The organism is Rathayibacter sp. SD072 (assembly GCF_017355185.1).
GTDB lineage: Bacteria > Actinomycetota > Actinomycetes > Actinomycetales > Microbacteriaceae > Rathayibacter.
The window spans coordinates 1-57,218 of sequence record NZ_JADILJ010000021.1 but is presented as its reverse complement, the minus strand read 5'-3'; the positions used below and the strand labels follow the sequence as shown (position 1 = coordinate 57,218).

Below are 57,218 nucleotides of genomic sequence, written 5' to 3'. Positions count from 1 at the left end.
ATCCCCGTCTCCGAGAAGGCGCGCTCCCGGAAGATCGAGGTCGTCTCGGCATCGGGCCCCGAGCAGGTGCAGCTGAGCGAGGCGCACGCCGAGTAGATCGGTCTCCGGCGGGGCGGCTGCGCGAGCGGCCGCCCCGCCGTCCTGTCGGCGGCGCAGCCCTACGCTGAATGGATGCGCGCTTCATCGCCCGACGCCGCCGTCGGAATCCTGCTCCCCCGCGATCTCCCCGCCTCCGAGGTCCTCCCCTACGCCCGCCGCGCGGAGGCCGCGGGCTTCGACGAGCTCTGGGTCGTCGAGGACCTCGGCTTCCGGGGCGGCATCGCCCAGGCCGCGGCCGTCCTCGCTGCCACCGAGCGGATCGTCGTGGGCATCGGGATCCTGCCCGCCGCCGCCCGCACCGCCGCGTTCACCGCGATGGAGCTCGGCACGCTCGCCGAGCTGTTCCCCGGCCGCGTGCACGCCGGCATCGGGCACGGAATGCCGCACTGGATGCGCGGACTGCGCATCTGGCCGGCGAGCCCCCTGACCCTGTTGGAGGAGCACTTCGACGCCGTGCGCTCGCTGCTCTCGGGAGCCGAGACGGCGCGCGACGGACGCTACGTCGCCGTCGACTCGCTCCGCCTCGAGACGCCGCCCGCCGTCGTGCCGCCGCTGCTCGCCGGAGTCCGCGGTCCCCGCTCGCTCGAGCTGGCCGGCCGCATCGCCGACGGCGCCGTGCTGGCCGAGCCCGTCACTCCGGAGTACCTCGCCGCGGCCCGCGAGCACCTGGGCACGTCCGGCCGCGTCGTCGCGTACAACGTGGCGGCCGTCGACGACGACGCCTCGGCCGCTCGCGACCTCGTGCGCCCCGGACTCGAGTGGATCGGCGAACCGGACTGGGCGCCGCACATCGACCCCCTGCCGTTCGCTCCGGAGTTCCGCGCGCTGCGGGAGGGGAGCGTCGATCGGGCGGCCTTCGTCCGCGATCTGCCGGACGAGTGGGTGGACCAGCTGGCGGTCGTGGGGACCGCGTCGTCGGCCCGCGCGCGGATCGCCGAGCTGCACTCGGCCGGCGCCGCGAGCGTCGTGCTCATGCCGTCGGGCCCGGACGCGTCGGCGGCGCTGGACCAGCTGGCCCGCGTCCTCTGAGCGCCGCGGACGCGCCGGTCGACGCGCGTCCGGCCCGCGGGAGAACGTCCGGCCCGCGGGAACACGTCCCAGCTCGCGGAAACACGTCCGGCTCGCAGGATCCGAGGATCCTGCGGGCCGGAGCGTGTTCTGCGAGCCGGAGGTCGGCTAGGCCGACATGCGCGCCTTGAGGTTCTCGTCGAGCGTCGCGAGGAACTCCTCGGTCGTCTGCCAGCCCTGGTCGGGGCCGACGAGCAGCGCGAGGTCCTTGGTCATCTTGCCGGACTCGACCGTCTTGATGACGACGTCCTCGAGCGCGAGCGAGAAGTCGATGAGCTCCTGGTTGCCGTCGAGCTTGCCGCGGTGCGCGAGTCCGCGCGTCCAGGCGTAGATCGAGGCGATCGGGTTCGTCGAGGTGGGCTTGCCCGCCTGGTGCTGGCGGTAGTGGCGCGTCACCGTGCCGTGAGCCGCCTCGGCCTCGACGACGGAGCCGTCGGGAGTCGAGAGGACCGAGGTCATGAGGCCGAGCGAGCCGAAGCCCTGCGCCACGGTGTCGGACTGCACGTCGCCGTCGTAGTTCTTGCAGGCCCAGACGTAGCCGCCCTCCCACTTCATGGCCGAGGCGACCATGTCGTCGATGAGGCGGTGCTCGTAGGTGAGGCCCGCGGCGTCGAAGCGCTCCTTGAACTCGGTCTGGAAGATCTCCTCGAAGATGTCCTTGAAGCGGCCGTCGTAGGCCTTCAGGATCGTGTTCTTCGTCGAGAGGTAGACCGGGTAGTTGCGGGTCAGACCGTAGTTGAGCGACGAGCGCGCGAAGTCGCGGATCGAGGCGTCCTGGTTGTACTGGACCTGGGCGATGCCGTCGTCGGGCGCCTTGTAGACCTCGAACTTCATCGGCTCGGAGCCGTCCTCGGGGGTGAACTCGACGGTGAGCGTGCCCTTGCCCTTGAAGACGAAGTCGGTGGCGCGGTACTGGTCGCCGAACGCGTGGCGGCCGATGATGATCGGCTTGTTCCAGCCCGGCACCAGGCGCGGGATGTTCGAGATGATGATCGGCTCGCGGAAGATGACGCCGCCGAGGATGTTGCGGATGGTGCCGTTGGGCGACTTCCACATCTTCTTCAGGCCGAACTCCTCGACCCGCGCCTCGTCGGGCGTGATGGTCGCGCACTTGACGCCGACGCCGTGCTTCTGGATGGCGTGCGCCGCGTCGATCGTGACCTGGTCGTCGGTCGCGTCGCGGTGCTCCATGCCGAGGTCGTAGTACTCGAGGTTCACGTCGAGGTACGGGTGGATGAGGGTGTCCTTGATCTTCTGCCAGATGATCCGCGTCATCTCGTCGCCGTCGAGCTCGACGACGGTTCCCTCAACCTTGATCTTGGACATTGCTCTCCCATGGTCTCGTGAAGCGCCCCGCCTCTGCGCGGGACGGGCGGCTCTCGGCCGCGTCAGACGGCCTCCGCCAGCTTACCCGAGGGCCCAAGTGTCTCGACGTCGAGACAGTTGCCGGCACCGCTCCCTCTCGACCGTCGCCTCTCGTCCGCCCGGAGGATGCCGCCGGAGGACCGGCCCGCTAGATTGACCGCATGAGTGCACTGCGTCTGGAAGAGCTGTCGGCCTCGAACATCTCCGCCGTCAACGGACTGAGCCTCAAACCGGGCCAGGAGCAGTTCGTGGCGCCCGTGTCCTACTCCGCCGCCGCCGCGGTCATCGACCCCGGGGCCGCCTGGCAGCGGGCGATCCTCGACGGCGACGAGCTCGTGGGCTTCATCCACGCGCACTTCGACGCGGATGCCGCGGAGGAGTTCCGCAGCTGCATCTGGCGCATCAACATCGACGCCGCGAAGCAGGGCCGCGGAGTCGGCACGTTCGCCGTCCGTGCCGCCGCCGACGAGGCGCGGAGCCGCGGCTTCGACACGCTCACCGTCATCTGGGAGTCCGGCGAGGACGGCCCCGACCAGTTCTTCCGCTGGGTCGGCTTCGAGGTCGTCGGCGAGACCCCGTACGGCGAGAACATCGGGGCTTTGAAGCTCTGACCGCTCGGGATCCTCGCGACGGGTCGTCCGAGCAGGTCGACCCCGACGCCGGAGGCGCGCCCGACTTCGTCACGGCCGTGCTGTCCGTCGTCGACGCGATCCCGCCCGGACGCGTGATGGCCTACGGAGACATCGCCGCGGTCCTCGGAACCCGTGCCGCCCGAGCGGTCGGCACCGTGATGGCCCGCTACGGCTCCGACACCGCGTGGTGGCGCGTCGTCCGGGCGGGCGGCGCCCCTCCGATCGGCCACGAGGACCGCGCCCGGGTGGAGTACGAGCGGGAGGGCACTCCGCTGGTCGAGACGCCGGGCGGCTACCGCGTCGACGTGCGGACCGCCCGCTGGACCGGTACGCCCGCCGGCGCCCGGACCAGCGGGTCCGCCGGCACCTAGACCAGGGAGTCGCGCCAGGCCGCGTGCAGCACGGCGAACCGGCCCTCGCCCGCGATGAGCGCCTCCGGAGTCCCGTCCTCGACGATGCGGCCGTGCTCCATCACCAGCACCCGGTCGGCGATCGCGACCGTCGACAGCCGGTGCGCGATGATCACGGCCGTCCGGTCGGCGAGCAGGGTCTGCAGCCCCTGCTGCACGAGGCGCTCGCTCGGGATGTCGAGCGAGGAGGTCGCCTCGTCGAGGATCAGCACCGCCGGATCCGCGAGGAACGCCCGCGCGAACGAGATGAGCTGGCGCTGCCCCGCCGAGACGCGGCCCCCGCGCTTGTTCACGTCGGTGTCGTAGCCGTCGGGCAGCGACACGATGAACTCGTGCGCGCCGACCGCCTTCGCCGCGCCCACGATCTCCTCGTAGGCGGCCGAGGGCCGGCCGATCGCGATGTTGTCGGCGACGGACCCTGAGAACAGGTACGCCTCCTGCGTCACCATGACGATCGCGCGGCGGAGGTCCTTCGGATGCAGCGAGCGGAGATCGACACCGTCCAGGCTCACCACTCCGTCGGTCGGATCGTAGAAGCGCGAGAGGAGCTTCGCGAGCGTCGACTTGCCGGCACCCGTGGATCCGACCAGGGCGATGGTCTGCCCGGCGGGGATGTCGAGGTCGAAGCGCGGCAGGACCTCACGATCGGCCGTGTAGGCGAAGCGCACCCCCTCGAAGGCGATGCGTCCGCGGGCCTCGTAGAGATCGATCGGCCGCGCGGGATCGGGCACGCCGGGCTCCTCCGCGAGCACGCCCGAGATCTTCTCGAGCGCCGCTGCGGCCGACTGGTAGGAGTTGTAGAACATCGCCATCTCCTCCATCGGATCGAAGAAGCGCCGCGTGTAGAGCAGGACAGCGAGCAGGGCACCGATCTCGAGCCCGCCGTCGAGCACCCGGATGCCGCCCAGCAGCAGCACGACGGCGACGGTCACGTTGCCGATCAGCACGAGCCCCGGGTCGAAGGTGCCGAACAGCGCGAAGACCCGCTTGTAGGTCACGCGGTAGCGCTCGACGAGCTCCCCGAACGCCGACTCGTTGCGCTTCTCGGTGCGGAACGCCTGCACCGCCCGGATGCCCGTCATCGTCTCGACGAACTGCACGATGAGGCGGGAGGACGCGACGCGGGTGCCGCGGAAGAGCGCCTGCGACCGCTTCTGGAACCAGCGGGTCAGGATCGCCAGCGGCACGAGGGCGCAGGCGAGCACGAGTCCGCTCGGCGGATCGAGCGAGACGAGGGCGATCGCCACGAAGCCCATGTACAGGGCACCCTGGACGAGCTGGTTGATCCCGGAGTCGAGCAGCTCGCGGATGGAGTCGAGGTCGCTCGTCTGGCGCGAGATGATGCGCCCCGAGGTGTAGTTCTCGTGGAACTCCAGGCTCAGCCTCTGCGTGTGCAGGAACACTCGCTTGCGCAGATCGATCAGGATCGCCTGGCTCACCCGGGCCGAGAGCACCGTGTACCAGGCGACGAGCAGCGCGCCGGTGAGCCCCGTGAGCACGTACGCGCCGACGGTGAGCAGCAGCGGAGTCGCGTCGCCGGCCAGGACCGCCGGCAGACCGTTGTCGATGCCGGCCGCGATCAGGGCCGGACCGGCCACCTGGGCGGCGGTCGAGACGACGACCACGATCGCGGTCAGGATCAGCCTCAGCCGCAGCGGCTTCAGCAGTGACCCCAGGAGTCGCAGCGAGCGGCGCCGCATCGCGGCGGACTCGGCGCGGGTCAGGTCGTCGCGCTCCTCGGTCGATCCGAGCGTGCTCATGAGGTCGCCTCCTGATCGGCGGTAGCGGTGCGGGGGCGGGACCCGGCGCGCTCGGCGCCCGGCGCGCGGGTCTGCTCGTCCTCCTCGAGACTCGAGACGACGAAGCGGTAGTGCGGGCTGCTCGCGAGCAGCTCGCTGTGAGTGCCCACGGCGGTGACGCGTCCGTCCTCGAGCAGGGCGACGCGGTCGGCGAGCGCGACCGTGGACGGACGGTGGGCGACGATCAGCGCGGTCGTGTCGCCGAGGACGCGGCGCAGCCCCGCCTCGACGCGCGCCTCGGTGTCGACGTCGAGCGCCGACAGCGGGTCGTCCAGGACGAGTACCGAGGGCCGCGCGGCGATCGCGCGGGCGAGGGCCAGCCTCTGCCGCTGCCCGCCCGAGAGGCTCATCCCCTCCTCGCCGACCGTGGTGTCGAGGCCGTCGGGCAGCGCGTGCACGAAGCCCGCCTGCGCGATCTCGAGGGCCTCGAGCAGCTCCTCCTCGCTCGCCTCCGGGCGCCCCAGCAGCACGTTCTCGCGGACGGAGGTCGAGAAGAGGGTCGCGTCCTCGAACGCCATGCCGACGTGCGAGCGCAGCTCCTCGCGGCGCATCCGGCGGACGTCCACTCCGTCGATCTCGATCGCGCCTGCCGTCACGTCGTAGAGGCGGGGAAGGAGCGCGGTCAGCGTCGTCTTGCCCGACCCCGTCACTCCGACCAGCGCCATCGTCTCGCCCGGCTCGACCTCGAGGTCGACGCCGTCGAGGAGGTCGACCGCGTCGGCCGGGGCGTCCTGGTAGCGGAAGTGGACGTTCCGGAAGGTCACACGGCCCCGCGGGTCCGCGATCGAGACGGGCTCCGCCGGGTCGGTGATGGTGTTCTCGCTGTCCATGACCTCGAAGTAGCGGTCGACCGCGGTGCGGGTGTCGAAGGTCATCGAGAGGAGGAAGCCGATCGACTCGACCGGCCAGCGCAGCACGGTCGCGGTGGCGAAGAACGCGAACAGCTCGCCGACGCTCAGCTGGCCGTCGGCCGCGAGCCACACGCCGCCGAGCAGGCAGAGCGCGAAGGCGACGTCCGGGACCAGCAGGAGGATCAGCCAGATGCCGGCGATGGCCTTCGCCTTGGCGATCTCGGTGCCGCGCAGCAGCTCCGCCTGGTCGGCGAAGCCCTCGAGGGCGTGCTTGCCGCGGCCGAACGCCTTGAGCACGCGGATGCCGTGCACCGACTGCTCGACGGTCGTCGCGAGATCGCCGGCCTGGTCCTGACTCCGGCGCGCGATGCTCGAGTAGCGCTTCTCGAACAGGAAGCCGTAGATCCAGACGGGGATCGAGCAGACGATGAAGAGGACGCCGAGGATCGGGTTCCAGTACACGAGCACGCCGAAGCCGACGAGGATCGTCAGCGCGTTGACGACCAGCAGCACGAAGCCGAAGGCGATCCAGCGGCGGATGAGGCTGAGGTCGCTGACCGCGCGCGACAGCAGCTGCCCGCTCTGCCACCGGTCGTGGAACGAGACGGGCAGGTCCTGCAGCCGCTGGTAGAGCGCGGTGCGCATCCGGGCCTCGACCCGGGTGCTGGGGGTGAGCACCATCCGGCGGCGCAGCGCGATCGCCGCGGCCTCCAGCACGCCGAGACCGAGCACCAGGAGCACCGGACCGATCAGCGGACCGAGGTCGCCCGACCCCGCCGACCCGGCGCCCTCGGCGAGCGGACCGTCGACGAGACGCTGCAGGACGATCGGGATCGCGAGCGAGACGAGGCTCGCGACGAGGGCGACCGCGATGCCGATGCCGAGCCGGGGCAGCGCGTCGCCGACGAACGGGAGCAGGCGCAGCAGGACCTTCAGCGTGCTGGGGCGCTGCTGCTCGGAGGGGACGGACGGGGAGGCGGGTGCGGACACAGGAGTGCTTTCGCGGCGAGGAGCGGAGGGCGCGGTCGGGCGCCGGAGAGGACGAGTGCCGCAGAGCGTCGCTCCGGGCAGCCTTGCAGGCTATACCCGGTCTCGCGGAGGTGTCCACCCGGCCCGGACAGGCGTCGCAGAACGCCCGTCCGACGCCCGGTTCAGCGGACGCGCACGGACAGGCAGGTGACGCAGCCCTCGAGCTTCTCGAACTCCGAGACGTCGACCGTGACGACGGTGTAGCCCAGGCCGCGGAGCAGCTCGGCGCTGCGGGGCGCGGACGCGGCCATCAGCAGGGTGTCGTCGTCGAGCACGACGACGTGCGCACCGGGCTCCTCGGGAATCGGCAGGAAGGAGGGGAAGATCCTCGGCTCGTCGACGACCGGCTCCCAGCCGATGACGGTGCCGTCCGGGAGCGCGGTGACGGCGCTCTTGAGGTGCAGCGCCTTCGTGAGGGGGACGGCCACGACGCTCCAGCCGAGGGGTCGGAGGATCGCGCGCAGCGCAGCGACCCCCTCCGCGTTGGTGCGGCCGCCCCGCCCGACGTACACCGTGCGACCGACCTTGAGCACGTCGCCGCCGTCGAGGGTGGCGGGTGCCTCGAGGCGGTGCACCGTGAGGTCGAGGGCGCGGACGGCCTCCTCCGCTCCGGCGCTCTCGCCCCGGCGGGACTCGGCCCCCGAGCGCGCGAGGACGGCGTGGTCGCCGAACACGACCACCGCGTCCTCGATGAAGACGGAGTCGGGGTGCTGGGCGGCCGTGGCGGCCTGCACCGTCTCCCAGCCCGCGGCCTCGAGCGCGTCGACGTACTCCTCCCACTGCGCTTCGGCCTTCGCCTGGTCCACGGGGACGCGCTCGAGGTGGGTGAGCTCGCCGTCGCCGAGGTTCGGAGCCGGCTGCCGGACGATCGCGATGCGGCGCTCGACCGGCTGCCCCTCGTCGCGGGCGGGCTCGAAGGAGCGCAGGACGCGCCGGCCCAGCGTCGCGGCGGCCACGGTGAAGGCCACCAGGAGGATCAGGTTGAGCCCGCCGAGCGTGTCGAGCACCGAGATCCAGACCGTGCCGTCGAGAGCGGTGCCGCTGGCCGAGACCTGCACGAGGCTGCCGAACAGCGCGCCGACCACGCCCGCGACCAGACCCGCGAGCGCCGCGGTCCACCACCGCGCGAAGAGCCCCGCGAGCCCCAGGACCACGAGCACCACGAAGGCGAGCGCGCTCGAGAGCAGGAAGTAGGCGTTGACCTGGGCCAGCGACGACGGCTGCAGCTGGTTGCCCACGAAGAACGCGAGCAGATTGGCGAGGTGGGCCGCGAGCGCCGTGGCGGCCGCGGCAGCGAGCGCCGGCAGCACGCGGCGACCGAGGGAGGGGGCGGGCGCGGAGGCGAGCGTCGAGTCGGTAGGCACCCGCCGACCCTACGCGGTCTCCTCCGCCCCTCCCCGAGCACCCCCTCGACGCCTCTCAGGCACGTGCGCCCCACCTCACGACTCGTCGCGGAACGGCCCTCACCACCCGACCGACCCCGACCCACGCCGCCTCGCGGCACCCCGGCTCTCGATCCCGCCGCCCGCGGGCGCCACCCCGACACCTACAGGGCGAGGAAACGAGAACCCGACGCCCACAGGGCGAGGCGCATGCTCACGCGATGCCCGCAGGGCGAGAACACGAGAACTCAATGCCCGCAGGGCGAGGTCACAAGAACTCGACGCCCGCAGGGCGAGGACACCACAACTCGACGCCCGCAGGGCGAGAACACCGGAACTCAATGCCCGCAGGGCGAGAACACCACAACTCGACGCCCGCAGGGCGAGAACACCTCACGCCCCGGTAGGCCGCGAGTCCTCGTCAGAGCCGATGCCCGAAGGGCGAGCCCACTCAGCGGGAATCGCGTGCCAGCGATTCCCGCGGCGGGCGACGCACCCCGCTCCCTGGAACGCCCCACGTCGCGATCCCGACCGCGCCACGCCGCGCGAGGAGCGGCGTGGAAGAAAGCACCCACTGAGCGCTGCGCGCTCAGTGAAAGAAGTGCCGCTCCCCCGTCGTGTACATGGTGACGCCGGCGCGCTTGGCGGCGTCGATGACCTCGGCGTCGCGGACGGAGCCGCCGGGCTGGACGACGGCCTTCACTCCGGCGGCGAGGAGCACCTCGAGGCCGTCGGCGAAGGGGAAGAACGCGTCCGAGGCGGCGACGGAGCCGGGGGCGCGGTCGCCGGCGCGGGTGACGGCGAGGTGGCAGGAGTCGACGCGGTTGACCTGGCCCATGCCGACGCCGACGGAGGCGCCGCCCTTGGCGAGCAGGATCGCGTTCGATTTCACGGCGCGGCACGCCTTCCAGGCGAACTCGAGGTCGAGGAGGGTGTCGGCGTCGGCGGGTTCGCCGGCGACGAGCTCCCAGCCGGAGCTGACCTCGCCCGGGCCGCCCGTGAAGCGGTCCGGCTCCTGGATCAGGACGCCGCCCGAGATCTGCTTGAACTCGGTCTCGACGGGGGCGTAGAAGGAGGGCAGCTGCAGCAGGCGGAGGTTCTTCTTCGTCTTGAGCACTTCGAGCGCCTCAGGCTCGAAGGCGGGCGCGACGAGGACCTCGGTGAAGATCTCCTTGACGGTCTCGGCCATGGCGAGGGTGACGGGGCGGTTCGCCGCGATCACTCCTCCGAACGCCGACACCGGGTCGCACTCGTGCGCCCGCCGGTGCGCGGAGGCGATGGGGTCGATGGCCTTGGTGCTCGCGATGGCGATGCCGCAGGGGTTGGCGTGCTTGATGATCGCGACGGCGGGCAGCACGAAGTCGTACGCGGCGCGGACGGCCGCGTCGGCGTCGACGAAGTTGTTGTACGACATCTCCTTGCCGTGGAGCTGCTCGGCCTGGGCGATGCCGGTTCCGTCGGGCGAGACGTAGAGGGCGGCCTTCTGGTGCGAGTTCTCGCCGTAGCGCAGGACCTGCTTGAGGGTGCCGCGGATCTCGATCGCTCCGTCGACGGCGGAGTCGCCCGCCTCCTGCCCGGCGAACCAGGCGGCGACCGCGGAGTCGTACGAGGCGGTGTGAGCGAAGGCGCGGGCGGCGAGGGTGCGACGGGCCGCGAGGGTCGTGCCTCCGTCGCCGAGTGCGGCGATGACGCCGGAGTAGTCGGCCGGATCGACGACGATCGCGACGTTCGCGTGGTTCTTGGCCGAGGCACGCACGAGGGCGGGGCCGCCGATGTCGATGTTCTCGACCACGGTCGCCGCGTCGGCGCCGCCGGCGACGGTCTCGCGGAACGGGTAGAGGTTGACCACGACGAGCTCGAACGCGGCGATGTCGAGCTGCTCGAGCTGCTCGCGGTGCGAGGCGAGCCGCAGGTCGGCGAGGATCCCGGCGTGCACCGCCGGGTGCAGCGTCTTCACGCGGCCGTCGAGCGACTCCGGGAACCCTGTGACGGAGGAGACGTCGGTCACGTCGTGGCCCGCGTCGCGGATCGTGGCGGCCGTCGAACCGGTCGAGACCAGCTCGACACCGGCTGCGGCGAGCGCCTCGGCGAGCCCGAGGAGCCCGGTCTTGTCGCTGACCGAGATCAGCGCGCGGCGGACGGGGACCACGTCGCGGTCGTCGTAGCTGCTGGGGTCGTGGGCGGTGATGCTCATGATCGGGCGAGCTCCTCGAGGTCGACGGTTCCGTGGGCGATGTCGAGCACGGTCTGCACCAGCAGACGGCGCTCGATGGTCTTGATGCGCTCGTGCAGCGCGGCCTCGCTCTCGCCCGGGAGCACGGCGAGGCTCTCCTGGGCGATGACGGGGCCCGTGTCGACTCCGGTGTCGATGACGTGCACGGTGACGCCCGTCTCGGCGGCCCCGGCCGCGAGCGCGTCGCGCACGGCGTGGGCGCCGGGGAACAGCGGCAGCAGGGCGGGGTGGGTGTTGATCATCCGCGGGCTGAGGGCGTCGACGACGACGGGAGGGAGGATCCGCATGAAGCCCGCGCAGACGACCAGGTCGGGCTCCCACTCGCGGATGCTCGCGAGCAGCTCCTCGCCCCAGGCGTCCCGCGACGCGAACGCGTGCGGCGTGACCGTGAAGGAGGGGATGTCGAACGCCTCCGCGTGGCGCAGGCCCTCGGCGTCGGTGTCGCTGCCGACAGCGACGACGCGGGCGGGGAACCGGTCGTCGCGGGTGGCCTCCAGGAGGGCGCGGAGGTTGGAACCGCCGCCGGAGATCAGTACGACGAGCTTCAGCACTGCGCAAGTCTAGGGGGAGGCCCTCGCCCGGGACCACCGCTGCTCAGTCGCGCGACGTCCTGCCCGCGGCGAGGCCCAGGGCGGCGGCGAGCGCCAGCTCGAGCGCGGCGACCGCGCCGACGACGAGCGGATCGGGTCCGACGACCGCGAGCCTGCCCGGCCCGGCCGCGCCCGCCGACGCCCAGGCGAGCAGCCCGAGCAGCACGCCCCCGACCACTCCGATGCCGGCGGCGGCGACCGCGCCCCAACGCAGGAACGGGCGCCCCTCGAGGGCCTCGAGGAGACTCCTGCGCACCCTCCAACCGGCGAGGAAGCCCGCGAGGACCGGGACCAGGATCCCGACGAAGCCGAACGGCAGGTCGCCCTGCGGCAGAGCGCCGAGGAACGGGATGGACGGCACCGGGCCGAGGAGGGTCCCGGCGGGGCCGACGGACGATCCGGCTCCGACGGCGAATCCCGGTCCGATCAGCCAGCTCGCCGCCCAGATCACGAGGTTGGGGACGAAGGCGAGCTGGCCGAGCGTCAACGCGAGTCCGCCGAGCGCCTCGGATCCGAGTCCCTCGTAGAGCGCGACGACGGAGGCGTAGCCGGTGACGAGCAGCACAACGACGAGCACGGCGGCCGCGCCGACGACGCCCGCCGCGGCGAGCGCTCCGGCGCGCAGCGAGACGAGCACGAGGGGCAGCGCCGGGTCGGGCAGCCGGGCGGCCGCGTCCGAGACCAGCTCGCCGAGGCGGTCGGTCTCGCCGCTGCGGGCGGAGTGGGTCCCCGCTCCGATCGCGACGCCCAGGCCGAAGACGAGCGGCGGCAGCACCGCGCCCTGCACGGTGGCCACCGTCGCCGCCTCGGTCGCCGACCCGAGGGTGACCAGGAGGGCGATGACCAGGTAGGTCGCGATCGACACCGTGAAGCCGATGAACCGGAACGGCGACTCCTGCGCACGGCGGCCCGTGCGGGCGCCGAGGAGGATCGCGAGCACCGCGAACGCGAGGGGCGCGATCGTGACGGCGAACGCGTCCGCTCCCCCGGGCAGGCCGAGGGCGAGGGCGGAGTCGGGGGCGAGGCTCGCGCGCAGATCGGCCCCGTGGCCCATCAGCCAGGCGTCGGCCGAGACGCGCCAGAACACGGCCCAGTCGACGGCGGTGTCGTACTGCACCGCCCACAGGACGGTGAGCGGGACGAGGAGGATCGCGATGCCGATGAGGGCCGAGAGAGCGGCGTCGAAGGCGGCGAGGAGGGCGACGGTGATCCGGTTCATGGGCTCGACGAGCCTACCGGCGGGCCCGGCTCCGGCTGCTCAGCCGCACGCTCGGGCGCGTCCGCACGCCCTAGGGTCGAGCCGTGACCAGGACCCCAGCAGACCGGACCGAGCGGGGCCTGGACCGGCTCGTGAACTTCAGCGACGCCGTGACGGCGATCGCGATCACCTTCCTGGTGCTCCCGCTCGTCGACGCGGTCGAGGAGGGCGGGTCGGGCGGCCTCGGCCCGCTCCTCGCGGACCACGTCGGCACGCTCTCGGCCTTCGTCGTGACCTTCGCGGTGATCGGACGCCTGTGGCTGGTGCAGCACGCGGTCTTCGAGGAGGTGCGCCGCTACTCCCCCGCTCTCGTCGCGGTGGACTTCGTCTGGCTCGCCGCGATCGTGCTGCTGCCGTTCGCCGCGAACCTGCTCTCGAGCGCGTCCACCGACGACCCGTCCGTCGTCGCCCTCTACATCGGGGTGATCGCCGCGGCGAGCGCCGCCACCCTCGGGATGCGGCTGCTGCTGCGCCGCGATCCGGACCTCGCCGCCCCCGGGACCGGGCAGCCGCTGACGCGCTCGGTGATCGTCCTCGGACTGCTGCTGGCGGCGCTCCTCCTCGCGGTGATCGTGCCGGCGGTCGGCCTCTTCTGGCTGCTGCTGCTCCTGCTCGCCGGACCGCTCGAGCGCCTGCTGCACCGCGGCCGGCGCACCGCACCCCCTCGTCCCGTCCGCACCGCCCGCGGGCTGGACCGGCTCGTCGGCTTCTCTGACGCGACCGTCGCGATCGCGATCACCCTCCTGGTGCTGCCCCTGGTCGAGCTCGCGCCCCGCATCGCGGCCGACGGAGGAGGCGTGGCGGCACTTTTCAACGGCCACGTCGACCAGGTGCTCGCGTTCGCGCTCTCGTTCCTGCTGATCGCCGTGTTCTGGATCCCCCACCACCGCGTCTTCGAGCTCGTCGACGACTACGACGGCGGCCTGGCTCGGCTCGGTCTGCTCTGGCTCGCGGCCGTGGCGTTCTTCCCCTTCGCGACGAGCGTGATCGCGCTGCTCCCCGACACCCGCGGAGCGATCGGGCTGTACCTCGGGACGATGACGGTGATGAGCGGCGCACTGGTGCTGATCGAGCGGCACCTGGCCCGGCACCCGGCGCTGCTGCGGGAGGGGGTCGGCGAGGTGCCCCTGCGCGGGGCGCTGGTCCCGTTCGGGCTGCTGGTGCTCGCGCTCGTGCTCGCGACGGCCGCACCCTCGCTCTGGTGGCTGCTGGTGCTGCTGCTGCAGACGCCGGTGCGGCGGCTGCTCGATCGGCGCCGCTAGCTAGCGCGAGGGCGCCCAGCCGAGCTGCGGAGCGATCCGCTCGGCGACCGTCCGCAGGATCCGGCGGTGCGACTCCACTCCGCCCACCGCGGGGAGCGTCAGGGTCAGCGAGTCCGCCTCGGCGAGGGCGGGATCGGCGGCGAGGGAGGCGACGATCTCCTCCGGCGACCCGACGTGCAGCGGGCTGAAGCGCATGGGAGCGGCGATGATCGAGCGGTCGGCGGTGCGCGGCGTGCCGTCGTCGTTCATCCGGGCGAGGTAGCCGTCGATGAAGGGGCGGTGGGCCCGCTCGTCGACGTCGTCGACCAGCGGCAGCACGATGCGGCCCGCGGTGACGCGCGAGGTCCGCTCCGGATGCGCGGCGCGGAACGCCTCGCGGTAGGCGCGGATCTGGACGGCCTGCTGCTCGGCGAACGGCAGACCGGTCTCCTCGGTGTTGAGAGTCGAGACCTGCAGGTGCATGCCCTGCTCACCGGCGCGGACGGCGGAGGAGACGGAGCCGGCGCCGTACCAGATCCGGTCGGCCAGCCCCGGGGCGTGCGGGTGCTGCACGAGCGGGTCGCCGACGGGCACCGACATCAGCGCCGACTCGGCGATGCCGAGCACCTCTCCGGACAGAGCCTGCCGGAGTCGCTCGATCCGCTCCTGCGCCTGGGCGCGGAACTCGCCCTCGCCCTGACCGAAGACCCCGTCGAAGACCGACGCGAGGTGCGCGAATCCGCTGCTCACGCCCAGATCGAGACGGCCGCCCGAGAGCAGGTCGACGGTCGCCGCGTCCTCGGCGAGGCGGATGGGCGCCTCGTAGCGGGCGCCGATCACGGCGGTGCCCAGGCGCAGGCGCCGCGTGCGCTGCGAGGCGGCGGCGAAGAAGGTCATCGGCGAGGCGAGGTAGCGCTCGAAGTGGCGCACGCGCACCCAGCCGGTGCCGTAGCCGAGCTCCTCGCCGAGCTCGAAGAGGGCCAGCCCGTCCTCGAGGCTGCGCGCGGCGTCGCCCGGCTTCTCGGGCCCCTCCGGGTACGGGACGAAGGTCAGGAAGTCGAGGCCGAGTCTGCGAGTCACCCCCCGACGGTACCGGGAACGCACGAACGGGCGGGATCGCTGCCGGAGCAGTGGATCCCGCCCGTTCGGACGTGCCCGTGAGTGCTAGAGGGAGGCGAAGACCTCGCGCAGCAGCGCGGCGGTCTCGGACGGCGTCTTGCCGACCTTCACGCCCGCGGCCTCGAGGGCCTCCTTCTTGGCCTGCGCGGTGCCCGCGGAGCCCGAGACGATGGCACCGGCGTGGCCCATCGTCTTGCCCTCGGGAGCCGTGAAGCCCGCCACGTAGCCGACGACCGGCTTGGTGACGTTGGCCTTGATGAAGTCGGCCGCGCGCTCCTCGGCGTCGCCGCCGATCTCGCCGATCATGACGATCGCCTTGGTCTCGGGGTCGGCCTCGAACGCAGCGAGCGCATCGATGTGCGTCGTGCCGATGATCGGGTCGCCGCCGATGCCGATGGCGGTCGAGAAGCCCAGGTCGCGCAGCTCGTACATCATCTGGTAGGTCAGGGTGCCCGACTTCGAGACGAGGCCGATGGGGCCCTTGCCCGTGATCGTCGCGGGGGTGATGCCCACGAGCGACTCGCCCGGCGTGATGATGCCGGGGCAGTTCGGGCCGATGATGCGGGTCTTGTTGCCCTTCTCCTGCGCGTACGCCCAGAACTCGGCCGAGTCCTGCACCGGGATGCCCTCGGTGATGACGACGAGGAGGCCGATCTCGGCGTCGATCGCCTCGATGACGGCGTCCTTCGAGAAGGCGGGCGGGACGAACGCGATGGAGACGTCTGCGCCGGTGGCCTCGATGGCCTCCTTGACGGTGCCGAAGACGGGCAGCTCGACGTCGCCGTGGGTGACGGTCGTGCCGGCCTTGCGCGCGTTCACGCCGCCGACGATGTTGGTCCCGGCCTTGAGCATCAGCGCGGTGTGCTTGGTGCCCTCGCCGCCGGTGATGCCCTGGACGATGACCTTGGAGTCCTTGGTGAGGAAGATCGACATGCTTGTTCTCTGATTCCTTGAGTCGTCGGGTCCGTTACGCGGCGGCGAGTTCGGCGGCCTTGTCGGCGCCTTCGTCCATGGTCGCGGCGAGCGTGATGAGCGGGTTGGCGGCGGCCTGCAGGATCGCGCGGCCCTCCTCCACCTTGTTGCCGTCCAGGCGGACGACGAGCGGCTTGGTCGCGGTGTCGCCGAGGATCTCGAGCGCCTGCAGGATGCCGTTGGCGACGGCGTCGCACGCGGTGATGCCGCCGAAGACGTTGACGAAGACGCTCTTGACCTGCTCGTCGCCGAGGATCACGTCGAGGCCGTTCGCCATGACCTGGGCGGAGGCTCCGCCGCCGATGTCGAGGAAGTTGGCGGGCTTCACGCCGCCGTGGCGCTCGCCCGCGTAGGCGACCACGTCGAGGGTCGACATGACCAGGCCCGCGCCGTTGCCGATGATGCCCACCTCGCCGTCGAGCTTCACGTAGTTGAGGTCGTTCTCCTTGGCCTTCGCCTCGAGCGGGTCGGCGGCGTCCTTGTCCTCGAGCGCGGCGTGCTCGGGGTGGCGGAAGCCGGCGTTCTCGTCGAGCGAGACCTTGCCGTCGAGCGCGACGATGTCGCCCTCCTCGGTGAGGACGAGCGGGTTCACCTCGACGAGGGTCGCGTCCTCGCCGGTGTAGACGTCGTAGAGCGTCACGAGGACCGGGGCGACCTTGCCGATCAGCTCCTCGGGGAACTTCGCCGCACGGGCGATCTCCTCGGCCTTGGCCAGGTCGATGCCCTGGCCGGCGACGACCTCGACGCGCGCGAGCGCCTCGGGGCGCTCGACGGCGAGCTGCTCGATCTCCATGCCGCCCTCGTAGGAGGTGAGCGAGAGGTAGGAGCGGTTCGCCCGGTCCAGCAGCACGGAGAAGTAGAACTCCTGCGCGATCCGGGCGCCGCCCGCGACCATGACGCGCTTGACGACGTGGCCCTTGATGTCGAGGCCGAGGATCGACTTCGCCGCCTCCTCCGCCTCGTCGGCGGTCTTCGCGACCTTGACCCCGCCGGCCTTGCCGCGTCCGCCGATCTTCACCTGCGCCTTGACGACGGTGACGCCGCCGAGCTTCTCGGCGGCGGCGCGCACCTCCTCGGGCGTGTCGGCGACGATGCCCGGGAGCACGGGGACGCCGTACTTCTCGAACAGATCACGGGCCTGGTATTCGAAGAGATCCACGCTGCATTCCCATTCCGCGCTGAGCGCGCTTGCGTTTCGAGTCCGATGCGGCCCGTCTGCGCCGGAGTCTCGGCACGGTCCTGGGCCGCGACAACTCTACTCCGCACGCACTGCGCCCTTCCCGCGCCGCGTAGCGTGGGCGCATGCCCCCGAGGACCCGCCCCCGCCCGGAGCGCGACGTGTTCCGCGAGGGCGTCTTCCTCGTCGCCGGTGCCCGGGCGATCCTCCTGCAGATCGCGCACCCCGCTGTCGGCGCCGGAGTGGCCGAGCACTCCGACTTCGCGCACCGCGCGCTCGGGCGCCTGCACGGCACCCTCTCCTACCTCTACGCGCTGCACTACGGCTCCCCGGAGGACGTCCGCGCGGTGCGCCGCCGGGTGAACCGGGCGCACGGGCCCGTCCGCGGACCCGGCTACAGCGCCTTCGATCCGGAGCTGCAGCGCTGGGTCGCCGCGACCCTCACCCAGTCGATGCTCCAGCTCTACGAAGGCGCCTTCGGACCGATGACCCGGGAGCAGGCGGACGACCTGGTCGACCGCTCGCGCGTGGTCGGCACCTCACTGCAGATGGCCGACGCGTCGTGGCCCGCAGACCGTGCGGCGTTCGACGCCTACTGGGACGAGCAGGTGGGCCGCCTGCACGTCACTCCCGAGGCGCGCCGCGTCGCGCACGACCTCCTCGGCGGAGCGATCGCCGCGTGGTACCTCCGCCCGTTCGGGCCGTACCTGCGGCTGATGACCGCCGGGCTGCTCCCTCCGTCGCTCCGCGAGCCCTTCGGCTTCCGTTGGAGCGAGCGGCAGCAGGCGCGCTTCGACCGGGCGCTCTCGCGCACCTTCGCGGTGTACCGGCTGCTGCCCGCCCGGGTGCGGACCTCGCCGAGCCGGTTCTACCTGGCGCAGGTGCGCCGGGCGACCCTCGCCGACGCCTAGGCCGCGTTGATCACGATCTCGCGTGCTCCGCTCGTCCTGATCGACACGGCCTAGAAGCCGGCGGTGATGCTCCAGCCGGCGTAGGCCGCGAGCTCCAGGCCCAGCGCCTGCGCGGCGGCCCGCGCCTCCTCGACTCCGCGCTCGTCCCGGACGTCGACCGAGATCGGGACGCTGTCGCCGAAGCCCGACACCGAGACGCGGGCGCTCGTGGGGCCGCTGTAGAGCGGCACGTGCGCATCGGCGGTCCGGGCGCCGACCACGCGCGATCCGGTCGCCTCGGCGATCACCGCCAGGGCGAAGGGCGCCGTCGCGATCGCATCGGTGTACAGGGTCGCCTCGCCACGCATCCTGCGACTCTACGGCGGGCGCGGATCCTCGTCCGGCACTCCCGCCGGCGGGCCGGACGGAGGAGAATGCGGCCGAGAGCAGCACTCGATGAGGAGGCGCAGCATGGACGCGGTCGTGGTCGGAGTCAGCGGATCGGATCGGAGCACGGACGCCCTGCGCTGGGCGCTCGACTATGCCGAGGGGCATCGGCTGCCCGCCGAGCTCGTGAGCGTGGTCGAACCGGCGCGAGGGCGCGTCCCGGATGCCGCGGTGGCGCAGCGCCGAGCCGCCGGAGCCGCGCTCGAGGAGGCGAGGGCTCTCGCGGAGCGCGAGTACGCCTCGGTGCCCGTGCGCGTGCGGCTCCTCGACGGCGATCCCGTGCACGTCCTGGCGGAGGCGGCGCCGGCGGGTGCGCTGCTGGTGCTGGGCGCGCATCCGCTCGCCCGCCGCGGTCTCGCCGTGGCCGCACCCGTCGCCGTCCGGGTGGCCGCGGCCTCGCGCTCGGCGGTCGCGCTGATCCCGGGACCCGTCGAGCCGGGCCGCACCGGTGTCGCGGTCGGGGTCGACGGATCGGAGGTGTCGCTCGAGGCGATCCGGCTCGCGGCGCACGAGGCCGACCGGCTCGGCGAGCCCCTGCTCGCCCTGCACGCCTGGCAGCTCCCGGGCGCCTGGGCCGACGCCGTCCCCGTGGAGCGCCGGGTCATCGACGCGATCGAGGAGGACGAGGACCTCGTGCTCGCCGAATCGCTGGTGGGCCTCGGCGACAGCTGCCCCGACCTCGAGATCCGGCACCTCCTCGTGCGCGGCAACCCGGTCGAGAAGCTCAGCGAGGTCGCCTCCGGAGCCCGCCTGCTCGTCGTGGGCAGCCACGGTCGGGGCGCCTTCCTCCGGCTCCTGCTCGGCTCGGTGAGCCACAGCCTGGCGCTCACGGTGCCGGGGCCCCTCGTGATCCTCCGCCACCGCGCTCTCACGCGCTGAGGGCTGGGCATCCGGTGGGATCCCTCGAACGGGGCACGGGCCGGGACTACGGTGAACCACCCGGCATCCGCCGCGGCTGTCGACGACGACGGGAGCACTCATGAGCAGCACGGCATCGCGATCGTCCGAGGCCCCCTCCGCCCCGCCCGGCTCCGGCACCCTCTCGGTCGCCGCGATCCTCGCCGAGGCCGCCCGGCGAACTCCGACCACGATCGCGATCCGGGTCGGTCCGCTCGCGCTCGACTACGCCGCGCTCTGGGACCAGACGCGGGCCTACGCGGGAGCGCTGCGCTCCCGCGGCATCGGGCCGGGCGACCGGGTGGCGCTGCTGGTGCCGAACGTGCCGGACTTCCCGCGCGGCTACTTCGCGGTCCTCGCGCTGGGCGCCGTGGTCGTCCCGGTGCACGCGCTGCTCAAGCACGACGAGATCGCCTACGTGCTCCGCGACTCCGGAGCGACGGCGCTGATCTGCGCAGCGCCGCTGCTGAAGGAGGGAGCGGCCGGCGCCGAGCTCGCCGGCGTCCCCGTGCTGAGCGTGATGGTCCCCGACGGCACGGAGTCCCCGTTCGCCCGCCTCGAGGACCTCGCCGCCGAGGCCGAGTCGATCGACGGGTACGTCCCGCGCTCCCCCTCCGACACCGCGACGATCCTCTACACGAGCGGCACGACCGGCCGGCCCAAGGGGGCGGAGGGGACGCACTTCGCGATCGTGTCGCAGTCGGACGTGCTGCTGATGAACACCTTCGACCTGCACCGCGGCGACGTGGTGCTCGGGGCGCTCCCGCTCTTCCACACCTTCGGGCAGGTCTGCGCCATGAACACCGCGTTCCGCACCGCCGCGACGGTAGTGCTGGTGCCGAAGTTCGACGGCGACGCCGCGCTCGAGGCGATGATCGCGCACGACTGCACCGTGTTCGAGGGCGTGCCCACCATGTACGTGGCGCTGCTCGACGCGGCGACGAGGCGCCCGGACCGCCCGCCCCTGCGCTACGCCGTGTCCGGAGGTGCGGCGCTGCCCGTCGCGGTCATCGAGCGGTTCCGCGAGGTGTTCGGCGTCGAGATCTACGAGGGCTACGGGCTCACCGAGACCTCTCCCGTCGCGACCTTCAACCACGTCGGCGTTCCGCCGCGGGCGGGCACCGTCGGCACCCCGATCTGGGGAGTGGAGGTCGAGGTGGCACGGGCTCAGGTGCAGGACCGGGTGGAGCTGCTCCCGCGGGGCGAGCTCGGCGAGATCGTGATCCGCGGGCACAACCTGATGAAGGGCTACCTCGGGAACCCGCAGGCGACGGCGGAGGCCGTCGTCGACGGCTGGTTCCGCACGGGCGACCTCGGCACGAAGGACGACGAGGACTACGTGCGGATCCTGGACCGGACGAAGGACATGATCATCCGCAACGGCTACAACGTGTACCCGCGCGAGGTGGAGGAGGTGCTGATCGGGCACCCCTCCGTCGCCAACGCCGCGGTCTTCGGCGTGGCCGACGAGAAGCACGGGCAGGAGGTCGTCGCGGCCGTCGTGCTCGGACCGTCGGCGACGGCTGGCGCCGAGGAGCTGATCGCTTTCGCGAGCGAGCACCTGGCCGCCTTCAAGTTCCCGCGCCGCATCGAGTTCGTCGACGCTCTGCCGCTGGGCCCCAGCGGGAAAGTACTCAAGCGCGAGCTGGTGGCCCGCTACTCCTGATCGGCCTCGCGAGAGGCCGCTCCGGTCCGCGCGGCGCGCCGTGTCGCGTACCGGAGGGGCGTTCTGCGGCGCACCGGAGCGAGCGTCGCCCGCGAACGGGGCACGGGAGTCGTACCCCGGACGGGTGATACTGGGGCGACCTCCCCCTCCCGTTCAGGAAGTATCCGACCGTGCCCAGCTCGTTCCCACCCCCTCTCCCCCGCGATCGACGTCCGCAGGACGCGCCGCCCCGGCTCCGGAGCCCTCGGCAGCGCCGACCGCTGCGCCTGGGCTCCGTCCGGCTCACGCGGCTGCGCCTCACTCCACTGCAGTGGATCGGCGGAGGAGCGACCGCGTTCCTCGCGCTGGTCGGCCTGCTCTCCGGCGGCCTCTGGTCGGCGGTCCTCCTGGTCGCGCTCGTCGTGCTGATCACCGGCGTCTACGGAGCCCTGCTGCGCCGACCGACCTGGCTGGGGCTCGCGCGCCGTCGCCGCACGTCGGGTCTGGTCGCGGCCGGGGCGCTCGCCGCCCTGCTGGTCGGCACGAGCGCGTACGGCGCCACCGCTCCCGCGCCCGTCGCCCAGGAGCAGGTCGCCGCGAGCACCGCGACGCCGGCCCCCGCGGCGGAGCCGACGCGGTCGGCCTCACCGGCACCGACGCGCACGGCCGTCCCGACGCCGACGCCGACGGTCGTCGTCACGACCGAGACCGTGACCGAGACCGCGCCGGTGCCCCGCGCCACGCGGACGGAGGAGGACCCGACCGCCGACCAGGGCAGCAGCGTCGTGATCGCCGGCAGCGACGGGGTCCTCACCCGCACCGTCGAGATCGTGAAGCACGACGGCGTCGAGGTGTCGCGGACCCAGGTCTCCGAGGCGGTCACGACCGCTCCCGTGGACGATGTGACGCGCGTCGGAACCCGGGTGCCGCCGCCCGCTCCGGCGCCGGCTGCCGCTGCGGCGTCGGGCTGCGACTCCAACTACACCGGGGACTGCGTCCCCATCGACTCCGACGTCGACTGCGCCGCCGGATCCGGCAACGGCCCCTCCTACGTGCGCGGGCCGGTGACGGTCGTGGGCTCGGACATCTACGACCTCGACCGCGACGGAGACGGCATCGCCTGCGACTGACTCCGCGCGAGATGCCGGTCCCGTGCGCGGCCCGCGCCGCGCGTACCGGACCGGCATCTCGCGGCGCTTCCCCGGCGCGTCAGCCGAGCAGCGACCAGACGACGGAGGCGAGCACGGCGCCCGCGGCGGCCCCCGCCAGCACCTGCGCCGGCGTGTGCGCCGCGAGCCGGACGCGCGACCATCCGGTCCAGAGCACGACCGGCACCGAGAGCAGCAGCGACCAGGGCCCGTAGGCGATCAGCACCACGACCGCGCAGGTCGCCACGACCGCGGCGTGCCCGGAGAGCTTCCACACGAGGTTCACCAGGCCGACCGCCACGACGACCGCCACCGTCACGAGACCGAAGGTCGTCACGGCCGCCGGAGCGCCGAACGCGGCGAGCAGCACGAGGCCGACGACGATCGAGACCAGCGCGAGAGCGATCGGGAGCGCGCGCTCGCGCCGCTCCGGCACGTGGTGGTCGCCCCGGATCCGCCCCGAGCGCATCAGCAGCCGGATCGCGAGGTAGGGCAGCACCCCGACGAACAGCGCCGCGAGAGCACCCCAGGCGATCCCGAGCAGCGGCGGATCGGCGACCCGGGCTCCGACCACGATCGGCACCACCACGGCGAGGACCGCGGGCGAGAACGCCTCGGTCGCGAACCGCGCCGCCGTGACGCTCCGCGAGGCGCGCGGGACCGGGGCGGTCACGGCGCCGCGCGCCTCACAGCTTCTCGATCGGCGCGACCTTGATCAGCAGCTTCTTGGCGCCCACCGCGTCGAACAGCACGTGCGCGACGCGCTTGGTGCCCTCTCCGGTCACCGCGTTCACCCGGCCCTCGCCGAAATCGGTGTGCCGGATGCGGTCGCCCGCGATCAGCTCGAGGTCGCCGTTGTCGCGGACCATGCCGGTGATGCGGTTCGGGAACTCCGCCTTGGCCTTGGGAGCCGCCGCGAGCGCCTCGCGGAACTCGGTGTTCGAGCGCGAGCGGCCGAAGCCCGGGCGCTGGGCGTTCAGCGCGCGCGGCTGAGTGCCTCCGCGCGACGTCGCCGCCCCCGGCGACTGGCGCCACTCGATGAGCTCCCCGGGGATCTCCTGGAGGAAGCGGCTGGGCATCGCGACCGACGTCTCGCCGTACTGCGCACGCGTCATCGCGAGCGACAGGAAGAGCCGCTTGCGGGCGCGGGTGATGCCCACGTAGAAGAGCCGCCGCTCCTCGGCCGGACCGCCCGGCTCGTTCGCGGAGATGCGGTGCGGGAGGAGGTCCTCCTCGATGCCCGTGAGGAACACCGCGTCGTACTCGAGGCCCTTCGCGGTGTGGAGGGTCATCAACGAGACCGTTCCGGAGTCGTCCTCGAGGTCGTCCGCCGCGGCGACGAGCGACACCTCGGTGAGGAAGTCCACCAGTCCGCCGTCGGGGTTGTTGCGCGCGAACTCCTTGGTCACGGCGATGAGCTCGTCGACGTTCTCGGCCCGCGCCTCGTCCTGGGGATCGCGGCTGGCGCGCAGCATGTCGAGGTAGCCGCTGCGTGTCAGCAGCGCCGTCAGCACCTCGTGCACCTTCGCCTCCCCCTCGGGACGGCCGGGGTCGAGCATCATCGCGCACTCGTCGAGCAGCGTCGCCAGGTCGACGATGGCCTTGGTGACCTTCGGCCCCATGCCCAGCGAGCCCGCGTTGCGCATCGACTCGCGGAGCGTGACGCCGTTGGTGTCGGCGAACGACTGCAGCTGCGCCTCCGTCGCCGGGCCGATGCCGCGCTTGGGGGTGTTCATGATGCGCCGGAGCGCGAGCACATCGGCGGGGTTCGCCACGGTGATGAGGTACGCGAGCGCGTCCTTGATCTCGGCCCGCTCGTAGAACTTCGTGCCGCCGAGGATCCGGTACGGCAGCGCCGAGCGGATGAAGATCTCCTCCAGCGCGCGGGTCTGCGCGTTGGTCCGGTAGAACACGGCGATCTCGTCGTAGCCCGTGCCCGCGGCGTGCAGCCGGGCGATCTCGTCGACCACGAACTGCGCCTCGTCGTGACCGGAGTAGCCCGTGTAGCCGATGATCTTCTCGCCGTCGCCGCTGGAGGACCAGAGGTTCTTCGCACGGCGGTCGAAGTTGTTCGAGATGACCGCGTTCGCCGCCGAGAGGATGTTCTGGGTCGAGCGGTAGTTCTGCTCGAGCAGGATCACCCGGCAGCCCGGGAAGTCGCGCTCGAACTCGACGATGTTGCGGATGTCGGCTCCGCGGAACGCGTAGATCGACTGGTCGGAGTCGCCGACGACCGTCAGGGAGGCGCCGGGGATCGACCCGTCGGCCGTGACGGGGCCGCGGTACGGGCGGTCGAACTGCGCCGCGTCGATCGTCGCCCGCGGCACCGGCCGGGTCAGCTCGTGGATCAGCGAGTACTGCGCGTGGTTCGTGTCCTGGTACTCGTCGACCAGTACGTGGCGGAATCGCCGCTGGTACTTGGCCGCCACGTGCGGAAAGGCGCGGAAGAGGTACACGGTCTGCGCGATGAGATCGTCGAAGTCGAAGGCGTTGGCGCTCTCGAGGGCCCGCGAGTACGCGCGGAACACCTGGAGGAACATCTCCTCGTTCGGGTCGCTCATGTTGGCGGTGCGCGCGTAGGAGTCGACGTCCGCGAGCTCGTTCTTGAGCTTCGAGATCTTCGACGACGCGCTCGCGACGGTGATGCCGAGGGAGTCGGCCTCGAGGTCCTTCACGATCCTCTTCAGCAGTGCGCGCTGATCGCCGGAGTCGTAGATGGTGAAGGAGGAGGTCATGCCGAAGTTCTCGGCCTCGCGGCGCAGGATCCGCACGCAGGCCGAGTGGAAGGTCGAGATCCACATCCCCTCGGCGCTCTGCCCGACGAGCTTCTCGACGCGCTCGCGCATCTCGGCCGCCGCCTTGTTGGTGAACGTGATGGCGAGGATCTGGCTCGGCCAGGCCTCGCCGTTGCCGAGGAGGCTCGCGATGCGGCGCGTGAGCACGCTGGTCTTGCCGGAGCCGGCGCCGGCGACGATGAGCAGCGCGTCGCCGCGGTACTCGACCGCCTCGCGCTGCTGCGGGTTCAGGCCGGCGACGAGCTTCTCGTGCGCCGGGTCGCTGAAGGAGGCGCCGTCGCCGGGGGCGCCGACGATGACCGGGGTGGCGCGGGAATCGCTCGGATCGAAGAGGAGGCTCATGTCCCTCCGAGTGTAGATCGACCCTCCGACACGGGGAGCCGGGTCAGGCCGCTCGGGGCCGAGCCGCGGACGCCGTCAGCGAACCGCCCACGTCGAGGCCGCGCCAGGCGAGCGCGAAGCCCACGAGCGCGATCGTCGAGGTCGACACCGCGAGCAGCTGCTGCAGCGCGAACGCGGTCAGATCCTTCGTGTCGTCCGGGTAGTACTGGATGCCCTGCACGGCGAGTCCGGCGAGCACGAGCACCACGACGACCGAGCAGACGACCAGCAGCCTGTTCACGTTCCTGCGCGGAGTGCGGCGCGGGGCCCGGCCCAGCTGGGCGCGGGTCGAGAGCCAGGCGCAGGCGAGGGAGGCGGAGGCCAGCGCGACGAGGTCGGCGCCGAGCACGTCGCTCGCCCGGTGCCACGACGCCGCCATGGTCAGGTTGCCGACCAGGACCACCACGGCGCCGCCGAGCAGGAGCACGACGGTGCGACCGCGGGCGGGCAGCACCATCGCCAGGGCGAAGACGACCGAGACCGCGGCCGCGGTGTGACCGCTCGGGAAGCTGCCGCCGGTGTACCAGGCGTCGGTCTCGACGAGCAGCGGGCGCTCGAGGACCACGTTCTTGAGCAGCTGCGTCAGTCCGGCGGTCAGCACGATCGACCCGACGGAGGCGAGCGCGAGGGCCGGTCGGCGCCGGATCAGCGCGATCGACGCCGCCAGCAGGGCCCCGCCGATCATCGAGACCGGAGTGATGTCGGCCAGAGTGCCCGCGGCCGTCCCCGTCGCCCGGCCGAAGACCAGGTCGGCTCCGCGCAGGCCGGAGTTCTCGGCGGCCTGGCCCTGCGGCGTGAGCACGGCGAGCCAGTAGACCAGAGCCACCCCGAGGGCGGCGAGCACCGCGGAGGTGATCCAGCGGCGGGTGATGCGGGCGCGGGTCGACACGGGGTTCCTCCTCTCGAGGGGCGGGGCGCGGCGCGGCGAGGGGGCCGCGCAGAGGGCTTCCGATGATGGCAGCGAACACTCCCGGTCGCCTCCATCCGCGCCGGGAGGTCGCTGATCCGGATCAGCGGGCGGCGACGACCTCGAGTGCGAGATCGGGGTGGTCCGCGAACACGCCGTCCAGACCGGTGGCGAGGATCATCCGGAACTCGTCCTGCCAGGCCCCGAAGGCGGCCGGCTCCTTGCCCCGGCGGTGCACCTTCTCGAGGAACCGGTTCTCGGGGCGGAGGGTCCAGGTGTAGACCTCGAGCCCCACGGCGTGCGCGTGCTCGACCAGCGCGTTCGGCCCCGTCGCACGCCCCGCGGCGTCGCGGGCGAACAGCATGCTCTTGTCCACGCTGACCCCGTCGACCGTGCCGGCGAGGTTGCGCAGTCCGGACGGGGTCACGAAGTCGGCGTAGGGAGTGGCGCGGGCGCCGTGCGCCGCGACGAGGTCGGGCGCCGCTCCCCGCGACTCGATCAGGAACACGCGCTTGGTGCCGACGCCGCGCACGCCGAGCCGCTCGAGCACCGTCTTCTCGAAGCTCTCGATGGTCAGCCTCGGGTCGCGGGGGCCCCAGCCGGCGGCGGCGAGCTCCTGCTCGAGCAGCACGTCCAGCGGCAGCCCGATCGAGTCGAAGTAGTCGGCGTGCTTGATCTCGGCGACGAGCCCGGGAGGAGCGCCCGGCGCGTCCTCGCCCGCCCGGTCGAGCAGGGCGAGCAGGTCCGAGAAGCGCAGCAGCGGGAACTGGCCGTCGAAGGTGGCGCTCGAGGGGCGGACGGCGGGCAACCGCTCCCTGGCCCGCAGCTGGGAGAGCTCGGCCCAGGTGAAGTCCTCGGTGAACCAGCCCGTGACGTCCTTCCCCTCGAGCCGCTTGGTCGTCCGGCGGTCGGCGAACTCCGGTCGGCGCTCGATGTCGGTGGTGCCCGAGATCTCGTTCTCGTGCCGCAGGACCAGCACGCCGTCGCGGGTGGCGACGAGATCGGGCTCGACGGCGTCGGCGCCGAGGGCGACGGCGAGATCGTAAGCGGAGCGGGTGTGCTCGGGGCGGTAGCCGCTCGCGCCGCGGTGGCCGATGACGAGTGGAGCGGAGCGGTCGGGCATGCGGCGATCCTACGGGCGAGGACTCGGTTCGCTCGTGGGGAACAGCCAGACTCTGAGAGCTGTTCTCAGATACTGTGGTCACATCGTCGGAGTCCTCTCGAGGACCCGGCGGCACCACAGCATCCCGACCACCGCGACTCAGCTCCGTTGCTCCACCGGACACCAGCGCACCTGAGAGAAGAGGAACCATGGCAAGCAGCAATCCGGCCTTCGGGCGTCCGGAGTTCAGCAACCGCGGCTACGCCGGCCGCGTGCAGGACCTCCCCGACGTCTCGTCCGACACGCTCGACCAGATGTACAACCGTCCGGCCGCGAGCTCCACGGAGACCGACCGGATGACCGTCGAGGACACCCTCGCGAAGACGGCTCTCGCCTTCGTCGTGCTCCTGGCGGGCGCGGCTGTCGGCTGGTTCGTCCCGGGGCTCATGCTCCCGGCCGTGATCGTCGCGCTGGTCCTCGGCATCGTCAACGCCTTCAAGAAGGTCCCGAGCCCCGCTCTGATCCTCGGCTACGCCGCCACCCAGGGCATCGCGGTGGGTGCGATCTCGGGCATCTTCGAGAACGTCTACGAGGGCGCGGTCGTCCAGGCCCTCCTCGCGACCGTCATCGTGATCGGCGTCACCCTGGCGCTGTTCATGAACGGCAAGATCCGCACCTCGCCGAAGCTGAACAAGATCTTCTTCATCGGCATGATCAGCTACGCGGTCTTCTCGCTCGTGAACCTCGGTCTCGGCCTCTTCGGCGTCGGCGGCGGCTTCGGTCTGCGCACCGGCTTCATCGGCATCGTGATCGGCCTCATCGCGATCGCGCTGGCCACCTACTCGCTCGTGATGGACTTCGAGTTCATCCAGCAGGGCGTGCGCAACCGCGCCCCGCGCATCTACGGCTGGACGGGCGCCTACGGCATCCTCGTCACGGTCGTCTGGATGTACCTCGAGATCCTGCGACTCGTCGCGATCTTCCGCGAGTAGCCCTCGCACCGCTCACGCCGTCGGGCGCTCGACCTCCGGGTCGGGCGCCCGTCGTCGTTCCGGGGCGCTGGCCCCTCGTCCAGGCCCGCCTGGCAGCATGGATCCGTGACCGCCTACTCCTCCCGCATCGTCGGCCTCGACGTCGCCCGCGGGATCGCCGTGCTCGGGATGTTCGCCGCCCATCTCGCCCCGGTGAGCGAGGAGATGATCTGGAACGGCCGCAGCTCCGTCCTCTTCGCGGTCCTCGCGGGGGTGTCGATCGGACTGATGACCGGCGGCGCCCGCCGCTCCGAGCGCCCCGGGCGCGACACCGGGTCGATCCTCCTCCGGGGGCTCTACCTGCTCGCCCTGGGCGTCGCGCTGACCCTGCTCGGGACGCCGATCGCCGTGATCCTGCCGCACTACGGCCTGATGTTCGCCCTCGCCGCCCTGGTCCTCTTCCTCCCCCGGGCACTGCTCGCCGTGCTGGTCGTCGCGTTCGCCGTCCTGGGTCCCGTGATCGTCGACGACCTCGTCGGAACGGGCGGAGCCTGGCTGCGGACGCTGCCGCCGGATACCGCCCTGCTCGCGGAGCAGCCCCTCCTCTGGCTGACGCAGTACTACCCCGTGCCGTCCTGGCTGGCCTACATCGTCCTCGGCCTCCTCGTCACCCGGTGCGACATCCGCTCGGCGACCACGCAGCGCTGGCTGGTCATCGGCGGAGCGGTCTCCCTCGTCCTCGGCTACGGCGGCGGCATGGCGATCGGCGGCGCCGAGAGCGTCGAGGCCCACGCGAGCACCACCGCCGAGCTGCTCGGTGCGGGCGGAGTCGCGGCCGTCGCCATCGGCTTCCTCACCGCTCTGGGGCAGCGCTCTGCCGCGTTCCGGCGGCTCTCCGCTCCGCTCGCCGCAGTGGGGGGCATGCCTCTGACGATCTACTCCCTGCAGCTGGTGGCACTGGCGGTCTACCTGATCCCCCACGAGCCCTTCGACTTCGACGCCTGGCGCAGCTGGACCCTCCTGCTGGCCTTCGTGCTCGGCTCGATCGCCTTCGCGATGCTCTGGCGCCGGTTCGTAGGTCAGGGCCCGCTCGAGTGGCTGCTGTCGCGCGCATCGCTGCGCCCCTCAGCCGGGGTCCGCACTCCGGCGCTGAGCTAAAGTGGGCCGATGATCACGCGACGCGAGGCCGCCCAGCGCCTCGACATCCCCCTCGAGATGGCGGCCCGCCACGGTCTCGGCGCCCGTCTCACCGAGGAGGAGTTCGCCGCTCTCGAGCAGGATCCGCCGCCCTGGCTCGTCCAGTCGCGCGAGAACCGCACCGGCAAGCGGCCGGTGTGGGTGACCCTCGACTGCGCGATCTGCGGCCGCTCCGAGGCCGCACGGCCCAAGAAGTGGTGGCCCGACTTCACGTTCCTCGTCTGCGAGGACCACTCCCCCGACGAGTGGCCGAACCACCCCGAGGGCCACCGCCGCGACGAGTACGACGGCATCGGCACGCGCTTCGTCGGCGTCGTCGACAGCTCCGTCTGACCTTCCCCGGAAACGCCGAACGGGCCCCCGGAGGAGCCCGTTCACCGCCGCCCCGCCGCGGGTCTCCGCGCGGTCAGCTGCAAGGCGGAGGAGGAAGCGGTACTGGAAGTACCGCGCCCGACGACAACGCCGCAGATGGCCGTGCGGAGGCCCGCGGCGTCAGCTGCAAGGCGGAGGAGGAAGCGGTACTGGAAGTACCGCGCCCGACGACAACGCCGCAGATGGCCGTGCGGAGGCCCGCGTCACTCCCATTCGATGGTGCCCGGGGGCTTGGACGTCACGTCGAGCACGACGCGGTTCACTCCGGCGACCTCGTTGGTGATGCGGTTCGAGATGCGCGCCAGCAGGTCGTAGGGCAGGCGCGTCCAGTCGGCCGTCATGGCGTCCTCCGAGGACACGGGGCGCAGCACGATCGGGTGGCCGTAGGTGCGGCCGTCGCCCTGCACGCCGACGGAGCGGACGTCGGCGAGCAGCACGACCGGGCACTGCCAGATCTCGGCGTCGAGGCCGGCGGCGGTGAGCTCGGCGCGGACGATCGCGTCGGCCTCCTGGAGCAGGTCGAGCCGCTCCTGGGTGACCTCGCCGACGATGCGGATGCCGAGCCCCGGTCCGGGGAACGGCTGGCGGCCCACGATGACCTCGGGCAGGCCGAGCTCGCGGCCGATGGCGCGGACCTCGTCCTTGAAGAGGGTGCGCAGGGGCTCCACCAGGGTGAACTGCAGATCCTCGGGCAGGCCGCCCACGTTGTGGTGCGACTTGATGTTCGCGGTTCCGGTGCCGCCGCCCGACTCCACCACGTCGGGGTAGAGCGTGCCCTGCACCAGGAAGTCGATCGACGCACCCTCGCCCTGCGCCTCGAGGACGAGCGCCTCCGCCGCGGCCTCGAAGGTGCGGATGAACTCGCGGCCGATGATCTTGCGCTTCTGCTCGGGGTCGCTGACACCGGCGAGCGCGTCGAGGAACTGCTCGCGGACGTCGACGGTGACCAGGCGGACACCGGTCGCGGCCACGTAGTCCTCCTCGACCTGGCGGCGCTCGTCCTTGCGGAGCAGTCCGTGGTCGACGAAGACGCAGGTCAGCTGGTCGCCCACCGCGCGGTGCACGATCGCGGCGGCCACGGCCGAGTCCACTCCTCCGGAGAGGCCGCAGATGACGCGGCCGGAGCCGACCTGCTCGCGGATCAGGGTGACCTGGTCCTCGATGACGTTGGAGGAGTTCCAGTCGTTCGGGATGCCGGCGGCGCGGTGCAGGAAGTTCTCGATGACGGCCTGGCCGTGCGTCGAGTGCTTCACCTCGGGGTGCCACTGCACGCCGTAGAGGCGACGCGCATCGCTGCCGAAGGCGGCGACCGGGGTCGACGAGGTGGAGGCGAGGACGTCGAAGCCCTCCGGCGCCTTGGCGACCGAGTCGCCGTGGCTCATCCAGACCGTCTGGTCGGCGGGCTGCTCGCCGAGGAGCACGCCGCCGTCCGTGGAGATCGCGGCGTCGGTCGCCCCGTACTCGCGGAGGCCGGTGTTCGCGACCTCTCCGCCGAGGGCCTTCGCCATGACCTGGAAGCCGTAGCAGATGCCCAGCACGGGGATGCCGAGGTCGAAGATCGCGGGGTCGAGCTGCGGCGCCCCCTCCTCGTACACGCTGGAGGGGCCACCGGACAGGATGATCCCGACCGGCGACTTCGCCGCGATCTCGGCCGCCGTGGCGTTCGAGGGCACGATCTCGGAGTAGACGTTGGCCTCGCGCACTCGACGGGCGATCAGCTGCGCGTACTGCGCGCCGAAGTCGACGACGAGGACGGGCTGCGCGGACAGCTGAGGGGTCGGCTGCGGGCTGGACTGCTGCTCGCTAATGGGGGGCCTCCACGGAGTCGGTCGGGGCTTTCGGATCGGTGCCGGCGGTGCGGCGCGCGAGGTACTGCTCGACCTCGCGCGCGATGCGCCCCTCGACGAAGAAGGAGAGCGTCGGGATCACGCCGCCGAGCGCGATGAGCACGAAGCGGCTGAACGGCCACCGCATCAGGCTCCACAGGCGGAAGTCGGCGAAGAGGTACACGACGTAGAACCAGCCGTGGGCGATGAGGATCCCGGTCGAGAGGTTCGCTCCCGTACCGCTGGACTCGTATTCGCCGCCCGGCACCTCGTACATCGGCGCGAGGTTCAGCACGCCCTGCTGCCCGAAGGCGAACAGCTCGAGGTGGAACACGTACTTCAGGAGCATCTCCGCGCAGAGCAGGAGCAGCATCACGCCCGTGATGATCGAGGTCACCCGGTAGAAGCGCAGAGCGCTCCGGATCGCAGGGAACTGCGCGGGCTTGGGCTCGAGGGGCATGGGGTCCAGTTTACGGTGCGGCCGAGGGGGCGGAGGCGCGCTGCGCCTCCTCGGCGTCGAGCGCCTCCTCGATCTCCCTCTCCCACGCGTCGCGCACGAGGCGGTACCAGAGGTAGAGGGCGAATCCCGCGAAGACGACCCACTCGACGGCGTAGAAGACGTTGAGCCAGTTGAGCGAGAGGTCCTGCTGACGGGCCGGGGAGTCGATCGCCTCGAGGCCGCCGATCGGCTCGTCGACGACGACGTAGCCCTGGTAGACGTCGGCCGGCGGATCGGGCCAGCGGTTGATCAGCGCGGGGATCGAGAGCGCGGTGAGGGTGAGCGGATCCGCACCCTCCTCCGGCGCCTCGGCCGCCTCGTTCGCCACGAGACGCCCGGTGTACTGCGTCGGCGCCGACTCCTCGCCGGAGTCGAGGCGCTCGGCCACGGCGCGGGCGCGATCCTCGTCGGCCGTCCAGCCGTAGGCCACGACGAGGTCCGCGGTGCTCGTGCGAGTGCGGGCGAAGACCCACCAGCCGGGCTCCCCCGCGTTCAAGCGCCCGCCGATGACCTCGGCGCCGCCGGGCACGAGGACGGACTCGGCCTCGACGCGCTGACCGTCCGCCTCCGCCGTGATCGGGGCGGAGGGGGCAGCCACCCGGTCCAGGGGGACGATCGTCTCGGAGAGGCCGTCATCCGGCTCGGCCGCCTCGATGGCGCGGCCCACCTGCCACTGCCCGAGTGCAGCGAAGAGCCCCGCGATCACCAGAGCGAGCACCAGGGCGCCGATCCAGCGCGGGCGGCGGGCCACCTGCCAGACGGTGCTCTGCGTCATTCGTTCCTCGCTCGTGCCGGATCCGCTCGTTCCGCGCGGTGCGGACCGCCGGGTGGACCCGACGAGCCTAGCCCGTCCGCGTGGGAGCTCCCCGGGATCAGTAGTCGGGCTCGACGGGCCTGCGCGGCCGGTCGGTCTCCGCACCGTCGGACTGCTGCATCGCCTGGTCGATCAGAGCCTGGCGCATCGGATCAGGGAACTCGTCGTCCAGCTCGTCGCGCTCGCGGCCGCGGCCGGGCGGGACCTCGACCGGTCCGGTCGCGGCGGGCGCGGTCCGCGTCGGCCCGGTCCGCACCGGCTCCGGATCGTCGGACATCGCGGCCTCGACCAGCGCGAACTCCTCCTCGGCGAGCGCGCCCCGCTCCGCCGCCGCTCGGCGCGGTCGGTGGCGCCGATCCGAGAGGAACTGCCCGATGGTCTCGGACCTCGACGCGAGGATCGGGCCGATGATCGCCATGATCAGGACGTAGAGACCGGCGAAGGGCTGGATCCGATCGTCGAGACCGGCCGACAGCGACAGCGTCGCGAGGATGAGGGCGAACTCGCCGCGGTTGTGCAGGATGAACGCCGCGTTGAGTCCCGCCCTCGGGCCGAGCTTGTTCAGCCACGCCACGAACTGGCCGGCGCCGAGGTTCAGCACGATGGTCATCAGGGCCGCAGCGAGGACGGGAACGACGACCTCCGGGAAGGCGCTCGGGTCCAGCCCCAAGCCGAAGTTGACGAAGAAGAAGGCGCCGAAGACGTCGCGGAGCGGGATGGCGATGTGCTCGACCCTCGCCCGGTAGCGGGTGGCGCCGATGACCAGGCCGATCAGGAACGCTCCGATGGCGTCGGTGACTCCGAGGACCTCGCCGATGCCGCCGAACAGCAGCGCGAGACCGAAGAAGAGGATGGTGAACAGCTCGTCGTCGCGGGTGCGGAACAGCCGCGACACCACCTTGCCGCCCCAGCGGGCGATCGAGAACATGACGACGAGGAACGCGAACGCGATCAGCAGCTTCAGGATCACCGGCCACGGCTCGGTCTCGCCCGAGAGCACGACCGAGACGATGGCCAGGTAGATCGCGATGAAGATGTCCTCGACGACCGTCACACCCAGGATCATCGGCGTCTCGGGGTTCGCGAGGCGCTTGAGCTCGATCAGGAGCTTGGTGACGATCGCGCTCGAACTGGTGGCCGTGATACCGGCGACGATCAGAGCCTCCTGGCTCCCCCAGCCCAGCAGGAAGCCGAAGCCCAGGCCAACGGCCATGTTGACGCCGATGTAGGTGCCGCCCGAGAGGATGAGCCGGCCCGCGTTGCCGAAGAACTCGTCCTGGTCGAACTCGAGCCCGAGGTTGAAGAGGAGCAGGATCAGGCCGAAGACGGCCGTCAGCTCGATGTAGGTCGACTCGAACTCGAGCGGGAACCAGTGGAAGTTCGGGCTCGCGAGGAGTCCGACGACCATGTAGATGGGGATCGCCGGGAGGCCGATGGTCCTCCCGAGGCGTCCGAGCACGTAGGCGACGACGAACAGGATCCCGAGGACGATGAGGTCTTCACCGTGGTGCATCCTCAGGCTCCGGGTGCGTCGGCCGTCTTGGGGAAGGCGCCCGAGCGGAAGAAGGCGAACGCCTTGGCGACCTTCTCGGGACTGCCGGCGACGACGAGCGTGTCGCCGGGGAAGACGCGGAAGTCGGGCGCGGGCGCAGGGTTGGCCGCATCCCCGCGGACCACGGCGACGACGGTCAGGCCGACGATGCCGCGGTCGGCGGGCTTGCCGAGCTGCTGGCCCGCGATGTGGTCGTCGTAGTCGACGGTGAACCAGTCGATCGAGAGGCCGGGGATCTGATCGAGCGCGGTGAGCGACTCGGTGATCTGCGTGCCGCCGAGCAGCTCCGCGAGTGTGTGCGCCTCGTCGTCGCTCAGGCGGAGGGAGACCTTCGCGCCGTCCTGATCGCCCTCGGCGAAGGTGATGAGGTCGCTGTGCCCCGAGCGGTGGGCGATGACGCCGACCTTCCCGCCGTCGGCGGTGAGGAAGGTGTGCAGCACTCCGACACCGGGCAGCTTGACCCTGCGGACCTCGACCATGCGTGCTCCATCCGCGCCCTGCGGCGCTCCTGACTCGGATGCCTCCAGCTTAGGCGCGCCTCCGGCCGCCCCTTCCCCGCGTTCGCCCGCGGAGGAACGCCGGGGCCGTCCCTCTGCTGAGGGAACCCCGGACCGTCGAGGGAACCAGTCCTTGCGGGCTCCCTCGACGGTTCGGGGTTCCCTCCCTGTCCACAGGGCCCGAAGGGCTCTCCACAAACCAGGGCGGACCGGCACCGATGGAGGAGAACTCGGGCCAGGGTCGAGGGCATGAGTGCGGTGGAACTGCTCCGGGACGGAGCGTGCGGGCGGTCGGACGCGTTCGTGCGTCTGCGCAGGGGCGTGTACGCGGAAGCGGACGCGTGGGCGCGGGCCTCGATCGACGAGAGGCAGCGGGCGCGCATCGACGCGGTCGCGGCGACGTGGTCGTCGCCCTTCTTCCTCCGGGAATCGGCCGCGGCGGTGTGGGGCCTCCCCCTGGTCGAGCCGCTCGCCACGGTCGTCCACGTCGAAGGAGCGACCGACGTCGGCAGCCGGACTCGGAACGGCGTGGCCGAGCACCGGAGCGCGCGCTTCCCGACGCTCGCGGTCGTCGACGGCCTCGCCGTCTCGGATCTCGCGCAGACCGTGTTCGATCTCGCGCGGTTCTCGTCCTTCCGGCGCGCCGTCGTCGCGGCCGACCACGCCCTGCGCCTCGTCGACGGCGACGGCCGACCCCTCCTCCGGCGCGAGGAGCTCCTCGAGCGGCACGCGGATCTGCCGCCCGGCTCCCGTGGCCGGACGGCGAGCGCCGCGGTCATCGCGTTCGCGGACCCCGCCTCCGAGACACCGCTCGAGTCGATCAGCCGCGTGGCGATGCACGTGGGCGGGCTGCCCGCGCCGGTGCTGCAGCACCCGGTCCACGACGCCGAAGGGCGGGCCGGAGTGGTGGACTTCTTCTTCGACGAGGTGGCGGTGGTCGGAGAGGCGGACGGCGAACACAAGTACGCCGATCCGGCATTCCTGAAGGGGCGCACACCCGAGGAGGTCCTGCTCGCCGAGAAGCGCCGGGAGGACCGCATCCGCTCGTGCGTGAGCGGCTTCGCCCGCTGGTCGTGGCGCGACGCCTACGACGTCCGCCCCCTGCTCGTCCGCCTGGCCCGCGCCGGAGTCAGACGCATCGAGGGAACCCCGAACGGCCGAGGGAACCAGCCGGCGCGGGCTCCCTCGACGGTCCGGGGTTCCCTCGGAGCGGGGGCGGAGGGTCAGCTGGGCTGGTAGGGGGCGACGACGACCTCGACGCGCTGGAACTCCTTGAGGTCCGAGTAGCCGGTGGTCGCCATCGAGCGGCGGAGGGCGCCGATCAGGTTCGCGGTGCCGTCGGCTCCGGTCGCGGGGCCGTAGAGGACCTGCTCCAGGGTCCCGACCGTGCCGACCTGCACGCGGCGGCCGCGCGGGAGCTGCGGGTGGTGCGCCTCCTGGCCCCAGTGCCAGCCGCCGCCGGGGGCGTCGGTCGCGCGGGCGAGGGCGGAGCCGAGCATGACGGCGTCGGCGCCGACCGCCACGGCCTTCACGATGTCGCCGGAGGTGCCGAGGCCGCCGTCCGCGATGACGTGCACGTAGCGTCCGCCCGACTCGTCGAGGTAGTCGCGGCGAGCGCCGGCGACGTCGGCCACCGCGGTCGCCATGGGCGCCTGGATGCCGAGGGTCGCGCGCGTCGTCGACGCCGCTCCCCCGCCGAAGCCGACGAGAACGCCCGCCGCGCCCGTGCGCATGAGGTGCAGCGCCGCGGTGTAGGTCGAGGCCCCGCCGACGATGACGGGGACGTCGAGCTCGTAGATGAACTTCTTGAGGTTCAGCGGCTCGGTGCCGCGCGAGACGTGCTCGGCCGAGACCGTGGTGCCGCGGATGACGAACAGGTCGACTCCCGCGTCGACGACGGTCTGGTAGAGCTCCGCGGTGCGCTGCGGCGAGAGCGCACCGGCGACGGTGACGCCCGCGGCGCGGATCTCGGCCAGACGGGCGGTCACGAGCTCGGGCTTGATCGGCTCGGAGTAGATCTCCTGCATGCGCTCGGTCGCCCGCTCGGCGGGGAGCTCGCGGATCTCGGCGAGCAGCGGCTCCGGGTCCTCGTACCGCGTCCAGAGGCCCTCGAGGTCGAGCACGCCGAGAGCGCCCAGGCGCCCGAGCGCGATCGCCGTGGCCGGCGACACGACGGAGTCCATCGGAGCCGCCAGGATCGGCGTCCGGAACCGGTACGCGTCGATCGTCCAGTCGACCGAGACCACCTCGGGGTCGCGGGTGCGGCGGCTCGGCACGACCGCGATGTCGTCGAAGGCGTACGCGCGGCGAGCGCGCTTGGCGCGCCCGATCTCGATCTCAGTCACGGAGCGAGTTTAGCCGTGCGCCTCGCCGGGCTCGTCGCCCGACCTCCGGCGCAGCCGCGGCGGGCCCGCCCGCTCGCGCGGCCCCCTCCCCTCCGGCGCAGCCGCGGCGGCGCCTCGCGCCGCTCGCGCTGCCACCCCTCCCGGCGCAGCCGCGGCGGCGCCCCGCGCCGCTCGCGCTGCGCCGCGCGTTCCGCCCCACGCAGAACCGCGGCCGACTCCCGGAACGGGGTCGACGGCGGATCGGGATGGCGGCCCCTCCGGTGTGGTGGGCGTATGGGCCGCAGGCCCATCGGGCAGAGGGGCCGCCATCGCGATCCGACGTCGACCCACCCCACCAGCAGCACTCAGCGCCGGTAGTTCGGAGCCTCCACCACCATCTGCACATCGTGCGGGTGCGACTCCTTCAGCCCCGCCGCCGTGATGCGGACGAACTTGCCGCGCTGCTTGAGCTCGGTGATGGTGCGCGCTCCCACGTAGAACATCGACTGGCGCAGACCTCCGGCGAGCTGGTAGGCCACGTTGGCGAGCGGACCGCGGTAGGGCACCTGGCCCTCGATGCCCTCGGCGATGAGCTTGTCGTCGGTGGGGACATCGGACTGGAAGTAGCGGTCCTTCGAGTAGGAGGTGCGCTCGCCGCGGGTCTGCAGGGCGCCGAGGGAGCCCATGCCGCGGTAGGTCTTGAACTGCTTGCCGTTCTGGAAGACGAGGTCGCCGGGGCTCTCCTCGCAGCCGGCCAGCAGGGAGCCGAGCATGACGGTGTCGGCGCCGGCGACGAGCGCCTTGGCGATGTCGCCCGAGTACTGCAGTCCGCCGTCCGCGATGACGGGCACGCCCGATTCGCGGGCGGCGAGGGACGCCTCGTACACGGCGGTGACCTGCGGCACGCCGACGCCGGCGACGACGCGGGTGGTGCAGATGGATCCGGGGCCGACTCCGACCTTGATCGCGTCGGCACCCGCGTCGACGAGCGCCTGGGCGCCGGAGCGGGTGGCGACGTTGCCGCCGATGACGTCGACTCCCGCGAAGGCGGTGTCGGACTTCAGCCGGCGGATGATGTCGAGCACGCCGGCCGAGTCGCCGTTGGCGGTGTCGACGACGATGACGTCCACTCCGGCGTCGAGGAGCGCCGTGGCGCGCTGCCACGCGTCGCCGAAGAAGCCGATGGCCGCGCCCACGCGCAGTCGCCCCGCGTCGTCCTTGGTGGCGTTGGGGTACTGCTCCGACTTGTCGAAGTCCTTGACCGTGATGAGCCCGGCGAGCTTGCCCTGCTCGTCGACCAGGGGCAGCTTCTCGATCTTGTGCTGCGCGAAGAGGGCGATGACCTCGCTGTCGGGGATGCCGACGCGGCCGGTGATGAGACCGGAGCTGGTCATCACGTCGCGCACGAGGGTCGAGGCCTTCTCGAACGGCGAGACGAAGCGCATGTCCCGGTTGGTGATGATGCCCACGAGGACACCGGAGGAGTCCACGACCGGGAGTCCGCTGATGCGGTACTGCCCGCAGAGCTCGTCCACCTGGGCGACGGTGGCGTCCGGAGTGGTGGTGACGGGGTTGGAGACCATGCCGGACTCGCTGCGCTTGACCCGGTCGACCTGGTCGGCCTGGTCGGCGATGGAGAGGTTGCGGTGCAGGACGCCGAGGCCTCCCTGGCGGGCCATGGCGATCGCCATCCGCGCCTCGGTCACCGTGTCCATGGCCGCGGACAGCAGCGGTGTCGCGACGGAGATGCGCTTGGTCAGCCGGGAGGTCGTGTCGGCCTCGCTCGGGATGACGTCGGTGTGCCCCGGCAGGAGCATGACGTCGTCGTAGGTGAGTCCGAGGAATCCGAAGGGATCCGGCTGGTCCATCAATGCCCCTTAACAGGTCGAAGCGGGTGCCCGGGCGGAGGAGAGGGCATCCGGTCCCGGGGAGCCCGGATGCTCAATCTTAAGCGCCGCCGGGGCCGCTCTATTCCGAGCGGAGATGCGCTGTCACCCGTTCGAGACCGTTGGAGCGCTCTCCGCCCCTCATAATGTGGTCACGCGTCTGTGCCGACGGTGAAACACCGCCGACACATGCGGAACGTATGGTCAACCAACGTTGTTTGACGACGGCTGTTCGGGCGTGCCCGGAGTCAGCATCCGTCTGTGCACCCTGACGAGAGGTAAACGTCTTGCTCACAGCTCCCCGTTCGACGCGCCACAAGCGCTCGACGACCCCGCACCCGACGGACCGGGAGGCGCCCCGTGGCGACAGCTAGTCCGTTCGGCGCGCTGCGCCGCCGACTCCTGGCGGTCGGCCTGCTCGCCGCGACCCTGACCGGTCTCGCCGCCGCCGCTCCCGCCGCGATGGCCGAGACCACGGCCGACCAGTCGATCATCGCCTGGGTCCGCGTCCAGGGCACCAACGAGAACCTCGCCGGAGTCTCCGTCGCGATCGAGGGCGACTCCTCGGCGACGCTGACCACCGGAGCCGACGGCCGCGCGGTCTTCCCGCTGGACGAGCCCGGCAGCTTCACCATCACGGTCGACGAGGACACGCTCCCCGCCGACAAGGGCTACCCCGCCGCGGGTCAGAACCCGAAGGAGGTGACGATCGTCGGCTCGCAGAACCAGATCGTCAACTTCATCGTGTCGACCGCGAACGCGAAGGGCACCGGGGCCACCGCCCCCGTCCCCTCGGACTCGGCGGCCCCCACCAGCCCGGCGACCGAGGGCACGACGGGCAACGACGCGACGAACCCCGACGGCACCTCCAACGCCGCGAACCAGCCGGTCTCGGCCGACACCTTCTGGATCATCTTCTGGCCCAAGGTCGTCACCGGTCTGATCTTCGGCCTCCTCATCGCCCTCGCGGCGATCGGCGCCTCGCTGATCTACGGCGTGACCGGGCTGAACAACTTCGCGCACGGCGAGCTCGTGACCTTCGGCGCCCTGATGGCCTACCTCCTCTCCGGGGTCTTCGGGCTCCCGGCGCTGCTCGCGATCCCCCTCGCGGTGATCCTGGGCGGGGCGTTCGGCTACGTGCAGGACGGCCTGCTGTGGAAGCCGCTGCGGAAGAAGGGCATCCAGCTCATCCCGCTGATGATCGTGACGATCGGCCTCTCCCTGGCCCTGCGCTACGTGTACGTCTTCTTCTTCGGCGCCGACCGGCTCTCGCTGCCCAACAGCACCGCTCCGTACTTCACGATCGACGCCCTCGGCATCAGCCTGAAGTTCACGGACATCGTCGGCGCGGTCGTCGGCATCGTCTGCATCGTCGGAGTCGCCCTGGTGCTGACGAAGACCAAGATCGGCAAGGCGATGCGCGCGGTCTCGGACAACCGGGCACTCGCCTCCGCCTCCGGCATCAACGTCGAGCGCGTCATCCGCGTCGTCTGGGTGCTGTCGGGAGCCCTCGCCGCTCTGGCGGGCGTGTACATCGGCTACTACCAGTCGCTGCGCTGGGACACCGGGGCGTCGATCCTGCTGCTGATCTTCGCGGCCATCACGCTGGGAGGCCTCGGCTCCGCCTACGGAGCCCTGGTCGGCTCGCTCATCATCGGACTCATGATGAACATCTCGACCGTGTGGATCCCGGAGAACCTCAAGTACGTGGCTCCGCTCATCCTCATGATCATCATCCTCCTGGTCAGGCCGCAGGGAATCCTGGGCCGCAAGGAACGGATCGGCTAGGACACCATGAACCTCAACTTCATCTGGCTGGCGATCGGGCAGATCGTCGATCCCACCGTCGCGGCGTACGCCCTCGCGACGATCGGCCTGGTCATCCACTTCGGATTCACCGGCCTCCTCAACTTCGGACAGGCCGGCTTCATGGCGGTGGGCGGATACGCCTTCGCCATCACCTCGGTCAAGTTCGAGTGGCCCGTCTGGGGCTCCCTGCTCGCGACCATCGTCGCGGCGACCGTGTTCGCGCTCATCCTGGGCATCCCGACGCTGCGGCTGCGGGCCGACTACCTCTCGATCGTGACGATCGCGGCGGCCGAGATCATCCGACTGTCGGTCAAGACGCCGGAGTTCTCGGCGGTCACGGGCGGCTCAGAGGGCATCAACGGAGCGGCGCGGGCCTTCAACGACCTCAACCCGCTGCCCGAGGGCCGCTTCGGACTCGGAGTGCTCACCTACAACCAGGACCAGTGGTGGGTCAGGATCGTCGGCTGGGGCCTCGTCGGCCTCGCCTGCCTCCTGGTGTTCCTCCTGATGCGCAGCCCCTGGGGCCGCGTCATCAAGGGCATCCGCGAGGACGAGGACGCCGTGCGCTCCCTCGGCAAGAACGTCTTCTCGTACAAGATCCAGGCGCTGGTCCTGGGCGGCGTGCTGGGCGGTCTCGCCGGAGCGCTGTTCATCCTGCCCCGGTCGCTGCAGCCCGACAACTACGGCACGCAGCTGACGTTCTTCCTCTACACGATCATGCTGCTGGGCGGCGCCGCGACGGTCTTCGGACCGGTGGCCGGCTCGATCATCTTCTGGGTCGTCCTCGGTCTCACCGACGGACTGCTCACCCTGGGGATCGACACCGGCGTCCTCAGCAACGACATCATCCGCCTCACGACGGTGCAGACCGGACCCATCCGGTTCATCGTGGTGGGGGTCGCGCTCATGCTCCTGGTGATCTTCCGACCACAGGGGATCTTCGGCAAGAAGAAGGATCTGCACTTTGCCTAAAACGCCGGTCTCGGACATCACCGAGGACACCATCGTCCCCGGGGTCAAGAAGAAGGACCCCATCCTGGTCGCCGACAGCGTCAGCCGGCGCTTCGGCGGCCTGACCGCGGTCGACGTCGCGCACGTCGAGATCCCCCGCGGCTCCATCACTGCCCTGATCGGCCCCAACGGAGCCGGCAAGACCACGTTCTTCAACCTGCTGACGGGCTTCGACAAGCCCAACACCGGGCGCTGGAACTTCAAGGGCAGGAACCTCGCGAACGTCCCCGCCTACCGGGTGTCCCGGATGGGCATGGTGCGCACCTTCCAGCTCACCAAGGCCCTCGGCGGCATGACGGTGCTCGAGAACATGCTCCTCGGGGCCAAGGGGCAGAAGGGCGAGAACATCTTCACGTCGCTCATCAGGCCGCTGTGGTCGAAGGAGGAGGACACGATCGAGGCGCGCGCGATCAGCCTGCTCGAGAAGTTCAAGCTGGACACCAAGAAGGACGACTACGCGTCGAGCCTCTCGGGCGGTCAGAAGAAGCTCCTCGAGATGGCGCGGGCCCTCATGTCCGAGCCCGAGCTCGTCATGCTCGACGAGCCCATGGCCGGCGTGAACCCGGCGCTGACGCAGTCGCTCCTCGGTCACATCGTGAACCTGAAGGACGAGGGCATGACCGTCCTCTTCGTCGAGCACGACATGCACATGGTCAACACCATCGCCGACTGGGTGATCGTGATGGCCGAGGGCAAGGTCGTCGCGGAGGGCCCGCCCTCCACCGTGATGAACGACCCGGCCGTCATCGACGCGTACCTCGGCGCCCACCACGACACCGACCTCGGCACCGTCGAGGGACAGCTCGAGATCGCGGAGGAGATGGAGTCGGACCTCGTCCGCGAGGACGTCGAGCGGCAGGCGGAGGAGGCCGGCATCGTGCCGCCCGCCCACCCGGCCACCGCCCCGGCCACCGGCTCCGCGACGACCGCGCACGCCGCGGACGCCGCTCCGACGAGCGTCGCGCCCACCACGGACGCGCCCGCCGTCGACTTCGGAAAGGACGACAAGTGACCGGCAACACCCTCGAGACGCACGACCTCCACGCGGGGTACGTGCCGGGAGTCAACATCCTGAACGGCTCGAACGTCTACGTGAAGAAGGGCGAACTGGTCGGCATCATCGGCCCCAACGGAGCGGGCAAATCGACGCTCCTGAAGGCGATGTTCGGGCTGGTGAACATCCGCCAGGGCACCGTGCTGCTCAACGGCGAGGACATCACCGGCATGAAGGCCGACAAGCTCGTCTCGAAGGGCGTCGGCTTCGTGCCGCAGAACAACAACGTCTTCCCGTCGCTCACCATCGAGGAGAACCTCGAGATGGGCATGTACCAGAAGCCGAAGATGTACCGCCAGCGCCTCGAGTTCGTCACGGAGCTGTTCCCCGAGCTCACCAAGCGGCTCAAGCAGCGCTCGGGATCGCTCTCGGGTGGTGAGCGCCAGATGGTCGCCATGTCGCGCGCGCTGATGATGGATCCGTCGATGCTCCTGCTCGACGAGCCGAGCGCGGGACTGTCGCCGATGCGCCAGGACGAGACGTTCGTCAACGTCCAGCGGATCAACCGGGCCGGCGTCTCGATCATGATCGTCGAGCAGAACGCCCGCCGCGCTCTGCAGATCTGCGATCGCGGCTACGTGCTCGACCAGGGGCGCGACGCCTACGAGGGCGCGGGGCGCGAGCTCATGAACGACCCCAAGGTGATCGAGCTCTACCTGGGCACGCTCGCGACGACCAACGAGGTCACCACGAGCACCCCGACCGTCGGAGGCTGACGCCTCCGCCGCACCGTGGGGCCCGTCGTCCGCCGAGAGGCGACGGCGGGCCCTCGTCGTCCCGCGCGAGGAGGCACCGGATGAGGCGCACCGCCGCGGCCGTCGTGCCCGCCGTGCTGCTGGCGCTGCTCGCGGGCTGCGGCATCTCCCCCTCCGTCCTGCCCGACGGCGTCTCGGTGAGCATCCGGCAGAACCGCGACGACTACGGCCCGCGACGACTCGAGGTGCTCGTCGCCAACGGCACCGGTGCCGCGCTGGACGTCTGGGAGGCGCGCCTGGACTCCCCCGCGTTCACCGGTGCCGCGTGGACGGCGGAGCCCTCGACCGTGCGCGCCGGGACGACGACCGCGCTCCGGCTCCAGCTGCCGGAACCCGACTGCGGCGGCGACGCCTCCGACGGCCGGATCCGCCTCACCTGGACCACGGCGGGCACGTCCGGCACCGCCGTCGTCGTGCCGGAGGACCCCTTCGCCACTCTGGCCCGGGTCCACGCCGAGGACTGCCTCGCCGAGCGAGTCGCCGAGGTGGTGCGCGTCGAGCCCTCGGCCGAGGTGACCGTGCGGGAGGAGGTGGGCGGGCCCGTCGCGCACCTCGCCTTGACCGTGGTGCCGACCGGCGCGCCGGGATCCGTGCGGATCGAGGAGGTGCGCGGCACGATCCTCCTGCGCCCCGCCTCCGGCGACGTCTGGCCGGTCGGACGGCGGATCGACGCCGACTCGGAGCCGTTCGTGCTCGACCTCGCGATCGTGCCGGTGAACTGCAGCACGCACACCGTCTCGGAGGACAAGCGGGGCACGTTCCTCCCCGTCGTCGTCGGTCTCGAGGACGGCGCGGAGGGCGTGGTCCCGGTCGCGGTGAGCGACGCCGTGCGCGCGGCGCTGTACGACTACATCGCCTCGGACTACTGCGGCTGGAGCTGATCCGCGGGGTCGCGGACGAGACGGCCGGACGAGGATCTCTCCGCCGCCCCACCCCCCGTCGCGGGGACATCTCAGGGCGACCCTTGCCGTAATTTTGGGGACACGAGACGTCACCCCGGCGGGGTGCGCCGAGCACGATCCTCCTGGTGGGAGGCACGTTCCGGACGCAGCCCGACGGACGACGCCGCCCCCGGGCGGTGGCCGCCGCCGCTCGACCCCTATCGAAGGAGCCGCGCTTGAAGAGCTACACCCCCGCCCCCGTCGCCCTCGGCGCATCCTTCGGCACCGGTGCGATCGGCGACTACGAGCGCTGGTCGGTCGTGGGCGTGTACGCGCAGGTCGTCATCGCCGAGACCCCGAGCGGCAAGCGCCGCAGCTACAGCCGTTCGTTCGTCACGTACCGCCTGGTCCAGGAGGCCGAGCTGCTGCGCGCCTCCTAGGTCGCACCACCCGCTCCACCCCTCGAGCGCGCGTCCCCGTCAGGCGGACGCGCGCTCGATCAGTTCGGTCGGCAGGATGATGGCGGCCGGGCGCTCCCCCGCGATGCTCTGCAGCAGGAGCCGCACCATCTCGGCGCTGATGCGGCCGAAGGGCTGGCGCATGGTCGTCAGTGCGGGCTCCGTGGACAGGGCCACGCTCGAATCGTCGAAGCCGCCCACGGCGACGTCCTCGGGCACTCGGCGGCCCGCCCGCTGCAGGGCGTCGATCGCGCCGGCGGCCATCCGATCGTTCGCCGCGAAGACGGCGTCGACGTCGGGCCGGGCCTGCAGGAGCTCGGTCATCGCCGCATCGCCGCTGGACCGGCTGTAGTCGCCGTAGCGCACGAGGGACTCGTCGTACTCCTCGCCGAGCTCGCGGCGGTAGCCCGCCAGGCGCACGAGGCCCCCGGGCAGGTCGGGAGGCCCGGCGATCGTGGCGACGCGGGTGCGCCCGCGGGAGCGGAGGTAGGCGACCATCTCGCGGGCCCCCTCCTCGTCGTCCGCGGCGACGTAGCCCATCCGCTTCTCGTAGCCCAGCGGGATGCCGCAGGCGATGGCGGGGACGGCGAGGTCCTGGATCTCGCGGAGGAGCTGCTGCCCGCCGTGGGCGGAGACCAGCAGCACGCCGTCCACGTGCCCGGCGCCGAGGTAGGCGAGGGCCCGCTTCTGCTCGGCCGTGCTGCCGGCCATGATCAGCACGAGCGAGACGTCGCGCTCGGCGAGCTCGGCGGCCGCTCCGGTCAGCAGGGTCGAGAAGTTCGGGTCCTCGAACAGCAGCTGGTGCTCCTCGGTGAGGAGGAAGGCCACCGAGTTCGTGCGGTTCGTGGCGAGGCTGCGCGCGTGCGGATTGACGCGGTAGCCGGTCTTCTTGATCGCCGTCTCGACGGCGGTCTTCGCATCCGGGCTGACCCACTTGCCGCCGTTGAGGACGCGCGACACCGTTCCGCGGGAGACACCGGCCTCCAGCGCGACGTGCTCGATCGTCGGTCTCTGGCGGCCGGAGGCGGTGGTCACCCGGCCAGCTTAGGGGTCGGCTCCTCCGCCGCCCGCGGCTCGCCGACGATCACGCCTTCACCGCACCGGCGGCCAGATCGACCTTCCAGAACCGCTGCAGGACCAGGAAGATCGCGATCAGCGGGATGACCGAGAGCAGGGCTCCGGTGATGACCAGCGTGTAGAGCGACGGGGCCGAGGCGCCCTGGTTCAGCAGGCCGTTCAGACCCACCGTCAGGGGGAACAGCTCGTCGTTGCCGAGCATGATGTACGGCAGCATGAAGTTGTTCCAGATGGCCACGAACTGGAAGAGGAAGATCGTCACGAGGCCCGGGAGCAGCATCGGCGTCGCGATGCGGGTGAAGATGTACATCTCCTTGGCGCCCTCGGTGCGGGCCGCCTCGATCACGTCGGTCGGCACGGCCGCGGCCGAGTAGATCCGGGCCAGGTAGATGCCGTAGGGGCTGATGATCTGCGGCAGCAGGACGCCCCAGAAGGTGTTCGTGAGCCCGACGTTCGCGAGCAGGAAGTACTGCGGGATCGCGAGGATCACGCCGGGCACGAGCACGCCCATCAGCAGGACGTTGAAGACGACCTTCTTGCCCGGGAACTCGAACTTCGCGAGCACGTAGCCCGAGAGCGCGGAGATCCAGGTCGAGGCGATCGCGCCGAGCCCGGCGTAGAGCGCGGTGTTCAGCATCCAGCGCCAGAACAGCCCGTCGCGGTACGAGGACAGCGCGACGATGTTGTCGATGAGGTGCGTGCTGGGCGCGAGGGTGAAGGTCGAGAACAGCTCTCCGCCGTCCTTCGTCGACGCCATGAGCACCCAGAAGACGGGGAAGAGGCAGTAGATCGCACCGACGAGGAGGATCCCGGTCGAGATCGCGCTCGGCCGCTCGCGGTGCGCGAGGGGCGAGCGCGAGGAGCGCTTCGCGGGGGCGGTGGTGCCGAGGCGGGGGGCGACGGTGGTCATGGATCAGTCCTCCTGTCCGAAGGCTCGCTTCTGCACGACCCGGAGGAAGAGGAAGGAGACGATGAAGGTGGCCAGGGCGATCACGACGGAGGTCGCCGCGGCGGAGTAGATGTCGTCGCGGGTGAACGCGTCGCGGTAGACGAGCATGAGCGGGGACCAGCTCGTCGAGAGGCTGTTGGTCAGCGGGCGCAGCGTGGTCGGCTCGGCGAACACCTGCAGGGTCGCGACCATCGAGAACAGCGCGGTCATCACCAGCGCGGGCGCGAGGATCGGGATCTTGATGCGCAGGGCGATCTGCACCTCGCTGGCGCCGTCGATCCTGGCGGCCTCGTAGATGTCCGTCGGCACCGCCTTGAGCGAGGTGTAGATGACGATCATGTTGAAGCCGACACCGCCCCAGAGCGCGATGTTCGCGATACCGAAGATGACGGCGCCGGAGGAGAGCAGGCTCGGGGCGTCCCAGCCGATCCGCTCGAAGACGTAGTAGAAGGGGCTGACCGCGGGCAGGTAGAGGAAGCCCCAGAGCAGCGAGCTGATCACGGCGGGCACCGCGTAGGGCAGGAAGATCGAGATCCGCGAGAAGCCGACGGCGCGCGTGCGCTGCGAGTCGAGCAGCAGCGCGAACAGCAGGGCCAGCCCGAGCATGCACGGGATCAGGATGAGCCCGTAGAGCAGGACGCGTCCGACGCTCGCGGCGAACTCGGGGTCCGACAGCGCGGACACGTAGTTCTCGACGCCGGCGAACACCTGCTTCTGGGCGCCCGATCCCAGGCCCAGACCGCTGACCTGGCGCTTCTGGAAGCTGAGGAAGAGCGTGTAGACGATGGGTGCCGCCATGAAGGCGACGAAGAGCACGATGCCGGGAGCGAGCATCGCGTAGGGGATGCCGACCCGCGAGCGCCAGCCGGAGCGGCCGGAGCGGCGGGCGGCGGGGCGGCTCGAGCGGTTCGACGAGACGCTGCCGTCCGGTGCTCGGGTGATCGTGGGAGCGGTCATCGCTGGTCCTCGTCCTGCTTGCTGGGGTGGTCTGCGCGTGCAGTGGCGATGCCGCTGCACGGGAGGGGTGGTGCGGAGGCGGGGCCGGGGGGACCCCGCCTCCGTCACCGTCAGTTCACGGAGAAGCCGCTGGAGACCAGGTCGTCCGTCGTGATCGACTGCATCGCCTCGACCGCCTCGACGAAGGCCTGGCGGGTCTTCGCGTCGGCCGCCTTGGCGAACTCGTCGTTGTAGGCGCTGAACGCGACGTTCACGTTCGGGCCGTAGGTGAAGCTCGAGACCGTGTCGGCCGCCTCCGACGCGATGTCGTAGAAGTCGGCCTGCTGGCTGAAGAACTCCGGAGCGGTCGTCAACGCGGGGCTCGCGGCTTCGGTGGCGGCCGGGTAGACACCCGAGATGTCGGCCAGAGCGGCGACGGCCTCGGGGTCGCTGTTCAGCCAGGTGGCGAACTCGACCGCGGCCTCGACGTGGTCGGACTGCGTCGTGACGGCCGTGCTCGAGCCGCCCCAGTTGCCGTTCGAGGGGGCGGAGGCGTCCCACTGCGGGAGCGTCGCCGCGGTCCAGAGACCGGCGGTGTCGGGGGCGTTGCCGCCGAGGACGCCGGGCGCCCAGACCGAGCTGATCCAGCCGACCTGCGAGCCGTCGTTCAGACCGGCGTTCCACTCGGGCGTGTACATCGGCTTGTTGTCGATGGCGCCCTCCTCGACGAGGCCGCCCCAGTAGTCGGCGACCTGCTCGGTCGGGCCGGCGTCGATGTCGACGCCCCAGCTCTGGTCCTCGATGGACCACCAGGAGGCGCCGGCCTGCTGCGCGAGGCCGGTGAACCAGCCCGCGTCGTTCGCCGAGAACGTGCCGAGGTACTTCGACGGGTCGGCCGCGTGGACGGCGCGCGCCACCTCGGCGTACTCGTCCCAGGTGGTCGGCACCGCGAGGCCGAGGCTGTCGAGGATGTCGGTGCGGTAGTAGGCCATCATCGGGCCGGAGTCCTGCGGGATCGCGTAGACCGCGTCGCCGCCGAGGGTGACCGAGTTCCAGACGCCGTCCGAGTACTCGCCGGCCAGGTCGTCCGACACGGAGCCGGAGATGTCGGCGAGCGCGTCGGAGGAGACGAGCGTCGGGATCTTCTGGTACTCGGCCTGGATCAGGTCCGGAGCGCCGCTGCCGGCCTTGATCGCGGTGAGCAGCTTGGTGATGGCGGGGTCGCCGCCGTCCTGCTTGTTCACGGTGACCTGGATGTCGGGGTTCTGCTCGTTCCAGATGTCGACGACCTGCTCGAGGTTCGGAGCCCAGGCCCAGTAGTTCAGTGTCACGGGTCCGGACTCGCCGGCGTCGCCGGATGCGGTGCATCCGGTGAGGGTCAGGGCGGCGGCGGCCGCGGTCGCCATGGCGGCCCTGCGGAGTGATGTGCGCATTCGTCCTCCTTGTCGAAGTGCTGTGTGGTGGTGGTGCACGGGCGCTCCGACGAGGGATGGACGACGGTGTACCTGTGAGCGGTTACAGTTACACATACGGAACCGGGGACTGTCAACTCGACGGATTGCGCGGATTCAGACGGCTTCCAGGCCGACAACGCTCCCGGTCGGCCGGTCATCCCGTGCTAGAACTGGGAGCGCACACAGTTCGAAGGAGATCTCCGCATGACCACCGCCCCCAGCTCCCCCGTCGCCGACGCGGTCGCGGAGACCCCCCGCACCGCCGTGCTCGGGCGCCCCGGCAGCGCCCTCCTCGGCGGCCGCTCCGAGATCCGCTACGGCGGCGACTACAACCCCGAGCAGTGGCCGCGCGAGGTGTGGGACGAGGACATCGCCCTGATGCGCAGCGCCGGGGTGAACCTCGTCAGCATCGGCATCTTCTCGTGGGCGCTGCTCGAGCCCCGTGAGGGCGAGTACGACTTCTCGTTCCTCGACGAGCTGATCGGGCTGCTGCACGCGGCCGGCATCGACGTCGACCTCGCGACGCCGACCGCCGCGCCCCCCGCCTGGTTCTGGAAGAAGTACCCGGAGGCCCGTCCCGTCACCCGCGAGGGCGTCACGCTGGGCTGGGGCTCGCGCGGCATGGTGAGCCCGAGCTCGCCCGAGTACCGCGCCGCCTGCGTCGCGCTGACCGAGCGCCTCGCCGAGCGCTACGCCGCCCACCCCGCGGTCGTGCTCTGGCACGTCCACAACGAGTACGGCGCCCCGATCAGCGAGGACTACTCCGAGTACAGCGTCCGCGCGTTCCGCACGTGGCTCCAGCGCCGCTACGGCACGCTCGACGCGCTCAACTCCGCCTGGGGCACGCTCTTCTGGGGCCAGGTCTACGGGGAGTGGGACGAGATCGACGCGCCGCGCGTCTCGGCGAGCACCGTCAACCAGACGCAGCGGCTCGACTTCGCCCGCTTCACCTCCGACGCCCTGCTCGAGTGCTTCCGCGCCGAGCGCGACGCGATCAAGCGCTTCGCGCCGGACACCCCCGTCACCACGAACTTCATGGCGACGAACTGCCCCTCGGTCGACCTCTGGAAGTGGAGCGAGGAGGTGGACATCGTCGCCAACGACCACTACCTCGCGGCCGAGCGCCGCGACAACCACGTCCTGCTCGCGCTCGACGCCGACCTCACCCGCTCGCTGGCCGGCGGCGCCCCGTGGATCCTGATGGAGCACTCCACCTCGGCCGTCAACTGGCAGCCGCGCAACATCGCCAAGCGCCCCGGCGAGCTCGCCCGCAACAGCATGAGCCACCTCGCGCGCGGTGCCGATGCGATCCTGTACTTCCAGTTCCGCGCCTCGCGCTACGGCGCCGAGAAGTTCCACTCAGCGATGCTGCCGCACGCCGGAGTGGGCAGCCGCGTGTGGAAGGAGGTCGTCGCCCTCGGCGACGAGCTGGCCGGCCTCGGCGAGGTCCTCGGCTCCCGGGTGCACGCCCGTGCCGCGATCCTCTGGGACTGGGAGTCGTTCTGGGCCCAGGACCTCGAGTGGCGGCCGTCGGTCGAGCTCGAGCACCGCGAGCGCGTGATCGCGTACTACACCGAGCTCTGGCGCCGCGGCGTGAGCACCGACTTCGCGCACCCGCACGCCGATCTCTCCTCCTACGACATCGTCCTGGCGCCGGCGCTGTACCTCGTCGACGAGACGTCGAAGGCGAACGTCGAGAGCTACGTCCACGGGGGCGGCACGTTCGTCGCCTCGTACTTCTCGGGCGTCGTCGACCAGGACGACGCCGTGCACGCGGGCGGCGCTCCCGGTGCCTTCCGCGAGGTCCTCGGAGTGGCCGTGCCCGAGTTCCTGCCGCTGCACGCCGACGAGACCGTCGCGCTGAGCACCGGTGCCTCGGCGTCAGGCTGGGCCGAGGAGCTCGTGCTCGAGGGCGCCGTCGCGGTCGCGGACTACGTCGACGGTCCGGCGGCCGGCGGTCCGGCCGTGACGCGCCACGGATACGGATCCGGTCGCTCCTGGTACGTGTCGACCCGGGTCTCGGGCGACGATCTCGGCGCGATCGTGGAGGACGCGCTCCGCGACGCCGGCATCGAGGCCCGCCTCTCTCCCGAGGGCCTCGAGACCGTGACGCGGGTCGGGGAGGACGCCGAGTACGCGTTCTTCCTGAACCACTCCGGCGACGACGTGCTCGTCGACGCCGCGGGCGTGGAGCTGCTGACGGGAGCGGAGGCGGCCGGCACCCTGACGGTGCCCGCCGGTGCGGTTCGGGTCGTGCGCCGACCGCGCTGACGCCCGGCGATCGGGAGGGCGCCCCTCGGACCTCGGTCCGGAGGGCGCCCTCGTGTCGTTCCGGGTGCGCTCAGCAGGCCCCGCACCGACCGAAGGCGCCCGCACCATCCGCAGGGCTTCGCACCGTCTGCAGGGCCCCGCACCGTCTGCAGGCATCCGCACCGTCTGCAGGCCTTCGCTCGGTGTGCAGGGCATCCGAGCCGGAACAGCCATTCCGCCGTAGGGAGCACGACGGCACGACCGGGATCCCCTGCAGATCGCGCAGCCACCCCTCCCGCCCTCGAGACCGGAGCCGATCCGGAGCCGACGCCCCTCCCCGCGCACGCAGGAGGGGCCCGGTCCGAAGACCGAGCCCCTCCCCGTGTCACGACCGGGGTCGTGTCACCGTGGTGCTGCTACTCGAGCGAGCCGTCGACGGTCTCCTCGAACGAGGTGACGTTGCCGGCGGAGTACTTGTAGATGGACACCGAGGCCTCGCTCGGGTCGCCGTTCTCGTCGAACGAGATCGGGCCGGAGAGACCGTTGTAGTCGATGTCCTCATCGTCGGCGAGCAGGGCCGCGCAGTCCGCGTAGGTGGTGCACTCCGTGCCCTCCTTCGAGACCGACTCGAGGTTGTCGCGGATGGTCGCGCCGTCCGTCGCTCCACCCTGCAGCGCCGCGAGGGCGAGCAGGACGGTGGCGTCGTAGGACTCGGGAGCGTAGCTGAACACCGTCAGCGGGTCGTTGCCCTGCTCCTCGACGAGGGCCTGGAGGTTCGACTGGAACTCCTCCGACGCCTGGACGCCCGGGTTGGTGAACTGGGCGCCGGCGATGTCGACGTTGGTGTCCGACTCGCCGATGACGCCGTAGTTGCCGTCCGTGCCGTAGAGCTTCGAGAAGTCGAAGCCCTTCGCCGCGAGCTGCTCCGCGATCGTCTTGATCTCGTCGAACGAGATCACGACGAGCGCATCGGGGTTCGGGGCGAGCACCGTGGTCAGAGCCGAGTTGAAGTCCGTCGAGGCGGGCTCGAAGATCTCCTCCGCGGCGACGGTGGCTCCGCCGGCCTCGAGGGTCTCCTTGATGTTCTTCTGGAGACCGGTGCCGTAGGCGTCGTTCATGTACAGGATCGAGACGTTGGTCTTGCCGTCGCCCAGGATCTTGTTGCCGAGGATGCGTCCCTGGAGCACGTCCGAGGGAGCGGTGCGCCAGTAGTAGCCGTCGTCCTCGTACGTGGTGAAGTCGGGCGAGGTGTTGGCCGGCGAGACCTGCACGACGCCCGCCTGGGTCACCTGGTCGATGAAGGTCTTCGACACACCGGACGACGCCGCGCCGATGATGGCGGAGACGCCGTCGGCGATGAGCGAGGTGGCGGACTGCGTCGCGATGTCGGTCGACGTGTCTCCCGAGTCCTTCGGCTCGACCTCGATCGAGAGGCCGGCAGCGGCCTCGTTGATGTCGGCGACCGCGAGGTCGACGCCGGCGAACTCGGGCGGGCCGAGGACGGCGAGCGTCCCGGTCTGCGGCAGGATCGCGCCGATCTTGAGGGAGAGGTCGCCCGATGCGCCGCCGTCGGTGCCCGCGTCGCCGTCTCCGCCGCCGCTGGCGCAGCCGGCGAGGACGAGTGCGCTGGCGCCCAGGATGGCGACACCGCCGAGGGTTGCCCGGAGGGACCGTGCGCGAGCCGAACCGGCCTTCGCGTAAACGCCCATGTTGCTCCTTGAGAGTGATTGTCGTCAGAGCGGTGCCGGAGGCAACCGCTCGGCAAACGTAACCTTCGAGGAGGCCGTGAACAATACAAGGGTGTTACGAATGGATTTCGCGACCTGATCGTTACTTCCGGTCGCAGCAACCGCTCTCAACGACGTTATCCGTCGTTCACGCCACCAGACGGCGCCTCCGCCGCTCCGCCGCGACGAGGTCGACTGAGAAGATCGCCAGGGCCGCCCAGACCAGCCCGAAGCCGAGCCAGCGCTCGGGCGGCATCTCCTCGCCCAGCACGAACGCACCGACGAGGAACTGGAGGAACGGCGTCAGGTACTGGATGAATCCGACGATCGAGAGCGGGAGGCGGCGCGCGGCCCCCGCGAACAGCAGCAGGGGCACGGCGGTCACGATGCCCGCCGACGCGAGGATCAGCGCGTGCCCGGTCCCCTCCGTGCCGAAGGTCAGCCCGACCAGCGAGCCGACCACGGCCAGCTGCACGATCGCGAGCGGAGTCAGCCACAGCGTCTCGAGCGTCAGCCCGGCGACGGCGTCGATCCGGCCGCCCACCCGGCTCTTCACGAGCCCGTAGAAGCCGAACGAGAAGGCGAGGGCGAGCGAGACCCACGGGAACGCTCCGTACCCGACGGCGATGACCAGCACGGCCACGGCGCTGATCGCCATCGCGATCCACTGCGCCGGGCGCAGGCGCTCCCGCAGCACGAGGACGCCCAGCAGCACCGTGACGAGCGGGTTCATGAAGTAGCCCAGCGCCGCCTCGATCACGTGGCCGGTCGTCGTCGCGATGACGTACACCTGCCAGTTGACGTAGATCAGCACGCCCGCGAGAGCCATGACGCCCAAGAGCCGCGGCTCGCGGAAGAGACCGAGGAACCCGGCCCAGCTGCGGGTGACGCTCAGCAGGATCAGGCAGAAGACGAGCGAGAAGAGCACGCGGAACGCGACGATCTCGAACGGGGAGGCGGGCGCCATCGCGATGAAGTAGAGCGGCATCGCGCCCCACAGCAGATAGGCGCCGAAGCCGAACCAGAGCCCGGTGGTCGACAGACCGCCACCGGACCCCCGAGCCGGAGGCAGCGCCTCGACGCCCTCGCCCGCGGCCGCGTCGGCGGCGGTCGCCCGGGTGCTCGCGGGGGTCTGGTCGGAGGGGGTGCGGGAGGCGGACACCCCTCCGATGCTACGCAGGGCCGGAGCGGCGCGACCGCGCGGAACGGTCATCCGGGGCCCCGATCAGGCCACCGGTCGGAAGGGGGACCGACCGGGGACGACGAAGGGCCCGGCGGCCGAGGTCGCCGGGCCCTTCGTCGTGATGCGTCCTAGCGGACGACGACCGCGAGGACGTCGCGCGCCGAGAGGACCAGCAGGTCCTCGCCCGAGAACTTGACCTCGGTTCCGCCGTACTTGGAGTAGATGACCTTGTCACCCACGGCGACGTCCAGGGGGACGCGGTTGCCGTTGTCGTCGATGCGGCCGGGGCCCACGGCGACGACTTCACCCTCCTGCGGCTTCTCCTTGGCGGTGTCGGGGATGACGAGACCGGAAGCGGTCACCTGCTCCGCCTCGACCTGCTTGATGACGATGCGATCTTCGAGCGGCTTGATGGACACCGACACGGTTGACCTCTTTCTTGACGACGATGTGGCGGAGCGCGGTTCTGGCACACACGCTCCGAGAGTGCTAGATCCACTGTAGAGGCTGTGCTGGCACTCGTGCAATCAGAGTGCCAAGCCGGGCGGCGCGATCGCTCGGAGCGAGTGGCCTAGCATGGCGGGATGCACCGCGACGAGCTGGTCGAGCTCCTCTCCCCCGAGGGGCTCAGGCTCCTCGACTCCCTCGACGGGTACCGCTCGGACGACCTCGTGCGCGCGGTCGCGGCGCTCCGCTCCGCAGGCCACTCGCCCGCCCTGGTCTCGGGGGTCCTCACCCAGTCGCGGCTGCGCGAGAAGGCCCGCGGCAAGTTCGGCGAGTTCGCGCGCTCGATGCTCTTCACGGACGCCGGCCTCGAGCAGGCCACGCGGCTTCGGGTCGCCGCCCTGCACGCGGGCCGGTACGCCGGCGCCGGAGCGACGAGGATCGCCGACCTCGGCAGCGGCATCGGCGGCGACGCCCTCGCCCTCGCCGCGATCGACCTCGAGGTGACCGCCGTCGACGCGGACGAGGTCACCGCCACCCTGGCGAGCTTCAACCTGGCCCCGTTCCCCTCGGCGCGCGCAGTGCACGGCGACGCCGAGACCTTCGACCTCGAGGGCTACGACGCCGTCTACCTCGATCCGGCGCGGCGCACCGCCGGCCACCGCGAGACGGTGCGCCTGGACGACCCCGACGACTACTCCCCCTCGCTCGCCTTCGCCTTCGGCCTCGCCGAGCGCCTGCCCGTCGGCGTCAAGGTGGGTCCCGGCTTCGATCGCGAGCGGATCCCGAGCGACGCGGAGGCCCAGTGGGTGTCGGTGGACGGCGACCTGGTCGAGACCGGCCTCTGGTTCGGCGCGCTCGCGCGTCCCGGCGTCCGCCGCTCCGCCCTGCTCCTCGGCGCCCACGGGGCAGCCGAGCTGACCGCGGCCGCGGACTCCGACGACGAGGAGGTCGGGGACCTCGGCGCCTACGTGCACGAGCCCGACGGCTCCGCGATCCGCGCGCGCCTCCTGGGCGAGCTGGCCCGCTCGAGCGGCTCGCGGATGCTCTCCCCCGGCATCGCCTACCTCACCGGCGACGAGCCCGCCTCCTCGCCGTTCCTCCGCAGCTTCCGCGTGCTGGCCGAGTTACCGCTGGACGAGCGGACCCTGGCGAAGGAGCTGCGCGGACGCGGGATCGGCGTGCTCGAGATCAAGAAGCGCGGGGTCGACGTCGATCCGGCGCGGTTCCGCAAGAAGCTCGGGCTGTCCGGCCGGGGCAGCGCGGTGCTCATCCTGACGCGCGTGCAGGGCCGCCACCGCGCATTGCTGGCCGAGCGCGTCGCCTGAGCGGTCGGCTCTAGGGCCTGTTGGACAGGAGATCGCCGTCGCGAGCACGGCCTGGTCGTGCGAGCTGCAAGGAGGAAGCCGAAGGTCGATGCGGGCATCGACCGAGGATTCCGACGCCGCAGATCGTGCGATCAGGCCGAGCGGAGCACACGAGATCGTGTTCACCAGGCCCTAGGAGTTCGCCGCTCCGATCGCCACCACGAGGATCACCACGGTGACGGCGAGGTAGATCAGCGAGACGACGATTCCGGCGAGACCTGTGATGATCGCCGCCAGAGCGAACCCGCGGGCGGCGGGCTCCCGGCGCCGCCCGAGGACCCCGAGCACCACAGCGGGCGCCGAGAGGACGAAGCCGAAGCCCCAGACGGACACCGTGATGACCAGGCCCGCGATGCCGAGGATCATGCCGACGATGCTGAGCGTCTTCGGGGCGGTGGGAGGCGGGGGCGCGGACGCGTACGCATGCGGCCGGCCCGAAGGCGATCCGTAGTCCGGGGCGTCCGACGGGCCGGGAGCCGGCGGGACCC

At 71.5% G+C, this 57,218-nt stretch carries 51 protein-coding genes (1 of these 51 running past the window's edge); 21 read left to right on the top strand and 30 right to left on the bottom strand.

All coding sequences use genetic code 11. The features are described from left to right. Both IOC53_RS10225 and IOC53_RS10220 read left to right on the top strand, forming a co-directional pair. Positions 1-96, top strand: the end of a protein-coding gene (locus IOC53_RS10225; RefSeq protein ID WP_207405384.1) for an Hsp20/alpha crystallin family protein. Its footprint begins 345 nt before the window's first position; 96 of the gene's 441 nt are visible here — the last part of the coding sequence; the start codon falls outside the window, past its left edge; it ends in the stop codon at positions 94-96. 75 nt (positions 97-171) lie between these two features. Next, a complete protein-coding gene (locus IOC53_RS10220; protein ID WP_207405382.1) occupies positions 172-1,128 on the top strand; it encodes an LLM class flavin-dependent oxidoreductase in 957 nt (318 codons plus the stop codon). A 147-nt stretch (positions 1,129-1,275) separates the two neighbouring features. Here the strand turns inward: IOC53_RS10220 and IOC53_RS10215 are convergent, their stop codons facing one another. Continuing rightward, the gene (locus IOC53_RS10215) at positions 1,276-2,493 is read right to left on the bottom strand and encodes an NADP-dependent isocitrate dehydrogenase (RefSeq protein WP_055787536.1); all 1,218 of its coding nucleotides are present in this window, start codon (positions 2,491-2,493) and stop codon (positions 1,276-1,278) included. A 200-nt stretch (positions 2,494-2,693) separates the two neighbouring features. Between IOC53_RS10215 and IOC53_RS10210 the strand changes: the two genes are divergently transcribed. Both IOC53_RS10210 and IOC53_RS10205 read left to right on the top strand, forming a co-directional pair. Next, on the top strand, positions 2,694-3,143 hold the full coding sequence (locus IOC53_RS10210) for a GNAT family N-acetyltransferase (RefSeq protein WP_207405380.1): 450 nt from the start codon (positions 2,694-2,696) through the stop codon (positions 3,141-3,143). A 77-nt stretch (positions 3,144-3,220) separates the two neighbouring features. Then, positions 3,221-3,535 carry an MGMT family protein gene (locus IOC53_RS10205; RefSeq protein WP_307786146.1) on the top strand — a complete coding sequence of 105 codons (315 nt, stop codon included), beginning with the start codon at positions 3,221-3,223 and terminating at the stop codon, positions 3,533-3,535. Here IOC53_RS10205 and IOC53_RS10200 read toward each other — a convergent pair. The 6 genes from IOC53_RS10200 to IOC53_RS10175 all read right to left on the bottom strand — a co-directional run bounded on the left by IOC53_RS10200 (position 3,532) and on the right by IOC53_RS10175 (position 12,677). Continuing rightward, complete coding sequence (locus tag IOC53_RS10200; RefSeq protein ID WP_207405378.1) at positions 3,532-5,334, bottom strand: ABC transporter ATP-binding protein; 1,803 nt, start codon at positions 5,332-5,334, stop codon at positions 3,532-3,534. The genes IOC53_RS10205 and IOC53_RS10200 overlap by 4 nt on opposite strands. Further along, positions 5,331-7,214: an ABC transporter ATP-binding protein gene (locus tag IOC53_RS10195; RefSeq protein WP_207405376.1), complete on the bottom strand. Its 1,884-nt coding sequence runs from the start codon at positions 7,212-7,214 to the stop codon at positions 5,331-5,333. Before IOC53_RS10195 ends, IOC53_RS10200 begins: the two co-directional genes overlap by 4 nt. A gap of 161 nt (positions 7,215-7,375) precedes the next feature. Next, a complete protein-coding gene (gene ddaH, locus IOC53_RS10190) occupies positions 7,376-8,617 on the bottom strand; it encodes a dimethylargininase (RefSeq protein ID WP_307786145.1) in 1,242 nt (413 codons plus the stop codon). A 607-nt stretch (positions 8,618-9,224) separates the two neighbouring features. Further along, a complete protein-coding gene (gene purH / locus IOC53_RS10185; protein WP_207405374.1) occupies positions 9,225-10,829 on the bottom strand; it encodes a bifunctional phosphoribosylaminoimidazolecarboxamide formyltransferase/IMP cyclohydrolase in 1,605 nt (534 codons plus the stop codon). After that, positions 10,826-11,419: a phosphoribosylglycinamide formyltransferase gene (purN, locus tag IOC53_RS10180; protein ID WP_207405373.1), complete on the bottom strand. Its 594-nt coding sequence runs from the start codon at positions 11,417-11,419 to the stop codon at positions 10,826-10,828. The genes purH and purN overlap by 4 nt, the downstream gene beginning before the upstream one ends. A gap of 43 nt (positions 11,420-11,462) precedes the next feature. Beyond that, positions 11,463-12,677 (bottom strand): DUF6350 family protein, encoded by a 1,215-nt coding sequence (locus IOC53_RS10175; RefSeq protein ID WP_207405371.1) that lies wholly within the window; start codon positions 12,675-12,677, stop codon positions 11,463-11,465. An 83-nt stretch (positions 12,678-12,760) separates the two neighbouring features. Between IOC53_RS10175 and IOC53_RS10170 the strand changes: the two genes are divergently transcribed. Then, a complete protein-coding gene (locus IOC53_RS10170; protein ID WP_207405369.1) occupies positions 12,761-13,978 on the top strand; it encodes a TMEM175 family protein in 1,218 nt (405 codons plus the stop codon). On the opposite strand, the gene IOC53_RS10165 is transcribed toward IOC53_RS10170, so the two are convergent. The 3 genes from IOC53_RS10165 to sucC form a co-directional block, all read right to left on the bottom strand. Next, positions 13,979-15,037: an LLM class flavin-dependent oxidoreductase gene (locus IOC53_RS10165; RefSeq protein WP_207405367.1), complete on the bottom strand. Its 1,059-nt coding sequence runs from the start codon at positions 15,035-15,037 to the stop codon at positions 13,979-13,981. A gap of 84 nt (positions 15,038-15,121) precedes the next feature. Continuing rightward, positions 15,122-16,009 (bottom strand): succinate--CoA ligase subunit alpha, encoded by an 888-nt coding sequence (sucD, locus tag IOC53_RS10160; protein ID WP_207405365.1) that lies wholly within the window; start codon positions 16,007-16,009, stop codon positions 15,122-15,124. A 34-nt stretch (positions 16,010-16,043) separates the two neighbouring features. Then, entirely contained in the window at positions 16,044-17,207 is a 1,164-nt protein-coding gene (gene sucC, locus IOC53_RS10155; protein WP_207405363.1) for an ADP-forming succinate--CoA ligase subunit beta, read from the bottom strand. Positions 17,208-17,350: 143 nt separating this feature from the next. On the opposite strand from sucC, the gene IOC53_RS10150 reads away from it, so the two are divergent. Then, positions 17,351-18,136 (top strand): oxygenase MpaB family protein, encoded by a 786-nt coding sequence (locus IOC53_RS10150; protein WP_207405361.1) that lies wholly within the window; start codon positions 17,351-17,353, stop codon positions 18,134-18,136. 50 nt (positions 18,137-18,186) lie between these two features. Here IOC53_RS10150 and IOC53_RS10145 read toward each other — a convergent pair whose 3' ends face one another. Next, on the bottom strand, positions 18,187-18,483 hold the full coding sequence (locus IOC53_RS10145; RefSeq protein WP_207405359.1) for a hypothetical protein: 297 nt from the start codon (positions 18,481-18,483) through the stop codon (positions 18,187-18,189). A gap of 103 nt (positions 18,484-18,586) precedes the next feature. Between IOC53_RS10145 and IOC53_RS10140 the strand changes: the two genes are divergently transcribed. The 3 genes from IOC53_RS10140 (at position 18,587) to IOC53_RS19470 (ending at position 22,234) form a co-directional block, all read left to right on the top strand. After that, on the top strand, positions 18,587-19,441 hold the full coding sequence (locus tag IOC53_RS10140; RefSeq protein WP_207405357.1) for a universal stress protein: 855 nt from the start codon (positions 18,587-18,589) through the stop codon (positions 19,439-19,441). A 100-nt stretch (positions 19,442-19,541) separates the two neighbouring features. Beyond that, a complete protein-coding gene (locus IOC53_RS10135; protein WP_207405355.1) occupies positions 19,542-21,125 on the top strand; it encodes a long-chain fatty acid--CoA ligase in 1,584 nt (527 codons plus the stop codon). A 170-nt stretch (positions 21,126-21,295) separates the two neighbouring features. Beyond that, positions 21,296-22,234, top strand: a complete 939-nt coding sequence (locus tag IOC53_RS19470; protein WP_207405353.1) for a G5 domain-containing protein — start codon at positions 21,296-21,298, stop codon at positions 22,232-22,234. Positions 22,235-22,313: 79 nt separating this feature from the next. On the opposite strand, the gene IOC53_RS10125 is transcribed toward IOC53_RS19470, so the two are convergent. The 4 genes from IOC53_RS10125 to IOC53_RS10110 form a co-directional block, all read right to left on the bottom strand. Continuing rightward, positions 22,314-22,925, bottom strand: a complete 612-nt coding sequence (locus IOC53_RS10125; protein ID WP_207405351.1) for a phosphatase PAP2 family protein — start codon at positions 22,923-22,925, stop codon at positions 22,314-22,316. A gap of 13 nt (positions 22,926-22,938) precedes the next feature. Further along, the gene (locus IOC53_RS10120) at positions 22,939-25,389 is read right to left on the bottom strand and encodes an ATP-dependent helicase (RefSeq protein WP_207405349.1); all 2,451 of its coding nucleotides are present in this window, start codon (positions 25,387-25,389) and stop codon (positions 22,939-22,941) included. A 43-nt stretch (positions 25,390-25,432) separates the two neighbouring features. Continuing rightward, a complete protein-coding gene (locus tag IOC53_RS10115; RefSeq protein ID WP_207405347.1) occupies positions 25,433-26,317 on the bottom strand; it encodes a phosphatase PAP2 family protein in 885 nt (294 codons plus the stop codon). Positions 26,318-26,438: 121 nt separating this feature from the next. After that, positions 26,439-27,458, bottom strand: coding sequence for a glycerophosphodiester phosphodiesterase family protein (locus tag IOC53_RS10110; RefSeq protein ID WP_207405345.1), 1,020 nt, complete (start codon positions 27,456-27,458; stop codon positions 26,439-26,441). 188 nt (positions 27,459-27,646) lie between these two features. On the opposite strand from IOC53_RS10110, the gene IOC53_RS10105 reads away from it, so the two are divergent. From IOC53_RS10105 to IOC53_RS10095, 3 genes are all read left to right on the top strand, one after another. Then, positions 27,647-28,429: a Bax inhibitor-1/YccA family protein gene (locus tag IOC53_RS10105; protein ID WP_207405343.1), complete on the top strand. Its 783-nt coding sequence runs from the start codon at positions 27,647-27,649 to the stop codon at positions 28,427-28,429. Between the two features lie 105 nt (positions 28,430-28,534). After that, a complete protein-coding gene (locus tag IOC53_RS10100) occupies positions 28,535-29,566 on the top strand; it encodes a DUF418 domain-containing protein (RefSeq protein WP_207405341.1) in 1,032 nt (343 codons plus the stop codon). Positions 29,567-29,575: 9 nt separating this feature from the next. Continuing rightward, positions 29,576-29,938 carry a DUF5997 family protein gene (locus IOC53_RS10095; protein WP_207405339.1) on the top strand — a complete coding sequence of 121 codons (363 nt, stop codon included), beginning with the start codon at positions 29,576-29,578 and terminating at the stop codon, positions 29,936-29,938. Between the two features lie 242 nt (positions 29,939-30,180). Here IOC53_RS10095 and guaA read toward each other — a convergent pair whose 3' ends face one another. From guaA to IOC53_RS10070, 5 genes are all read right to left on the bottom strand, one after another. Continuing rightward, positions 30,181-31,785: a glutamine-hydrolyzing GMP synthase gene (gene guaA / locus IOC53_RS10090; protein WP_374070644.1), complete on the bottom strand. Its 1,605-nt coding sequence runs from the start codon at positions 31,783-31,785 to the stop codon at positions 30,181-30,183. Continuing rightward, a complete protein-coding gene (locus IOC53_RS10085) occupies positions 31,781-32,263 on the bottom strand; it encodes a DUF3817 domain-containing protein (protein ID WP_207405337.1) in 483 nt (160 codons plus the stop codon). Before IOC53_RS10085 ends, guaA begins: the two co-directional genes overlap by 5 nt. Before the next feature lie 10 nt (positions 32,264-32,273). Then, positions 32,274-33,077, bottom strand: a complete 804-nt coding sequence (locus IOC53_RS10080) for an SURF1 family protein (protein WP_207405335.1) — start codon at positions 33,075-33,077, stop codon at positions 32,274-32,276. 97 nt (positions 33,078-33,174) lie between these two features. Beyond that, positions 33,175-34,629 carry a cation:proton antiporter gene (locus tag IOC53_RS10075; RefSeq protein ID WP_207405333.1) on the bottom strand — a complete coding sequence of 485 codons (1,455 nt, stop codon included), beginning with the start codon at positions 34,627-34,629 and terminating at the stop codon, positions 33,175-33,177. A gap of 2 nt (positions 34,630-34,631) precedes the next feature. Beyond that, positions 34,632-35,147, bottom strand: a complete 516-nt coding sequence (locus tag IOC53_RS10070) for a cation:proton antiporter regulatory subunit (protein WP_207405331.1) — start codon at positions 35,145-35,147, stop codon at positions 34,632-34,634. A 267-nt stretch (positions 35,148-35,414) separates the two neighbouring features. Between IOC53_RS10070 and IOC53_RS10065 the strand changes: the two genes are divergently transcribed. After that, positions 35,415-36,404 carry a hypothetical protein gene (locus IOC53_RS10065; protein WP_207405329.1) on the top strand — a complete coding sequence of 330 codons (990 nt, stop codon included), beginning with the start codon at positions 35,415-35,417 and terminating at the stop codon, positions 36,402-36,404. Here IOC53_RS10065 and IOC53_RS10060 read toward each other — a convergent pair. Together IOC53_RS10060 and guaB are read right to left on the bottom strand one after the other, a co-directional pair. Next, positions 36,389-37,510: a GuaB3 family IMP dehydrogenase-related protein gene (locus IOC53_RS10060; protein ID WP_207405327.1), complete on the bottom strand. Its 1,122-nt coding sequence runs from the start codon at positions 37,508-37,510 to the stop codon at positions 36,389-36,391. The genes IOC53_RS10065 and IOC53_RS10060 overlap by 16 nt on opposite strands. Before the next feature lie 344 nt (positions 37,511-37,854). After that, a complete protein-coding gene (guaB, locus tag IOC53_RS10055) occupies positions 37,855-39,357 on the bottom strand; it encodes an IMP dehydrogenase (protein WP_207405325.1) in 1,503 nt (500 codons plus the stop codon). A 378-nt stretch (positions 39,358-39,735) separates the two neighbouring features. Between guaB and IOC53_RS10050 the strand changes: the two genes are divergently transcribed. The 6 genes from IOC53_RS10050 (at position 39,736) to IOC53_RS10025 (ending at position 45,325) form a co-directional block, all read left to right on the top strand. Further along, the gene (locus IOC53_RS10050; protein ID WP_307786144.1) at positions 39,736-41,163 is read left to right on the top strand and encodes a branched-chain amino acid ABC transporter permease; all 1,428 of its coding nucleotides are present in this window, start codon (positions 39,736-39,738) and stop codon (positions 41,161-41,163) included. A 6-nt stretch (positions 41,164-41,169) separates the two neighbouring features. Then, on the top strand, positions 41,170-42,156 hold the full coding sequence (locus tag IOC53_RS10045) for a branched-chain amino acid ABC transporter permease (RefSeq protein WP_207405323.1): 987 nt from the start codon (positions 41,170-41,172) through the stop codon (positions 42,154-42,156). Continuing rightward, positions 42,149-43,207: an ABC transporter ATP-binding protein gene (locus tag IOC53_RS10040; RefSeq protein ID WP_207405321.1), complete on the top strand. Its 1,059-nt coding sequence runs from the start codon at positions 42,149-42,151 to the stop codon at positions 43,205-43,207. Before IOC53_RS10045 ends, IOC53_RS10040 begins: the two co-directional genes overlap by 8 nt. Further along, positions 43,204-43,965, top strand: a complete 762-nt coding sequence (locus IOC53_RS10035; RefSeq protein ID WP_207405318.1) for an ABC transporter ATP-binding protein — start codon at positions 43,204-43,206, stop codon at positions 43,963-43,965. The genes IOC53_RS10040 and IOC53_RS10035 overlap by 4 nt, the downstream gene beginning before the upstream one ends. A gap of 80 nt (positions 43,966-44,045) precedes the next feature. Further along, complete coding sequence (locus IOC53_RS10030; protein WP_207405316.1) at positions 44,046-44,885, top strand: hypothetical protein; 840 nt, start codon at positions 44,046-44,048, stop codon at positions 44,883-44,885. Between the two features lie 236 nt (positions 44,886-45,121). Further along, a complete protein-coding gene (locus tag IOC53_RS10025; RefSeq protein ID WP_207405314.1) occupies positions 45,122-45,325 on the top strand; it encodes a hypothetical protein in 204 nt (67 codons plus the stop codon). Positions 45,326-45,364: 39 nt separating this feature from the next. Here the strand turns inward: IOC53_RS10025 and IOC53_RS10020 are convergent, their stop codons facing one another. From IOC53_RS10020 to IOC53_RS10005, 4 genes are all read right to left on the bottom strand, one after another. After that, positions 45,365-46,378 (bottom strand): LacI family DNA-binding transcriptional regulator, encoded by a 1,014-nt coding sequence (locus IOC53_RS10020; protein WP_207405311.1) that lies wholly within the window; start codon positions 46,376-46,378, stop codon positions 45,365-45,367. A 49-nt stretch (positions 46,379-46,427) separates the two neighbouring features. Beyond that, positions 46,428-47,330 (bottom strand): carbohydrate ABC transporter permease, encoded by a 903-nt coding sequence (locus tag IOC53_RS10015; protein WP_207405309.1) that lies wholly within the window; start codon positions 47,328-47,330, stop codon positions 46,428-46,430. A gap of 3 nt (positions 47,331-47,333) precedes the next feature. Beyond that, complete coding sequence (locus tag IOC53_RS10010; protein ID WP_207405307.1) at positions 47,334-48,326, bottom strand: carbohydrate ABC transporter permease; 993 nt, start codon at positions 48,324-48,326, stop codon at positions 47,334-47,336. Between the two features lie 110 nt (positions 48,327-48,436). Next, complete coding sequence (locus IOC53_RS10005; protein WP_207405305.1) at positions 48,437-49,738, bottom strand: ABC transporter substrate-binding protein; 1,302 nt, start codon at positions 49,736-49,738, stop codon at positions 48,437-48,439. A 225-nt stretch (positions 49,739-49,963) separates the two neighbouring features. Between IOC53_RS10005 and IOC53_RS10000 the strand changes: the two genes are divergently transcribed. Beyond that, complete coding sequence (locus IOC53_RS10000; protein ID WP_207405303.1) at positions 49,964-52,030, top strand: beta-galactosidase; 2,067 nt, start codon at positions 49,964-49,966, stop codon at positions 52,028-52,030. Between the two features lie 395 nt (positions 52,031-52,425). Here the strand turns inward: IOC53_RS10000 and IOC53_RS09995 are convergent, their stop codons facing one another. From IOC53_RS09995 to groES, 3 genes are all read right to left on the bottom strand, one after another. Next, a complete protein-coding gene (locus IOC53_RS09995; protein ID WP_207405301.1) occupies positions 52,426-53,718 on the bottom strand; it encodes an ABC transporter substrate-binding protein in 1,293 nt (430 codons plus the stop codon). A 166-nt stretch (positions 53,719-53,884) separates the two neighbouring features. Then, on the bottom strand, positions 53,885-54,898 hold the full coding sequence (gene rarD, locus IOC53_RS09990) for an EamA family transporter RarD (protein WP_307786143.1): 1,014 nt from the start codon (positions 54,896-54,898) through the stop codon (positions 53,885-53,887). A gap of 149 nt (positions 54,899-55,047) precedes the next feature. Beyond that, positions 55,048-55,344: a co-chaperone GroES gene (groES, locus tag IOC53_RS09985; protein ID WP_055787236.1), complete on the bottom strand. Its 297-nt coding sequence runs from the start codon at positions 55,342-55,344 to the stop codon at positions 55,048-55,050. A 159-nt stretch (positions 55,345-55,503) separates the two neighbouring features. Here groES and IOC53_RS09980 point away from each other — a divergent pair, with 159 nt between their 5' ends. Continuing rightward, positions 55,504-56,691, top strand: coding sequence for a class I SAM-dependent methyltransferase (locus tag IOC53_RS09980; protein ID WP_207405297.1), 1,188 nt, complete (start codon positions 55,504-55,506; stop codon positions 56,689-56,691). Positions 56,692-56,862: 171 nt separating this feature from the next. Here the strand turns inward: IOC53_RS09980 and IOC53_RS09975 are convergent. Beyond that, positions 56,863-57,218 (bottom strand): DUF4190 domain-containing protein (locus IOC53_RS09975; RefSeq protein ID WP_207405295.1); only part of this gene is annotated, 356 nt, incomplete at its 5' end.

Excerpts from the sequence above, each read along its gene's own strand:
- IOC53_RS10220 (WP_207405382.1), top strand. The coding sequence starts at position 172 with ATGCGCGCTTCATCGCCCGACGCCGCCGTCGGAATCCTGCTCCCCCGC.
- IOC53_RS10215 (WP_055787536.1), bottom strand. The coding sequence starts at position 2,493 with ATGTCCAAGATCAAGGTTGAGGGAACCGTCGTCGAGCTCGACGGCGAC.
- IOC53_RS10210 (WP_207405380.1), top strand. The coding sequence starts at position 2,694 with ATGAGTGCACTGCGTCTGGAAGAGCTGTCGGCCTCGAACATCTCCGCC.
- IOC53_RS10200 (WP_207405378.1), bottom strand. The coding sequence starts at position 5,334 with ATGAGCACGCTCGGATCGACCGAGGAGCGCGACGACCTGACCCGCGCC.
- purH (WP_207405374.1), bottom strand. The coding sequence starts at position 10,829 with ATGAGCATCACCGCCCACGACCCCAGCAGCTACGACGACCGCGACGTG.
- IOC53_RS10175 (WP_207405371.1), bottom strand. The coding sequence starts at position 12,677 with ATGAACCGGATCACCGTCGCCCTCCTCGCCGCCTTCGACGCCGCTCTC.
- sucD (WP_207405365.1), bottom strand. The coding sequence starts at position 16,009 with ATGTCGATCTTCCTCACCAAGGACTCCAAGGTCATCGTCCAGGGCATC.
- IOC53_RS10150 (WP_207405361.1), top strand. The coding sequence starts at position 17,351 with ATGCCCCCGAGGACCCGCCCCCGCCCGGAGCGCGACGTGTTCCGCGAG.
- IOC53_RS10145 (WP_207405359.1), bottom strand. The coding sequence starts at position 18,483 with ATGCGTGGCGAGGCGACCCTGTACACCGATGCGATCGCGACGGCGCCC.
- IOC53_RS10140 (WP_207405357.1), top strand. The coding sequence starts at position 18,587 with ATGGACGCGGTCGTGGTCGGAGTCAGCGGATCGGATCGGAGCACGGAC.
- IOC53_RS10135 (WP_207405355.1), top strand. The coding sequence starts at position 19,542 with ATGAGCAGCACGGCATCGCGATCGTCCGAGGCCCCCTCCGCCCCGCCC.
- IOC53_RS10120 (WP_207405349.1), bottom strand. The coding sequence starts at position 25,389 with ATGAGCCTCCTCTTCGATCCGAGCGATTCCCGCGCCACCCCGGTCATC.
- IOC53_RS10110 (WP_207405345.1), bottom strand. The coding sequence starts at position 27,458 with ATGCCCGACCGCTCCGCTCCACTCGTCATCGGCCACCGCGGCGCGAGC.
- IOC53_RS10105 (WP_207405343.1), top strand. The coding sequence starts at position 27,647 with ATGGCAAGCAGCAATCCGGCCTTCGGGCGTCCGGAGTTCAGCAACCGC.
- IOC53_RS10095 (WP_207405339.1), top strand. The coding sequence starts at position 29,576 with ATGATCACGCGACGCGAGGCCGCCCAGCGCCTCGACATCCCCCTCGAG.
- IOC53_RS10085 (WP_207405337.1), bottom strand. The coding sequence starts at position 32,263 with ATGCCCCTCGAGCCCAAGCCCGCGCAGTTCCCTGCGATCCGGAGCGCT.
- IOC53_RS10080 (WP_207405335.1), bottom strand. The coding sequence starts at position 33,077 with ATGACGCAGAGCACCGTCTGGCAGGTGGCCCGCCGCCCGCGCTGGATC.
- IOC53_RS10075 (WP_207405333.1), bottom strand. The coding sequence starts at position 34,629 with ATGCACCACGGTGAAGACCTCATCGTCCTCGGGATCCTGTTCGTCGTC.
- IOC53_RS10070 (WP_207405331.1), bottom strand. The coding sequence starts at position 35,147 with ATGGTCGAGGTCCGCAGGGTCAAGCTGCCCGGTGTCGGAGTGCTGCAC.
- IOC53_RS10065 (WP_207405329.1), top strand. The coding sequence starts at position 35,415 with ATGAGTGCGGTGGAACTGCTCCGGGACGGAGCGTGCGGGCGGTCGGAC.
- guaB (WP_207405325.1), bottom strand. The coding sequence starts at position 39,357 with ATGGACCAGCCGGATCCCTTCGGATTCCTCGGACTCACCTACGACGAC.
- IOC53_RS10045 (WP_207405323.1), top strand. The coding sequence starts at position 41,170 with ATGAACCTCAACTTCATCTGGCTGGCGATCGGGCAGATCGTCGATCCC.
- IOC53_RS10030 (WP_207405316.1), top strand. The coding sequence starts at position 44,046 with ATGAGGCGCACCGCCGCGGCCGTCGTGCCCGCCGTGCTGCTGGCGCTG.
- IOC53_RS10015 (WP_207405309.1), bottom strand. The coding sequence starts at position 47,330 with ATGACCACCGTCGCCCCCCGCCTCGGCACCACCGCCCCCGCGAAGCGC.
- IOC53_RS10010 (WP_207405307.1), bottom strand. The coding sequence starts at position 48,326 with ATGACCGCTCCCACGATCACCCGAGCACCGGACGGCAGCGTCTCGTCG.
- IOC53_RS10005 (WP_207405305.1), bottom strand. The coding sequence starts at position 49,738 with ATGCGCACATCACTCCGCAGGGCCGCCATGGCGACCGCGGCCGCCGCC.
- IOC53_RS10000 (WP_207405303.1), top strand. The coding sequence starts at position 49,964 with ATGACCACCGCCCCCAGCTCCCCCGTCGCCGACGCGGTCGCGGAGACC.
- IOC53_RS09995 (WP_207405301.1), bottom strand. The coding sequence starts at position 53,718 with ATGGGCGTTTACGCGAAGGCCGGTTCGGCTCGCGCACGGTCCCTCCGG.
- IOC53_RS09980 (WP_207405297.1), top strand. The coding sequence starts at position 55,504 with ATGCACCGCGACGAGCTGGTCGAGCTCCTCTCCCCCGAGGGGCTCAGG.